Consider the following 57,671-nt stretch of genomic DNA (forward strand, 5'->3'; position numbering starts at 1 on the left):
CGGCCGAGATCCACACGCGCTACCTGCTGCCCGGAAAAGCCACCTGCATCGACTGCCATAAGGGCATCGCTCACGAACTGCCCAACATGCAGGGCGTTGAGCCCGGCTGGAAGCTGCCGCCTGAACTCAATGGAGAGACGCTGCCTTCTGCTTCGGTAATCAACGACCTGCAAAGAGTAATTATTGATGCACACAGAATAGCGTTTGAAAATTGATGACCAGCTCGCAAGTTTCATGACGAATTTCCCGACCGCGGATGGTCGACTGGCACCTTACTCGTGGGTGGAGATTTATACGGCTAGTCGCCCGTGCTTCGATGCTCTGCGCCCCTTCGTTCCTGCAGTGGAAAATGAAATGCACTCACAGGCCGTCGTCGGAGAGACGGCGTGGGCGCTCGTCGGAAGGCATCTCGCACAAAAGGTCGGCGTCGGCGGGCTGCACATCGTCTGTCATGGGCGTTCCTTTGAAATCGGATTGGTGTCAGCAACCGACCCTTACCGGAGAACAGAATGACGATGGCCACGCGGCTCACTTCCTATCGCGCTGTTGAGGGCACGAGCTACACCACACATTCATAGCGACGCGTGCCTAAAGTGCTTCAACGCTCCCGCAACTATCGGTTTAACTTGGATGCCGCTCCCGATTGTGTTGCTGGGAATTGTCGGCCGCTCTTGATTTCAATCAACGACGACAATAGTGGGGCGAGCCTAAGGTAACTGCAATGCGCGAGATTGAGGAACTCTTTCCGAAGACTATTCCGGGCAGTCACACTGGGGCCAGACGCTGCCTGCTGGTCGTTTCGGCGAGAACATATGGAGACCACGGATGCGAGCACTGCTGGTCATTTCGGTTGCCCTACTGCCATTCGGGGCAGAGCATTCCAACGCCACTGCAGCAGATGAAGCTACTCAGGCTTCAACCGAATACGTTCCAACTCTCCGCGAGATCATGACAAGAATCGAGCTTGATCGCTCCAAACTGTGGTATTCCGTGAAGCTGAGGAACTGGATGCTCGCGCGCTACCAACTTGGGCAAGTCAGAGCGGGATTCAGCGATGCCACGCGCTTTCATCTCCTGCCGGCTTCGGAAGTCGCCAGCACTCACAAGGTTGCGGCTTTGGTTGAAAGCTCCATAAAAGCGAAAGACTACAAGTTATTTGAAGAATCTTTTGCCGAGATGACGGCCGAATGTAACAATTGCCACAAGGCAGTGGGAAAGTCTTTCCTGCACGTTGGGGCGCCCAAAGTACCTTCACCGCTGCAGTAACAAGACCACAATCGGGGATCACTAAAGACATAAGTTCTGAAGCACATGGTATTCCACGATCTCGATGCCCCGAGCACCGTACAACTTGATAATGCGCTTGTTCTTGAGCTTTGTAAGAGAACGCGAAACCGTCTCGATCGTGAGCCCCAGGTAGTCGGCAACATCGGCACGGGGCATCGATAGTTCGAACCTATGCGAATGACCCGAACGATCCGACATTTCCAACAGAAATGCCGCGACCCTTTCAAGGGCGCTTTGGCGGCCAATTACCAGTTGATGTTCTTGAGCAGCCATGAAGTTTTCCAATACCACCGGCAAAAGGCCCTGCCATATATGCGGATCTTCTTGGAGGCTGACGCTCTTCACACCAGTAATACCTATCGCTTCCGCGGTTGAGCGGTGTCGGTCCGCGGTTTGCAAGCCGAACCAGTTTCCTCCAAAATGGAATGCAAGAATTTGCCGTCGCCCGTTCGCAAGCACGCGGTACACGCGGACCGCCCCGAATTCTACTCGGTAGGCTTGGCCGGCCCTTTCGCCAGAAGTGTAAATGCTCTGTCCATCGACGAAACCGCTGATTGGTCTCGACTCGACTGTCCCATGCGTGTGCGGTCCAATGGGGACGGCATGCATGCGCGGCCCCGAAGTCGCCAATCTCGATTCGTTCATTGCTCGTCTCCCATGGCCCTGATGCGGCCCTTGTGTTCTGCCACGCTGAAACGGCCGCCCGACACCGACGCTGATGTCCGGCTATGGCAGACAATCTCTGCAAATCCGATTGGGTCCTTCGTCAGGTGAGGCCCTTCAGTGGCCCGAGCGCCTGCTCAATTTCAGCCGCCAGGCTCTCCACCAAGCTCTCGAATTCAGCTCGGAGCTCCTCGCGAACATGGATAGGTAGTTGACTGGCGTGGGCGAGCGCATTTTCAGCGGCTGCGAAGTCCTCGCACATGCCCCTGAAGCTCTCGTCGCGAATCGACAATTCCCTAATCTGCAGTGATCGCGCCGGAAATCGGCGCAAAGCCGCTGCCAAGCCGTGTTCCTTGTCACGCCCCCCGCTCGCGCGTTCATTTCGCTCCTCCCCACCGGGTTCGAAATGAAGTACAACTTTAATTTATTGCCTTATGCTTATATTGCTCTTTGGCCGGGTGCGGACGTAATATACAGGAGTTTACAATGCCGCTGGACACAATCATACATTGCGTCCATTGGGGGCGGACATGGCAATCCTAAGCCAGCAGGGCGTCCGGGGCGAACCGAAAGCTGCTCTACCCACCGACGCTGAAATCCTTGCACAACTCGATCGAATTCGGTTCAGCGCCGAGTTCGAAGCTCCGGAACGGGCGCGCAAATTTCTGGCGTATATCATTGAGGAGACCGTCGCAGGCCGCGCCGACCGTATAAAGGCCTATTCGATCGCAACCGAAGTCTTTGGCCGAGACTCCTCTTTCGATGCACAAATGGATCCGGCCGTACGGATCGAAGCGGGCCGTATTCGACGCGCGCTCGAACGGTACTACCTGGTCGCGGGCCGCAACGACCCGATCGTCATACGAATCCCGAAAGGCGCTTATGTGCCGACCTTCGAAAGGCACGCCAGCGCTGGAACCGAGACCACTCTCCGGCCCTCCGCGGACGCGGAACCAATTTCTTCCGCTGAACGCCCTCGGCGGTCATGGACGTGGGGCGCGATTGCAGCGCTTGCTTTCGCTCTCGGTGGTCTCGCCGCAAACACCCTGCTCCACCCTACAACCTCCGCAGAAAACGCCTCGAACAGCGACCGTGTTCGGCCAAACATCCCGAAGCTGGTTGTCACACCATTCGAGGATCTCTCCGGAACACCGCAGTCAGCCATGATCACACGGGGGCTTGCCGACGAGGTCGTTGGCAGGATCGCCAGGTTCAAGGAGATCATCGTCGTCACCCATGAGAACACAAGGGACTCACCGGAGACAACCGACGATCCCGCCTATGCGCTGGAGGGGCGAGTTAGGATCGATGGTGAAAGGCTTCGGCTTGGGATAAGGCTTGTTCGTCGATCCGATCGATCGGTGGTGTGGGTGAGCAACTACGATGAAAGTTTAGAAACGAATAAGATCATCGATCTTCAGGAGAAAGCCGCCGCCGCGGTGGCAACCGCTGTGGCACAACCCTATGGCGTGGTCTTTCAGGCGAACGCGACGCAGTTCACACACTCGATACCCGACGATTGGGAAGCATATGCCTGCACCTTGGCCTATTACGGCTATCGCGGTGATTTGAACCCGCAAACGCATGGGTCTGTTCAAGAATGCCTCCAGGAGGCGACTCGACAATTCCCAAACTACTCCACAGCTTGGGCGCTCTTGTCGATGACCTATATCGACGAGCTTCGATTCCGCTATCGCCTGGACTCATCGTCATCGGTATCGTTGGAGCGGGCGATCGAGGCGGCGGCTCGGGCCGTTGAACTGGATCCGCAGGACGTGCGGGCTCTGCAGGCCCAAATGCTCACTCTGTTCTTCCGTGGCGAAGTCGATGCGGCCCTGGCTGTCGGCGCGCGTGCGTTTGCCATCAATCCGAACGACACTGAACTCGCCGGCGAATATGGTTTTCGCCTCGCGCTTTCCGGTCAATGGCGCCCCGGCTGCGAGCTAGTGTCCGAGACTGTGGCGCGGAACCCCGGTCCGGTAGGATATTTCGAGGCAGCTTTGGCGGTCTGTTCCTATATCAACGGCGATTATGCAGCCGCTGAACGCTGGGCACACCTGGCCGACCTTCGCGCCAATCCGATCTATCGCGTCATATTGCTTGCCATTCTAGGAAAGCTCGGGAAGTCGGACAAAGCACGTGAGGAGCGCAAGTGGCTGGAAGCGAACGTACCTGGCTTCCTCAATAATATCCGAAAGGAGGTCGCCTTACGGATTCGCCGCTCAGAAGACCAAGAACGCTTCATCGAGGGTTTGCGTGAGGCGGGTGTTTCAATACCGGAAATGTAAGCCAACAATCGTTGCCGAGTACAATCCAATTCGAGCGAACAATTCTCATGTTGCACGCGATGATCGTGAAGACGCAGCCATCGCCCTTTCCGCCGCGGTATCCGGACGCATCCAGATCATCAGCAAATCGTGGAACACACTGAGGATTATCGGTCCCAGAAACAGGCCGATCACGCCATAGGAAAGCGTACCCCCGAGCACCCCTAGCATTATGACAAGCGGCGGGGTTGAAAGCCCGCGAGCCACGAGGATCGGCTTCATGACATTGTCAATGATGAAGAGGGGCATGAGCAAAAGTGTGAGCAAGAGGGCCGGTCCGAAGTCCATTTGCACCCAGGCCCAGATCATCACTGGCAGTAAAACCGGCGCAGGCCCGATCTGCACGATGCAGAGGATGAGGACCATGAAGGCGATCGCACCGGGTGCGGGAACCTTGAACATATGTAGCACCAAAGCGCAGAGAAACGCCTGCAGCAGCGCGACGCCGATGACGCCGCGGGCTACGTTACGGATCGTTGCCACCGCCAGCCGGACGAAACCGATGCCTCTGTCCCCACCCACTCTGTCGGCGAGACCTTCCGCGGTCTTCGCGAGACGTTCCCCAGACCTGAAGAGAAATCCGGCAACAAGGACGGAAACCACGAAACCGAGCAAGTCGACGCCTATACTTGCGAGCTTGCTCAAAACCTTGGTTCCCGCCTGTAGCAGCGACGGCTCGAATTGCCTCAGAGCGGCCTCAAGGTTGTTCGATGCCATGCTCCAGCCAGCATGAATTCGTTCGCCGACCAGTGGCCATTTGCGGATACTTTCCGGCGGTATTGGTACCAGCAGCGAACCATCGTCCAGCCTTGCAAGCAACGCCTGGACCCCTTCTGCAAAGCTGACGGTTATGGCCGCAAGCGGGCCGGCGATGATGACCAGACAGACTAGCGTAATCAGGGTCGCTGCCAAGCGAGGCCGCTGTCCTAGCATGACTGAAAGAGCGAAGTAGGCCGGATAAAGAGCGACCGCCAGGATAGCCGCCCAGATAAGGATGATCGCAAACGGGGCAATCAGAGTCAGTGACCAATAGGCGAATAGTCCGACGATGCCGATCCGCGCGATCTCCGTGATCTTCGCCTCGATCGATGGTCGACCGACCGAGTCGTCCCGGACCGGACTCGTTCGGGATGGATCCTTATCCATTCTCGCGCCCTCGTTCGAAGAGCAGAAAAGAGCGATCCGGCGAGCGGCCGAAACGCCTGCGAGCGTCCGCTGTTCGCGCCTCGTTCCGCCCTCGCCCGATCGATTCGATCGATGCTACGCCCCCTGCGGCCGAGTTGCAGTAACATACCGTAGCATACGTCATGCCAATGTTTTCCAACTGGATGCCACTGTTTAGAACTAGATGGAGACGATATGAACTATGGTGGGGTGGTAACAGGCCGAGCGTCACACTAGACGACTTTGACTGCGATCAATGCCAGCCGCACATTTTCGCGTATCATTATGCTTGTATAATCAAGACGATGGATTTCGCCTCTGCCTGCTTTGGCTTTGAGCGTTCGCCGCAGCAATTGAGTTCTTGCCGGCTCGGAAGAAGGGGAGCGCAGAGATGGAAGATTCCTTGCACCCGGCTGCAACCAGTCATTTGCCACCATTCATCACCGCGCCGGGGGAGACGGACGTCCTTTTCAATGTAATGATCGTGTTCGTGCTGCTCATGGTCTTTCTAGTCGGCATTCTGTATTTACGGCTGCACGCACTTCCCGAGCACATGGCGCACGGCGCAAGTAAGACGCAGTTGCAGATCATCGGCGCGTTGGGGCTGATTGCACTCTTCACTCACAATCACCTATTTTGGATCGCCGCGCTGTTGCTCGCCATGATCGAGTTTCCGGACTTTGCCTCCCCTGTCCGGTCGATCGCCCGCTCCCTCGCCAAAATAGCACGCCGCGAAGGCCGCGAAGATAGAGACGCGCGCGAGCCGCGAGAAAGAGCGGCGGCGCCTCAGCCGAAAACTCCCCCTTCGGAGTCGCCGACGATGAGCGAGCCACAATGGATGCCGCTCGAAATCGCGCCGGCGATCCACGACGACAAGATCGAGCGGAGGGGGTGAGCCATGCTGGAGTTCCTGATTTGCTCGCTGCTCACCATCTTCCCTGACTATCTTTTCCGCCGCTATGTGCAGGGCAAGCGCATCGGCCACGAAATCAATCTTTATTCTATGTGGTTTGAGCTTCGTTACGGCATCACCGCCTGCGTTATCCTCACCGTATCGCTGATAACAATGATCTTCTACTTTCATCCGTCGACCAGCAACGTTACCGCTATCTTCCGCACAATCACCATCCTGCCGGAGTCGAACGGCCGAGTGGCAGAGGTCTATGTCGCCACCAACGAGAAGGTGGCGGCCGGCGCTCCGCTCTTCCGTCTCGACAACAGTGAGCAGCAGGCGGCTCTCGAAACTGCACGGCGGCGCGTCACGGAAATTGAAGCCGAAACGACCGTGGCGAGAAGTGAGCTCGCCTCCGCCGACGGCTTGATCGCTCAGGCGGAGGGGGCCTACCTCCAGGCGCTGAACGAGCTCGAGACGCAGGTCGAATTGAACGAGCGCAACCCCAACATTGTGGCGAGACGCGAAATAGAGCGGTTGCAGGTCGCCGCCGACGGCCGCAAGGGCGCGCTTGCTGCGGCTGTTTCAAGCAAGCAGACGCTCGAGACGAAGATCGCCTCCCTCCTGCCGGCCCAAAAGGCGAGCGCCGAAGCGGCGCTTGCCCAGGCTCAGGTGGAACTGGACAAAACGACCGTACGCGCCGGCGTGGCCGGCACCGTTCAGCAATTTTCCCTTCGTTCAGGCGACATCGTCAATCCAATGATTCGCTCGGCTGGCATCCTCGTGCCTGACGGACGGCGTATCGGCCTAATCGCCGGTTTCGGCCAGATAGAGGCCCAGGTGATGAAGGCCGGAATGATCGCCGAGGCGACCTGCATCGGCAAACCATTCACTATCATCCCTATGGTGGTCACCGAAGTCCAGGAAGTTATTGCTGCCGGCCAATTCCGCCCGACGGATCAGCTCGTCGACGCGCAGCAGTTGGCCCGCCCTGGTACCCTGACGACCTACCTCGAGCCGCTCTATGAAGGCCAGCTTTCCGGCATCCCACCCGGCAGTAGCTGCATTGCCAATGCCTACACGAGCAATCACGAAGAGCTGCATACTCCAGGGATCAGCACGACCCGCTGGCTGTACCTGCACGTCATCGACGCAGTTGGGCTCGTACACGCGGCTATCCTTCGGCTGCAGGCCCTGCTCTTGCCCGTCCAGACGCTGGTCTTGACGGGACATTGATGCGGAGGCCGGCCGAATGCGTCTGTCCCTCCCCCGCCCCGCCTTCATTGCACAGCTCGATAACTATCAGGAGGGCTGGCTGCGCAGTGACATCTCTGCCGGGCTTGCCATTGCCGCCGTCGGTCTGCCAAGCGCCATCGCTTATCCGGCAATAGCTGGTCTTCCTCCCGAGAGCGGCTTCTATGCCAGTATCACTCCGCTGATAGCCTACGCGCTTTTCGGCCCCTCACGGCAACTCATCGTCGGACCGGATGTGGCGACGATGACCATGCTCGCCGCGGTCCTTACCGCAGTGTTTCCCACGCCGGGCTGCCAGCTTCGGCTCGGGTGCCCGCGCCATGCTCGAACGCGCCGGCGTCATCGACAAGATCGGCCGAGCGATGATTTTCGAGGGAATGGAGGACGCGCTCCTCGCCTTTGAAATAGGAAACCTTGGTAGCAACCAAGAGTAACGGAGGGAAGGATGGGCAAACACAAGGACAACAAAAAGAGGAACAACTACTGGAACCCGGAGAATAACGAGTCGAGCGAGACGCAAGAGGCCGAGAGGCGGTTGAATAGTGACTACGCCAAGGAGCTCGCGCGATTGCAGGAGGAGATCGCCCATCTTCAAGCCTGGGTGAAAAGGACCGGTGCCCGCATCGTCATCGTGTTCGAGGGGCGCGACGCCGCCGGCAAAGGCGGCGTGATCAAACGGATCACCGAGCGCGTCAGCCCGCGCGTCTTCCGCGTCGTCGCTTTGCCGGCGCCAACCGACAGGGAGAAGACGCAGATCTATATGCAGCGCTATATTCAGCAGCTTCCGGCGGCCGGCGAAGTCGTGATCTTCGATCGCTCCTGGTACAACAGACCCGGTGTCGAGCGCGTTATGGGCTTCTGCAGCGAGGAGAAGGCCAAGCGGTTCCTTGAATTAGCACCTCGGTTCGAGGCGGCGATGATCGAGAGCGGCATCGTCCTGCTCAAATACTTTCTGGATGTCAGCGAAGAGGAGCAGGAGCGTCGCTTCCGCCAGCGTATCAATGATCCGCTGCGCCAGTGGAAGCTCAGCCCAATGGACGTTGAATCCTATCGCCGCTGGTGGGATTTTACCCGTGCCTATGACGAGATGATCCGCATGACCGACACCGATTATGCCCCTTGGTGGATCGTTCCTTCCAACGACAAGAAGCGGGCGCGTATCAACTGCATCGCGCACATTCTTTCATCGATCCCCTATGAACGTGTGAAGTTCGAGGAACCCGATCTCGGGAAGCGCAAGAAACGGCCCGACAGCTTCGTCCAAGATACCAGAATCCGCCGGACAGTGCCGAACCTTTTCTGAATGCCGGGGGTCACTTCTGAAGGATGACTGCAGCGGTCCAGTCAAGCGTCGGCTTGGCGCGAGGCGGCTTCGGTCCTGTGAAGTGCCGGACCCGCACGCTTGACGGGCGTGGAGCGTAGGGCTGCGACTCAGACCTTGTCTGGAGCCCAGTTCAAAAAGAAGCCTACGTCACCGGGGATGCCGTCGGGGAAGCTAATGATCATCGCCTTCAACTTGTAACCCTGCGGCTTGCCGTAGGTCTGATACCGCTCGAAGAACTCTTTAGCTTTGCCTTGGAGCGTCTGTGGCCAATCTCGATCGCCACTATTAATCGCACGACCGCTGTCGGTGCAAAGTGCGGAGGGAAAACTATAGACCATCGCTTCGAATTTACCGTCCTTGACCGCGTTCGCAACCAACCGGCGCACCATTGCGATCTCCGCGTCGGTGACATGCTTCTTGAGGAATTCCTCAGCGAATTCGGCGTGTTTATGCTCCTCCAGCGCCTTTAGCTTTCGCTCCTTGTCCATTTCCTCCATTTCGCGCTTGAGGACCTGCAGGCGAAGCTCCTCTGCGCTTGGGGGTCTCGTATCCGCATTCAAGTCTTTCTGTTCCGGCATCGCGTTTCTCCATTTTAAGTCCAGAGGACGGAAGAGTTTGTAATCATGGGAAACATGGCTGCATGTTTTGCATCAACCCGCGCTGTTTTCACGTTGCCTAGGCTGTGCTCGAACCTCCCGATTATGCAGGCGCGGGGCTTGTCTGCCTGGCCTCTGGCACCTTCGCCCTCACTATACGCCAGCCAAGAAACCCAAACGCGACGGCGAGTAATGGGCTCAAAATATTGAAGAAGCAAAAGCCAGCGTAAGCGGCAGTTGGGATACCAAGAGTCGCGGCCATGTACGCGCCGCAACTGTTCCACGGCACAAGTGGCGACGTGACGGTCGCCGAGTCTCCCACCACTCGCGAAAGCATGACGGGCGCCAAACCGCGTGAGGCGAATGTTGGACCAAACACTTTTCCTGGGATGGCGACCGAAATATACTGATCGGATGTTATCAGATTCGAAAGGATTGACGTGCCCACGACGGTCGAGATGAGTCCGGCAGCCGACTTGGTTCGCGCGACCAAAGGCTCGACCAATCGCTTCAGCAAGCCCGCGTACTCCACCACTGCGCCAAAGGCTAAGGCCGTAATGATGAGCCAGACCGTGTTCATCATGCTGGACATGCCCCCTCGGGTCAGAATGAGGTCGATGGACTTCTCACCGGTTGAGGAGATGTAGCCATTGGCGAGTGCCGACCAGGCGCCCTTCAACAGAGCAAGTCCCACAGGCAGGTCGGGCGCGGCGGCAAAGGCCGCGACGCTCTGCGGGTTATGCAGAACAGCGACGATGGCACCCGCGAGCGCGCCTGCGAAGATCGCGACGAAAGGTGGCAATCGGAATAAGGAGAACAGAAAGACCAGCAAGAGAGGGAGAAAGGACCACAGCGACACACTGACTGTGCCTTCGATCTTGGCGAGCGCTCCTGTGGCGTCGAAATCGGTTGGCTGTCCGAGGAGCGCGAAGAGAAGCAATGAGATTAGAAGGGCAGGTATCGAAATCCAGAGTGACTCGCGGATGTGGCCGTAGATGTCGGAACCAGCCGTTGCAGTCGCAAGGTTCACCGTGTCCGAAAGCGGTGAGGCCTTGTCGCCGAAATACGCTCCCGAAATCACGGCTCCTGCGGTGATCGCGGGCGACAGTCCCATATTGGCCGCCACGCCCATCAGTCCAATGCCGATCGTCCCGGCGACTGTCCAGGAACTGCCGATGCTAAACGCAACCACAGCGCAGACAAGCGCGGCCGTCGCGTAGAAATAGGTCGGATTGAGCAGCTTGAGCCCAAAATAGACCATCGAGACGATGGTACCGCTCATCGCCCAGGTGCCGATGAGCGCCCCAACGGCGAGAAGGATGAGGATCGCCGGCAGTCCGGCTGCGATGCCTTCGATCACCGCCTGACGAATGCCGGCCCATGGCAACCCGTTCTTGTAGGCAACCGACGCGGCAACAATGCCGCAGAACAGCAAGGCCACCTGATTGGGACCGGATGATGCATCGTTGCCGAACAGTACGAAGGAAAACGACAGAAGGATTACGAGCGTGATACAGGGAATGAGTGCGTCGACCAATGACGGCGCAGTTGGGCCGCCTTGCGGGGCCGCGGAGTCGTCGTGGACGATGTCGTTCATGTTAGCTCCCAATGGACGCCATGTTCCGTTCATGCCACGTGATGTCGGGGAAACTCGGGCTGATGATGGTGCCCCGCTCGCCTTTGAGAATTGCGCCAATGTCCTGCAGTGCGCCAATCGCGGCGGTCTGCCCGGTTTGCCTGGCGAAATGGCAGGCGGCTTCCACCTTCGGACCCATAGAACCCGCTGGAAAAGAATAGGCTCCAAGCTTCTCCGGGTTCGTCTTGAATATCGCCTTCTGCTCGGCTGCTCCCCAGTCGGTGAACACGGCTTCCGCGTCGGTCGCCATTATGAGCAGATCCGCCGTGAGCTCGCGTGCAAGCAGCGCTGAGCAAAGGTCCTTGTCGATGACCGCCTCGACGCCCCCGAGCACCCGCTCATTGTCTCGATCGTACATGGTTGGGATACCACCGCCCCCGGCGCAGATCACGATAGTTCCCTGATCGAGCAACCAACGTATCGGGCGAATCTCGAAAATCCGCCTGGGAATAGGAGATGGAACCACCCGGCGCCATTTGTTGCCGTCCTGCTTGAAGACCCAACCTTTTTCTTGATGGATTTTTGCTGCCTCCTCCGCCTCATATACAGGGCCGACGAACTTCGTTGGATTCTGAAACGCCGGGTCGCTGCCCTCGACCTCGACCATCGTCAGCAATGTGGCAAGCGGCTGTTCGAACGGGAGACGATTGCCAAGCTCCTGCTCGAGCATGTAGCCGATCATGCCCTCGGTTTCTGCACCGAGCACATCGAGCGGATATGCCTCGTCCGGTTTGTAGGCTGCACCCTGGAGGGCAAGGAGTTCCCACTTGGGGTCCGTTGCCATGCGTGATCACGATCTGGTGCTCGGCAGCAATTGGAGCGATTGCGTCGGCTGCGATCCTGATGTTACGGCGCTGCACATCCGCGGTCATCGGCTCGCCGCGTTTGAGGAGGGCATTGCCGCCTAATGCGATGACGACACGCATGCTCAATCTCCCAGCGTTGCGACAAGCAGGGCCTTGATCGTGTGCAACCGGTTCTCCGCCTGCTCGAAGGCGATGTTCGCTTCGGACTCGAAGACATCGTCGGTCACCTCGAGACCGTTGTCCATTCCGTAGTCGCTGGCGATCTGCTTTCCGAGCGTTGTCTCGGTATCGTGAAAGGCCGGCAGGCAATGCATGAACTTGATCTGCGCGTTTCCGCTCGCCCTCATCAAATCCGCATTGACCTGGTACGGCGTCAGCAACTGGATTCTCTCTTTCCAGACTTCTTTCGGTTCGCCCATCGATACCCATACGTCGGTGTGAATGAAATCGGCGCCCTGCACAGCCGCCTCGGGTTCGTCGGTGACTGTCAGCCGCGCTCCCGATTTTTCTTTAAGTTTCTCGGCGATGCTTCGATATTCTTCTGAGGGCCAAAGTGACCGAGGGCCACATATCCGCACGTCCATTCCAAGCAGACAGCCCACAATCAGCAAGGAATGCCCCATGTTCGACCTTGTATCTCCCACATACGCATACTTGATGTCGGCGATGGGCTTGTCCGCATGTTCACGCATGGTCATCACATCGGCGATCATCTGCGTCGGATGATATTCGTCGGTTAGGCCGTTATAGACCGGCACCCCCGCGTATCGGGCGAGCGTCTCCACACCGTTCTGGGAAGCACCGCGGTATTCTATGGCGTCATACATGCGCCCGAGGACGCGCGCCGTATCCTTGAACGATTCCTTGTGACCGATCTGCGAACCAGCAGGATCCAGGTACGTAACGTTGGCACCTTGATCGGAGCAGGCAACTTCAAAGGCGCATCTGGTACGGGTCGACGTCTTTTCGAAGATGAGACAGATTTCCTTCCCCTCCAGGTGCTTTTGCTCCGTTCGCGCATATTTCGCACGCTTCAGATCGCGCGCGAGATCAAGGAGGTAACGAAACTCGCGCGGCGTGTAGTCCTGCACCGTCAGAAGCGAGCGATTGCGAAGATTGAAACTCATGATGCTGCTCCATCGCCAAGTCAGGATGAGGAATTCTTCAATAGGCCGGCTCTCGCCAGATGGGACATGTCATGCAATGGCCGCCACCTCGCCCTCGCCCCAGCTCGGCACCGCGGATGGTAACGACCTCGATGCCGGCCTTTCTCAGAAGCGTGTTCGTATGTGTGTTGCGGTCATAGGCGACGACGACGCCGGGTTCGAGGGCGACGACGTTGTTGCCGTCGTCCCATTGCTCGCGCTCAGCCTCATAGGCATTGCCGCCGGTGGCGACGGTTCTGAGCTTTCGAATGCCCAGCGCCTCGCTGACGACTTCGAGCATCGGACGGTCTTCGGCGCGCACCTCGAAATTGCCATCGTCATCGACGGGGTACAGGCTATAGCAGCGGATCTGGTCCACCACGTCGGCGAAAAGCGTCACGACGTCACGGTCGCAGAAACTGAATACCGTATCGAGATGCATCGCGGCCCGACTCTTCGGCATCAGGCAGCCGATGACCTGGGTCGCTGCCCTGTTGCTGAACAGGGCCTTGGCCAATTGCCCGACCGCCTGGTAGGTCGTCCGCTCCCCCATTCCGACGAGCACGGTGCCATTGCCGATTGGCATAACGTCCCCGCCCTCCATCGTCGCATTGGCGAACTGCTCGTCCGAGTCGCCCCACCAGATGTGGAAGTCGCCTCCCTTGAACGTCGGATGAAACTTATAGATCGCCCGCTGCACCAGCGTTTCGGCACGGCGCGCGGGCCAGAACATGGGATTGCACGTCACGCCGTTATAGATCCAGCAGGATGGATCGCGCTGGAAAAGCGTGTTTGGAATGGGCGGGATTACAAATTCCAGTCCCCCGAAGGCGCCAACCATCAGCTTCTTGCCCCTGCCCTCGGGAAGGTCCGCAATGGCAATTCCGCCGATGAGGTAAGCGGCGAGCTGTTTCGTATCCATCTCATCGAGCCACGGGCGCATCGCCTCGGCGATCTGGGAGCCCATAACATTGGGCGTTATCCGACGATCGAGGACGAACTTGCGCGCATCCGCATGCGCGAGGGTCTCGGCCAGGAGATCATGGAGTTCGAAGACCTCGACGCCTCTTTCCTGCATCTTCAGAACGAAATCGAAATGATCCTTCTGAGCTTCGTGAACCCAGATGACATCATCGAACAGCAGGTCGTGGCAATTGGCCGGGGTTAGTCGTTGATGCGCCAAGGATGGTCTGCACACCATCACGGTTCTGAGCTTACCGACTTCCGAATGAACCCCAAAGTTGCGCATACGCGTCTCCCCCTTGAACCGGAGCCTTTAGCAACTTGACCCACCCACGCTCAGAGCGGGCCTATCTTTCCAATCGACCGCAAATAGGCGGAGTCGCGAGCAGTACGACCACTCCGGCGAGCCAGATTTCGACCCCAATGACAAGCAAGGACACAAGGACGTAAAATCCAAACGCTCCGAGAATCTGTCATCGTCCGCGGCTGACGGAATGCAGCATGATTGAAGACGCCTCTTGCGCTATCGTCGTGTTTTCCTCCAAGTCGCCTTAAGTCATCGCATTCATGGGACCCAGGTCGCCAGGCAAGGCGGCGTGCGTCGGTAAGACGCGCCCGTTCCACTTCTCGAATTTTAGGAATGGACCGTCGGCATGTCATTGATTTGAGACAAATGGCGGCCGACCACGCCGGTTTTTCGGCAACCTCGGTTGGTGCTCCAGTAGGCGTGGACGTAATTTTGTCCCGTGTTGATTGCGATCAACGACCTGCCCTTCGGTTACATAATAAAAAGGAGGAATTGCCTGCAGGCAGGAGGGATTTGACAATGTGCAAGACTCCGAAAAAACGAGCGGTGATGATTGTCCTTTCGCTGGTGTTAGGTGCCGCGGCGCCCGCTGGCGCAGACGAGTACTACGAGGGCATCGACATAAACCAGCGCACGGTAGACGGTCAGCGAGAACCTATTAACAAGTACCTCCTCAAGCGCAGAGGCGCGACACAAACGCCGGATACGGGCGCCACGGGTACAATTAATAAACAGGTGAAGCCACCTACCAGGCCTTCTGCAACCAACGCTCAACCATGAACCAAGTCCGGCGTGACGATATTGGTCGCGCATCGCCAACCCGTTCGTGAAGCTCGGGCCCGGGGAGGAAAATGGACAAACAGCGGCTTCTCTTTCTTTGCCGCGCCACGGCAATTGCTCTGGCGCTCCTGACGCCTGGCAGTCTCGCGCTGGCCCAGCAAAGCCCTCCACCGCCTACGCCCGCCGAGGCGGCGCCCGAACCGCTCAGCGACGATGAACTCGAGGTTCTGGTCGCCCGAATCGCGCTTTATCCGGACCAGCTGGTGGCACTGGTCTCGGCCGCTTCGCTCTTCCCTCTGCAAATTATCGAGGCGGAGCGCTTCCTTCAGGCCCAGAAGAAAAACCCCGACCTGAAGCCGAAGGAAAGCTGGGACGGCAGCGTGATCTCGCTTTTGAACTATCCAGAGATCGTCAAGATGATGAGCGAGGACCTCGAATGGACCCAGAGCTTCGGTGCGGCGATTGCCAACCAGCAGAAGGACGTGCTGATCGCCATCCAACAACTGCGCGACGAGGCGGTCGCCAAGGACATCATCAAGACCGACGACAAGATGACGGTGGTCGAAGAGGGTGACAACATCATTATCCAATCAGCGAACCCTCAAACGATTTATGTGCCGCAGTACCCGCCGGAGATGCTCTACGAGCCGGGCTACGCGCCGGTGCCGATTGATTATTACGACGAGCCCCACCCGGCCTATTGGTATCCCGGCGCGGCCTTCTTCGCAGGCGCCGTGACCGGCGCGATCTTCGGCGCCATCGTCGACTGGGACGACTGGGGTGTCTGGGGCGGCGACTGGGACGGCGACATCGACGTCGACTGCAACAAGTGCTTCAACAACATCGATTTTGACGGCAAACTCAACTTTAACGATATCGACTGGAAGAATGTCGACCGCAGCAAGCTCAGCTTCGACCGCGACCAGCTAAATAAGTTCGACCGGACGAACCTCAAGAACAACATCAAGGCCAAGGGCGACAACAACCTACGTAACCGCGCCGCCGAGATCAACCGGCAGCGGCCACAGGCGCGCCCGGGCGGCGGAGGCGGTCAGCTCAAGGACGTGCGCAAGAGCACGCTCGAAGGACTGAAGGCGCAGCCGAGGCGGGAAGCCGCCGCCCGGCCGGGCGGCGGCAAGGCAACGGCCAAGGCAAAAGCCGGCGGCAACAAGCCGAGCGTCAATCGGCCGAAGGGCAAGAAGCCCTCGGCTAACCGGCCGGCGGGGAAGAAGAAGATGGCCTCGAAGGCGCAGAACCGGCCAAAGAAGCCGTCGGGCCTCGGCAACGTCAATCACGGCCGGCGCGAGGTCGCTTCATCGCGGCGCGGCGGCCATAGCATGGGTGGCGGTCATCGCAGCGGCGGAAGGCCGCAGATGAGCCGCGGTGGCGGGCGGCCTCCGGTGGCCCGTGGCGGCGGTGGCCGCGGTGGCGGACGCGGCGGCGGCAGACGTTGACCGGGCACGGGAGAATGATCATGAGCAAGCTCTTTCATCCGCTTCTTTTTGGACCGACGATCGCCCTCACGCTCGCGGTCGCATCCATCGATTTGAGCTTCGCGCAGGTTGAGCCGCCGGAAAACATTGAAGACTACGCCGCGGCCGAGGATCCGCCGGTATTCGATGATCCGGTCAAGGCGGTGGAGGCGTTGAGATCGACACTTGCCGCCAATGATTTCGACGGCGTCGCCAAGCTGCTCGGTCTCGACGCGGCAAAACTCAGGACCGGCGAAGGGGCAATGGACACCTTCACGCAGATTCGCGAGGGTGCAGCCCGCAATATCCGTGTTCGCGATCTGGAGGGCCGCAAGGTCATCGAGATCGGCGATCGGCTCTGGCCACTGCCGTTTCCGATCAGCAAGGGCGAGGATGGTAAATGGGCCTTCGACACCTATGTTGGGCTTGAGGAGATCGTCAACCGCCGCGTCGGCGAGAACGAGCTGGAGGCGATTGAGACGGCGCGCGCCTATGTCGAGGCCCAAAAGGATTACGCCAATCAGGATCGCGACGCCGATGGGGTGCTCGAGTATGCCCAGAAGCTGATCAGCAATCCTGGCCAGACCGACGGCCTCTACTGGCCGGCCGATCAAGGCGATGGCGAGAGCCCGGTCGGCGACGCTATCAGCGAGGCGGCTCTGGAGAGGGCCAAGGCCGGTGAAGGCTATTTCGGCTACCGCTACCGCATCCTAACGTCACAAGGTGACAACATCGCCGGCGGCCGGTACGACTATATTATCAACGACAACATGATCGCCGGCTTCGCGCTGATCGCCTGGCCGGTCCGCTATGCCGAGACGGGCGTCAAAACCTTCCTCGTCAACCAGCAGGGCATCGTCTATGAACGTGACCTTGGCCTTAGTACCGATACAATCGTGCCCTTCATCGACCGCTTCGATCCGGATGAGAAATGGACCGTGGTGAACGATTAAGCCGGCCGCAGGTGCCTCTATGCTCCTCACGTGATGGGTAATCCCGAGCAACGTGGCACCGTGTACCGCTTTTGCGCTCCGGAGGAGTTGTCATTACGAGATTCGACAAGCGCCCCTCCTTGCCCTCATCGTCTTCGTTCCCATCGCCATCCTTATGGAACGGCTTTCGCCAGAGGCGCATAACCCCGCTGTTTCTTCTGTCGGTCGTGGCCATCGGTACTCGCCGCTGTATCGTACATCCGTGTCTCGCCTTTTCCATGAGAAGAAGACGTCATCGGTCTCGGCGTTTGCACCCGAAACGGTGGCGCCCCCGATGGCACCTTCGACGACCGTTGCCAATGCGGACCCTGGCTCGCAACGATGTGCATCATGGCTGCGTTCATCACCGTTCCGATCGCATCGCCGCAGCAAAGTTACTCGCCCGTCTATCTCCTGCCGAAAACAGAACCGGGAGCCTATCGAATCGCTGCCGGTGATTGCAGGTGGAAACCGGACCCCCTCATTCAGGCAGAGCCGCTTGCCGGAAAAACGTGACAACCGACTCGTCCGGTGGACCAAACCACTCCGTGAACAACGCGCGAAAGTCCTCCGAGCGGTAGGCACCGCTTAGTGCTCTGTCTACTACGAGCCGAAAATCCTCGTCATAGCGCGCCAATACCAGTCCCAGTGGCTCGTAAGTGAAATGACGTTTAAGCACGATCAGGTTGCTCGAATTCTCGCTGCGCGCGGCGGCATCAAGAAGCAGAGGCAGGTCGCCGAAAACCACGTTGGAGCTGCCATTCAGAACACTTTCAATCCCCTGATCATACGTCGAGACTGGCGTCACGGTGGCAGAGAGCTGGAAAGTTTTGATGCGCTCCGAGAGCCAGCCTTCGCTGGTGGTGCCAGCAATCGGTGAAAAAGTCTTGTGCTCTAGTAGAGTTCTCGCTGGCGAGCCCCGCCAGATAGGCCGATCGGAGGGTTGACCATAGGTCAGGACCTCACGCAGGGCCAAGGGAGCGCTCACGCTGAGCAAAGCACCCGTTCCGCTCGGGAATATCGGGATGGAGAAGGAAACTTCCTTACGGCGTGTTAACGTGATCGGTTCTGCACCGCAGAAAAGGTCTATGGATTGGTCCTGCACAGCACGGTAAGCGGCATCCTCGCTGAGCGGGATCCATTCGATCACCAGGTCGGTACGTCCAAGTTCGCCCTTAAGCTCGTTAGCCACCTGTGTGCATAGCGTTATGGAGTAGCCTGCCGCATTGTCGCCCTCGTCTTTGAAGGAAAAAGGTCTCGCGTTCGGATCGTAACCGAGCTTGACGGCCGCCGCGCTACGGACGCGGTCAAGGGTCTGCGCCCGCCCAGCACTCGGCAAGCCGACAGCAACAGTCGCTGCCAAAAGCCCACCGATCCAGAACCCTCTGCTCGGGTAGTTCGTGGTTCGCGCAAACAGCATAATGTCAATCCTCCCCATCGTTCTGCTGACAGTCACACCGTCCGCAATTGCCCCGTGCTAGTCGTAAATCTCGGTGCGATGAGGCCATAGATGATGAAACCAATGCCCGTGACGAGCATGCCGCCAAGAACGGCATCCTTACCCGATGCATAGATGGCGAAGACGCTGTAGAGCATGCCAATCATGGCGATTGCGGCGTTCAGGCGGAACTTGCGTTCCGGCACTCCTGCAGCCCTCATCATGACGAAGAGTGCGGAAAGGGAGATTATGTATGGAAGCACGTTCGTAACCACTGCGAGATTGACAAGCGCCGCGAACTGTTCGCTCAGTGTCGGCGAGATCGTCATCAACGCGAGCAGAGATTGAACGACACCCATCACGATCATCCCTGTTACCGGTGCACCCATCTCATTCACTCTCGAGAAGAGAGCCGGGAACATGCGCTCGTCGGCAGCGGTTCGTGCAGTCTGCGCGATGGTGAACTGCCAGCCGAGCAGCGAGCCGAGGCAGGCGAGGACCGCGAGCGCCATGATGGCCGAGCCGATGGCCGGGCTGAACATGGTGGCGTAGGCGAGCGCGAAGGGTGCAGTCGATGCGGCAAGGTCTGCATTCGGCACGATGCCCTGTATCACCGTCGTGGAGAGAATGTAGATTACGGCAGCGCCAAGCGTACCGAACATGCAGGCGAGAGGCACATCGCGCTTCGGATTCTCCACCGCGTCGGAGTTCTGCGCAGCCGATTCCATGCCGAGAAAGGCCCATAGAGTTAACGAAATGCTCGATCCCATGCCCTGAGCGAGGCTCATATCCTTGGGATTCCAAGCAGCGGCGAAAGTCTCTGAAGAGAACCAGGCCCAGCCGATGATCGATATCAGTCCAACTGGAATTATCACACCCCAGACCGTGACCGAACCGATTTGGCCGGTCACACGCGGGCCTCCGAAGTTGGCAACGGTGGTCAGCCACAACAAGGCAATCAGGCTTATGCAGGTCATAATCGGAGTAGTCGTTAGCCAGGGAAGAAACCCGCGAGATAGCCGACGGCAGAAATACCGATCGCCACATTGCCGACCGCAAGCGATAGAAAATAGAGGAAGAATACCAGGAAGTAGCCCGGCTTGCCGTAAGCGTCCTCGGCATAAGCCGACATCCCGCCGGGCCGTTGATTAAACAGGCCCGCCTGAGCGAATCCGTAAGCTATCGCCATTGATCCTACCGCAGTGACCAACCAGGAAAGGAGGGAAATGGCTCCGACCTGCGCCATGTTAGCCGGCAGCATTATGATCCCTGAGCCCATCATGTTCACCGCAACGATGAACGTTAGTTGCATCAGGTTCATCTTCTTCTTGGTTGCGGCGGCTGCTGCAACATTAATCGAGTGTTCAGACATGGCCCCAGTCCTCCCCTGCGAGGCGGTCACTCGCGCACGACGTACGTATGGAACTTGATGCGTTCGTCGACTCGTTCTTGAAACACGCCTTGGACCTCATAATTGAAACCCGGAAAGTGGTTGAACGATTCCTCGAAAGCCAGGAAGTAATCGCGCATCGGCTTTGCTTTCTCGTCCCAACGCTCTCCGGGAACAATGACGCCAATGCCCGGAGGATAGATGAGGGCCAGCGTCGCGGAGATCCTGCCAATCGCTCCATCCAGCGCCACATAGTCGACATCGTTGGCCACCAATGCTTGGTAAGCCTCCTTCGGGGAAATTGCCTGCTCTGGGAAGCTCTCGGCCCGGAAGCACAATCGCTGCAGTTCCTTGATGCCGGCCTCCCGATAGAAGTTGTGCATCTCGGTACAGACCTGACGAAGCGTGTAGCCCGCATAGCGATCTCGATTTGCCGCGCATATCGTCGGCAAAACTTCGGCGAGGGGCGCATCGCGATCCCAGAGGTTCTTGAACTTGACCAGCTTGGCGATGAGCGTGTTGAGCTTGCTCTCGTCCTCTGCCGGAGTCAGCAGGAAGAGTATACTGTTAAGGTCGCACTTCTCCGGAACCACGCGCTGTTCACGGAGGTAGTTCGCGACGACCGTCGCCGGAACGCCGAAGTCGAGATACTCGCCAGTTTTCCGGTCGATGCCGGGCGTCAATAGAGCAAGCTTGTTCGGATCCACCATTGCGTATCCGTCCGCGTACCCTGTATAGCCGTGCCACGACGCCTCAGGGCCAAACCGCCAGCACTGCTGCTCACGCTTCAAGACCTCAGTTGGAAGATCCTCCCATCGAGTTTCGGCGACGTCTTCCGTGTGCTTTGAGTCTGAGATCGTCACGGAATCGGGCACGAATGGATCAAAGAACCATTGTTCCTGAGGCCCAGGACCAGTCGCCTCGTAATGGCGAACGAACTCGCGCAACTTCTTGCGCGTTTCAATGCCGAGCTCAATGCAGCGGTCCCAGAGCATCTCGCCCGCCTTCCCCTCGTGGACTTTCGCGTTAACGTCGAGCGAGGCGAACAGTGGATAGAACGGCGAAGTCGAGACATTCATGAGGAAGGATTCATTGAAGCGCTTGTGCTCGATGAAGCGGCGCTGATTGCGGATGTGTTCGTCACGCTTGTGGATCTGCGAGGCTTGCGAAAATCCCGCGCCCTGCTTGTGAACCGATTGCGTCGAAAACAGTCCCGGCATCTCGGGTCCGAGCGGCTCAATCCGCATCGGACTGTGATTCTCGAACAGAGGATGGAAGGCGTTGTACCCGATCCAAGCTTCGTCCCAGAGGACGTAGTCGCAAAGGTGCCCTATCTTTTCCATGACTTTGCGAACGTTGTAGATGGTGCCGTCGTAAGTCGCGAGCTGAATGCAAGCGAGGCGGAAAGGCCGCTCGGCATTCGCTCGCGCCTTGTCCGCCACCAGGGGATGGTCTGCTATTCGCTTGCGCAGATGTGCCTCCTCCCACGCCTCCCAGTCGACCGCACCGATCATTCCGAAGGCGTTTCGAGCCGTCGGGAGATAGATCGGGATCGCTCCTGCCTGGACGAGCGCGCCCTGGTGAAGCGACTTATGATTGTTGCGGTCGAAGAGTACGAGATCGCCAGCGCGGAGCACCGCATTCGTGACCACTTTATTAGATGTACTCGTGCCGTTCAGGATGAAGTAGGTTCGGTCCGCACCAAAAATCCGCGCGGCATTCTTTTGCGCTTCGACTGCGGGCCCCTCGTGGATCAGCAGATCACCCAGATCGACATCGGCATTGCAGAGGTCGTTACGAAAGATGCTCTCTCCGAAATACTTGAAAAAGAGTTGTCCGGCCGGCGACTTGCGATAGAACTGGCCGCCTTGGTGGCCGGGGCAATCGAAAGCGATATTCGCCTCCCCGTCATAAGCCATCAAACCACCGAAGAAAGGCGGCAAGAGCGTTTTGCCATAGTTCACCAGGCTCGAGATGATCTGCTTGGCATAAAAGACGGGGGTCTGCTGCCCCAGATAGACGAAACCGTCGACCTCGCCCGCCAGTTCAACCGCAGCGATATCCGCGATGCCGCGAGCGTCTGCCAATGCCCATAAGGGCGTGCGGAAACCGATCTGTCTGACCGATCGAACAAATTTGCGAGCGTCATCGATCCTATTGCCTTCCACCGAGCCGATATAGGCGCCGACCGATGCGTCTTCCGACACATCCAGCGTGAAATTATCTCGTATCTCGACCTCGAAATTCGCCGCTGCAATTTGCTCGAGAAACTCCCTTGTCTGGGCGTTGGTCACGTCCACGATGGCGACAACCTTGAGCAATTTGTGAAATGGAATCGCCACCGTCGGTGCCTTGACATCACGCGGGATCATGGCGCCTCTCCTCGACGATGCAATCCACGAGGTAGCGCCGCCCACCATCGTTGTGCGTGAAGCGGAGCCCGTGGATGTCTGTTTCAAAGCCGGGGAACTTGCGGTCGAAGGCGCGGGCATAGACCAGATAGTCCTGGATTGATTTGGTGGCAGCGGTGATACGTTCTCCCGGCATGATGAGCGGAATCCCCGGCGGATAGGGGACAATCATCACCGCGAGCGTCCGCCCCATCAGCGCGTCGATATCGACGCTTTCTACGCGTCCCTTGACCAAATGGTCATAGGCATCCGCAGGCCGGAGCGCCATATCGGGCAGTAGCGTGTACATCTCCCGCTGGGCTTTCGGCATGTCGTCCTTAAGGTAGACTTGATGGATCTGCTCACACAGATCCCGCAGCCCCATTGCCGCATAGGCCTCCGGATACGCAGCCGCAAGCGCCGGTAGAGCGCGCGTGAGGGGCGCATTGGCGTCGAAGAGATCTTTGAAATTCATGAGTTCGGTGATGAGCGTGCTCCACTTGCCCCGCGTGACCCCCATGGAGAAGAGCACCAAGAATGAATAGAGCCCGGTCTTCTCGATTTCGATGCGGCGAGAGGAGAGGAATTTGGTGACGACGGCGGCCGGTATACCGTGCTCCTGCATTGTTCCGTCGGCCAACAGCCCTGGCGAAAGAATGGTGACCTTGATGGGATCGACCATTACGTGGTTCTCGATCAGCTCCCCAAAACCATGCCAGACATCACCGGACTTCAGGACCCAATCAGTCTTGGAATCGCTTGGCGTCTCATCGGCAATGGAAGGCTCCCATACGTCGAACCACCAGGAATCTGGCATCTGTTTCCTGGCGTTGTTCATGGCCCTGCGGAAGCTGATCGCCTCGTCCAGGGTTTCCTGAACCAGCGCCCGGCCGGCGGGCTGCTCCATCATCGCCGCCGCCACGTCGCACGAGGCGATGATGCCATATTGAGGGGAGGTCGACGTGTGCATCATGAAAGCTTCATTAAAGCGTGTGATATCGAGCCGTTTCGTTTCGGCGTTTTGCACATGGATCATTGAGGCCTGAGAGAAGGCCGCGAGCAGCTTGTGCGTCGACTGGGTGGCGAAGGTTATCGCATTCTGAGAGCGCGCCGGCTGCGCCGAGGAGATCGCATGATAGCCATCATAGAACTCGTGGAAATTCGCGTAGGCATACCAAGCTTCGTCAAAGTGGAGGATTTCCACGGCATCGCCCAGTGATGTCTTGATCCCGTCGACGTTGTAGCAAAGCCCGTCGTAGGTGGAGTTGGTGACTACCATCAAACGAACCTTGCCGCTCGTTTCGCCGGCAAACGGGCTCGCAGCGATCTTTTTTGCAATGGCTTCGGGTGTGAACTGATCCTTGGAGATCGGGCCGATGATGCCGAGCCCGTTTCGTGACGGCGTCAAATAGATCGGGGTTGCGCCGGTCATGATCAGCGAGTGCAGGATCGATTTGTGGCAGTTGCGATCGCACAGGACCAGATCGCCCCGGCTTACCGTGCCATGCCAGATGATCTTGTTGGCGGTCGACGTACCGCCTACCACGAAGAGCGTCTCATCCGCGCCGAATATGCGAGACGCATTTCGCTCCCCCTCGGCGATCGGCCCGACATGATCGAGAAGCGAGCCGACGCTGCCGACCGAAACGGAAATATCCGATCTCAGCGTGTTTTCTCCAAAGAAGGCATAGAAGAGCTGCCCGACTGGGCTTTTGCGAAAGGCTACGCCTCCACCATGGCCCGGCGTGTGCCAGGAATAGGCGCCATGAAGCGTATAATCCATGAGCGCCTTGAACATCGGCGGAGGAAGGCGATCAAGGTAGTTGTGCGCCGCACGCACGATGGTCCGGGCCATGAACTGGGGAGAATCTTCGAAAAGGCGCATGAAGGCATTGGCGTGGCGCAACACGTTCGCCGGCACCATCTCTGCGGTTGTGTCGTCGCCAAAAAGAAAAATTGGCAGGTGGGTGTTCTTTGAACGCTTGGCGGACAGTACCTCCGCCAGAACCTCCCACCGGGTCGCGTTGTCCTCGGCCCCGTCGACCGAAACTAGCCAGCAGGATTCGGTATTAAAGATATGCACAAGCCGGCGCGCATCCTCATATGTGAGGCCTGCCACAACGCGAAAGCCTTCCTTTTCGATCGCTTGTGCCAGATTTCGCATGCCGCGGCCGGTCGCGTTCTTGCCTTCAAAGTCTTCATCAATGACTGCTATCGGGAATGCCTTGTAGAACTCCATGGTCCCCACGCTCCCCTGCGACTAGGCGTACGCCCGATTCAACATAGACGCGCGGCGCTGATCCGTCGTTGATTCCAATCAAAATCAATTTGCCGCAGGTGCGGCGTGCTTCGACTTGGGCCTTTCACGATAGAGGGGTTCGGAAGCAATTCGCGGGCAGGCAACGCCCCGCGGGCATATTCACTCGGCCCATTCGAGATCCGCAGTGAAGGCGATCGTCAGCCAGCGGTCGTGGCCCTCGCCCCCAATCGCCGCACCGACCTCGTCGCGGACGCGATCCCATGCCTCGATACTTCTCGGCGGCAGATTTTGAGGCACTATAAAGTAGAGCTCGATCTGCGTGGCCCGCCCGACCTTGGCGACGTAGGCGCGATAAGTGAGGAACCCCTGACGCCGTACCACTTCGCCGGCAACGCGGTCGATATGCGCCTTGAGGTCTCCTGGCGTAATGAGCAGGATGTCGGACAAGGCCTGCCGCACAATGCCGATCGGCAATGGGATAATCACGATACATACCAAGGCCAAAACGGCCGGATCCACATAGGCGGAGATCCAGCCAAGGGGAGTTCCGCGAACTCCATAGCCAAGGAGGAAAGCCAGCAGGAGGGCGAAAGCGATGCCGCCCGACATTATCCAGGCCTTCACATCGAGTGCAATGAAATCCGACTGCAGCTTTCGGTTTACCCGAGCGCCGGTCACCGCCATGATCGTACAGGCGACGACGGTGAAGGCAGCATAGACGATCGCAAAGCCGAACTGCAATTCGTGGCCTCCCCGCAAGACACTGATGACGGCGTTGATCAGCGCATAGATCGCAACCACGATCAGCAGCGTGCCGTTCAAGAGGAGAACGATTGGCTCTAGATGCCAGAAACCCATGGTGAAGCGATCACGCATTCTGCCGGGAAGCGTGTCGCCTGTCGCCGACCTGGCGATGAGACTGGAAACCCAGAGGGCCATTACCGTCATACCGGCATCGGCAAGCGAATAGACTCCGTCAAAGGCAATGGAGAAGGAACCAGACAGCAGGCCGAAGACAATGCCAAACGCCGCGACAACAGCGGTAGCGGCTATAGACATACGCAGGAAGCTTGCCTCGTCGAACATTCGCGTCCCCCAAATGCATCGTCGCCGGATAGGAATTCCGCGACAACTCTTTTTTACCCGAACGTTGAAGCACATGCACACTCATGGATTCTCGCGCATTCGCCCTTTGCGAGGCAAGGCGACCCGCGCATAGCGTCTCGCTTCCCTTCGCGGACCGTTGGAAGGCTAGTCTCGCGTGCTTATCGCTTTCATAGGCGAGGTCTTCCAGCGCGAACGGTGGCCAGAACGGTTCGCAGGTACGGTGGGTTGATTTCCGCTTGTGGCGCATCCCTGCCATGGCGGAGGTCGGCCTTTGCGCCACAATATCAGACGCTGTCGGCTGCAGTAGTCCGGTCGAGTTCAACATAATGATCAAGATGCCGAAGCCACTTGCGCTCGATGGCGGATGCGATGTCGATATCATTTTCGCGCAGATACAGGACCACTTGGCCGGACAAATCTGCGGCTTCATTCTCCAGTGCCTCACGCGTGCCCCTGACCCATCCGCGTCTGGTTTAGCTCTGCCGCCAATCAGCAGATGTTCGGCTGTCAATTCGCCAAGTTCCTCCGTCAGCTACAGCAGATACCAGTCCGCGCCACGCAGGATATTGTGCACTCGTGCGTAAAGCTCTCCGACTTGACCTATCCGGTCGCAGCTCTTTGAATGTGGCGCTCATTCGATCCCCGGCAGCAATAAAAGACTAATCGAGAAATACCAAGGGTTTGCGACACGGCCGTTGCGATGGCCCGCAAATGGCGCATCTTACCCATTCAGCCTCCGACGTCGAAACTCCGCTCACCACCCGGTCCAGTCATTCCCGCACGCTTCGCGGACGACCGCTGTACGCCCCAATATCGGTCGTTGAGGAACAGCCCCTGTTATTCGAAGCGGACTCGATAGCGGCCGCGCAACGAATGCATCCCGAGAGCGACGTGCCGTTGCGTCACGTTCGGATCACACCATCCTCTAACGCCAGCAGGTCACTCGTGCGGAAGGGGTCCCCGGAAATGCCGTGCTTTGCTCCCCTTCGAACGATAAAGAGAAGGGGCGAATGAACCGCCCCGGTCTCATCGTAGCAACAGTGCCTGAGCGCTAGTTTTTCAGGCGCGCTTGAGTACGGGCTCCAGGCCAACGGCGGCGGCTAACCCGCCGATATCCTCGATCTCGGTATATTCGTAATAGGGATTGGCTGGCTCATGGCCGCGGTTGACCCAGACCTTGCTCTTGATGCCCAGGTCATAGGCGGTCATCAGGTCGTAGCGGAAGGATGAGGACACATGAGTAATGTCTTCGGGCCCGCAGCCGAGCTTGTCGAGCATGTATTCGAAGCCCTTCATCAGAGGTTTGTAGGCCCCAACTTCTTCTGCCGTGATGACCATATGGATGGGCGCGCCCAGCTTTTCCACGTTCGACATGATCAGGCTGTTCATGGAGTTCGACAGGATGACCAGCGGAATTTCCTCGGCCACCCTGGACAGGCCAGCCGGGACGTCCGGGTGCGGACCCCAAGTTGGCACTTCGTCATAGATGCGTTGCGCGTCTTCGGGTTTGAACGGGATACCGATGCGTTTGCAACTACGTTCGATGGAATTGTGCACCACTTCGAGGAAAGGTTTCCATGGCCCTAGCACCTCGTCAAGGCGATAGCCTCGAAAAGCCTCGACAAAGCCGGCCATCGTTTCTGGGGAGAGGCGCTCGGCGTAAACGCGTCGCGCAGCGCCGGCCATATCGAAATTGGTGAGTGTGCCGTAGCAGTCGAAGGTGACGTACTTCGGTCGAAATCGAGTCATGGCGTGTATTCCTTCCAATTTTCACGGCAGAGTGTGCCTATACAAGGTAATGGTGCTCGGCATGCCGCCTGTCTAAAGAGGTCGCGGCGCCGATAGACCGCAATGCTGCAGCGTATCTGATCAGTTTCATTGCCTTTGCCTTTTTTTGGTCTCGGGCCAATTCCGCCCAGCGGAGCACTCCAACTGGGTTGCTGCACTCCGGCCAGAGGGAGCACACTGGCATAACTTTGTGGCGATGGCAAATGATTGTCCAACAATTTCCAAACAGCCAATCGTCCTGACGCTTGCCAACAGCTTGAGTGCGTCGTAGTTCAAACAATACAAATTGCGCGGTAATGCTCTGACGACCCCTGCATTTTGCGCGGTCGTGTGCCTACTCACCAGAAAATCTCGCGCAGTCGTCAATCTTCTTTCGGCAGAAAAGACTGATCTCAACGGCAGAAATCTCTATCCAAAAATAAAATTGTTGTACAAAAAATGGAAAGTGAGATACTAAGGCCTCGAGCTGCCCATTCCCGAGGCAGGATCTGAATGAGTTAAAGATGGGTCACAAGCATCAGTGTGGGCCAGCCCGCGTCCCTGAGCTTTCCGAGGTGTGCCACCCCGTGGGCGCTGCGGAAGCCGAAGAAATCGCCGCACGGCTGTATCGCGCGCGAGGCTCGGCCACGCGCTTTGAAACCGAGAAAGACGACACCTTCCTCCTCAACTGCGCGGCCCGGGGGAAGTTTGTGCTGAAGATCGCTCATCCTTCCGAGCGGATGGAGGAGCTCGATTTCCAGGTCGCCCTGATGCGTCATCTCGAGCAGCGGGCGCCAGATCTACCCGTCCCCCGTGCACTTCGCGACGCCGACGGTGTGGATTTGCCCATCGTCACCACCAGGGCCGGCGAGCGGCGGGTGGTGCGGCTCATCACCTTCCTCCAAGGTACTCCGCTCGACCGGACATCTGCCACAGCCCCGCAGCGCGAACGGATCGGCGAAATCCTGGCAAAGCTGCGTCATTCCATGGCCGATTTCTCGCATCCCGCAGACGGCCGGGCGCTGGCATGGGACGTCACCCATCTGCTCGATCTCGCCGATCTGTTGAGTTTCATCCCCGGGGGCGGCAAGCGGGCCTGGACCGTCCGCGCGCTCGAGCGGTTTGCCGAAGTCAAGCCGAGCCTCGACCTGTGCCGGCGGCAGGTGCTCCACAACGACTTCAATACGTCGAACCTAGTCGTCAATCACGCCAGCCCGCAGTTCCTGACCGGCGTCATCGACTTCGGCGATGCGGTCCGTACCGCTGTCGCCGTTGATGTCTCCACGGCGTTGATGAATCAAATGCCAAAAACGTTCGACCATGGGAACCGGCGTGACCTGTTCGACGAACCGCGCGACGTTCTGCGCGGCTATCTCCGCCACGCCGAACTGACGGACGAGGAACTTCGGCTCATCCCCTTCCTGTCGATGGGCCGTCTTGCGGTCCGTGCGCTGCTGACGTGCTGGCGTGCCGAAATCTTCCCGGAGAATAGCCGCTATATCCTGCGCCATACCGAAGCCGGCTGGGCCCACCTCGAGTGGTTCCACTCGATTTCGACCGCACAGATTTCCGATCTTCTGACACGATAGGAACCGTGATGTCCCAGCAATCGACTACCCTGCCCAAGGGCTTCCGTGGCGACATGCCAAATGGCTTCAACCCCCAGGACACGTCTCATCTCACAAGCGAAGATTTGGCGCATATCGCCAGGCGGCAAAGGCTGCTCGGGCCCGCTTATCGACTCTTCTACAAGTCGCCGGTCGAGATCTCCCGTGCCAAGGGCGTCTTCCTCTATGACAGGCACGGCGACGAATATCTCGACGCCTATAACAACGTGGTATCGCTGGGTCACTCTCATCCACGCGTCATCGAGGCGATCCAGAAGCAGCTCGAGGTACTCTGTACCCACACGCGTTACATGCAGGAGCCCCTGCTGGACTATGCCGAAGCCTTGATCAATACGTTCGGTGGCGAACTCGGCCGAACCGGATGCGCGATGTTCACATGCACCGGCTCGGAAGCTAACGATCTCGCCTTGCGTATCGCGCGTTATCACACACGTAAGACCGGCGTCATCGTCACGGCCGACGCCTATCACGGCAACAGCGGCGCGATAGCGGCAATCTCGCCGTCGCTCGGCAAGAAGTCGGCTCTGGATCCCTATGTCCGCACGGTCGCCGCGCCCGATTCCTACCGCCTACCCGTCGAGGAAATCGGCCGGCGGATGGCGGAGGACGTCGCACGGCAGATCGCCGACATGGAGCGGCATGGCGGCGGCCTGGCGGCCTTCATCGCCGACTCCGTCTTCTCCTCCGATGGTCTCTATGTCGATCCGACGGACGTATTGGCGCCGGTGGCGGAAGTGGTGCGTAAGGCAGGCGGCCTGTTCATCGCCGACGAGGTGCAGTCCGGATTCGGGCGGACCGGCACCCATTTTCGGGGTCACTCCCGTCACAAGGTCGATCCGGACATCGTAACAATGGGCAAGCCCATGGGCAACGGCTATCCCGTTGCCGGCGTGGTCCTGCGGCCCGAACTCGTCGCCGAATTCGGATCCAGCATGCGCTACTTCAACACGTTTGGCGGCAACTCCGTCGCTATTGCCGCGGCAAGAGCCGTGCTCGACACGATCGTCGAAGAGGGCCTGTTGGACAACGCCGCCAAGGTCGGTGGCGAAATCCTCGACGGCCTGCGGGACCTGCAGAAGAAATATGAATTCGTCGGCGATGTTCGCGGGGCCGGCCTCTATTTCGCCGTCGAACTCGTCAGGGATAAAGACCGGAAAACGCCGGACATGGACCGTGCGCTTGCTGCCGTCAATGCATTGCGCGACCGGCGCATCCTCATTTCCGCGACGGGAGCGGACGCGCATATCCTCAAGATCAGGCCCCCGCTCATCTTCACATCGGCCAATGCGGCGCGTCTCCTCGAGGGTGTCGACGAGGCGCTTCGGTCCGTGCAGATCTAGGACCCGGGCGGCACAATATCATCTCCCTTGCCCTATGCCGCCGCATGTGGCGTAGGTATGAAAACAAAATCAACGAGCAAAGCCACAGCCATGCCGACGCTGCACGCCACGAATCAAGCCGAAGATCTTGAGATGAAAGTCGAGCCCATGCCGGCTAGCGCGGTGGAAACCCTGACACACGCCTTGCGACGGCGCATCTTGTCGGGAGATTTCCATCCGGGCGAGTTCCTTCGCGATGTGAAGATGTGCGAGGAGCATTCGACCTCGCGGCACACATTCCGTACAGCAGCCCAGGTGCTCGTCACGCAGGGCCTGCTGCGTCAGATACCGAACAGAGGCTTTGTGGTGCCTGAATTCGGGCCCGACGATATCGTCGATATCACACGCGTGCGCGGCGCCATCGAAGGCGAGGCCATTCGTCTGATCGTGCTGACCGGCGTCATCCCATCTCAGGCGCTGGAGGCGGTCGAGGTTATGCACAGGTCGACTCTATCCACCGACAGATCCCTGTTGGTTGGCGCGGACCGTGACTTCCACCGCGCGATTATCGCCGCTAGCGGCAGCGCTCGGCTGAAGCGAACCTATTCAGACCTCGAGGGCGAGATCGAGCTTCTCCTCGCACAGCGGCAGGATTTCTACGCCACTGCCGAAGAAATGGCGGAAGAACACGAGCGGCTCATCAACAGCTTGAAAAGCCGACACTATGATACGGCGCGGGAGGCGTTCCAGGAGCACTGGGAAGATCTCCAGATCAAATTGCTTGATCAACGCTGACCAGCGCTCCGCGCCCATAACCGGCGAGGCGACGCTGTGGATGCCGGCGCCGCCGGTTCGACGCGGAGCAAGCACCACCTCGGGTGCTTCCTCTCCGGCTGGGACAAGATGCTGGTCGATGCCATGACGGTGCGGATGACGCTCAAGCCGCAGAGCCTCAGCCGCGTACCGGCCGGATTCCTCGGCCCATCAGCACAAACTCGGGACGAAAGGTCAGGTTGGCTCTTTCGATTTCGCGTGGAGGGTGATGCAACCTCGAAGCGCCCAGGCGGAGCCGCCATTTGCCAGTCCGCAAAGGATAAAACACCATGACCCGCTTCTCAGCGCCTACCGCCAAGGCTAATGATGGCGCCATGTATATTCGCCCCGCCTCATCCGCAGACGCTCCCGCCGTCTGGTCAATTATTGAACCCATAATCCGAGCGGGAGAAACCTATGCGCTTGATCCCAACCTGAGCCGGGCAGAGGCTCTCGCGTACTGGATGGGAGCAGACAAGGAAGTCTTCGTTGCCGAGCAAGCGGGCGCCATTCTCGGCACCTATTACATGCGTTCCAATCAGGCGGGCGGTGGTCAGCATGTTTGCAACTGTGGATACGTCACAGCACCTAATGCGACCGGTAAAGGCGTTGCACGTAGTTTGTGCGAACACCCAATGGCAACCGCCCGCGCCCACGGGTATCGGGCGATGCAGTTCAACTTCGTCGTGAGCACAAACCTGCGGGCCATTTCGCTATGGCAGAAAATGGGTTTTGAAGTCGTGGGCACATTGCCCGGCGCGTTCAGGCACCCGACACATGGCTACGTTGACGCCTTCGTTATGTATCAAGCGCTATAAAGGCAGTTGGCGTTCGCGATGTAGAGTGAGATGCTGTCCTGCCCGTGCGGTCGCGGTGACAGTTGCGTCCTTGGCCGTTTCAGCACCCGCCCGCCGCTGGCCGCGATAGGACGGTGAGTGGATGAGGCAGATCGCACCGTCGAGTCTGACATGCGAGTCCACGCAGTTTTTAACCAAGATCAACCGAGTGCCTGACTGACCAGCGCGTAGTTGCGGTGATACGTGGGTCTGCTTTGCCCGCACGCGGTGAGCCATCGTGCAAAAATCCTTGGCGCGCGCTGCGCTGCGTGTGATTTTCGCAATTGGGTGAACCGCTGGGAGATCGCCTCCAGGTTCGGCAGCCAGAGCACCCGTGACGAATTACGGTCGAAGCTCCGATGTTCACGCTGCGGAAACAAGAGCAACAATGGTTGGCGGCTCGGCAGGATCGACCGCGATTCGGAGTGGGTGGATGTGCAATCGATACCGCATCGAAGTCGCATTTGATGAGTTGTGGCATGCGGCGCGCCGGCATAACGACATGACCAACCGGGCTAGCCCGACAACGGAAATATTCCCCGACAAGCAGGGCGTGTGATCCGCAACAACGCCGATGGCGAGCGCGAGCTGGTCAATCTGACCTGGGGCATGCCGTTGCCGCCGACGGTCACAAATGGCAGGCCCGATTACGGCGTCACCAACATTCGCGACCTCGACTCTTCCCATTGGCCCCGCGGGTCGGCGAGCACGAACTGTTCGCCTTCTCACCTGCGAGGCCAACTCAGTCGTCAAGCCGATCCATACGAAAGCAATGTCCATCATCCTGACCGAGCCGGAGGAAATCGAGCTGTGGCCGACGGCCGATTGGAAGGACGCCAAGGCGCTGCAGCGGCCGTTCCCTGCAGAGGCGATGACGTTGCTGCCGGTTGAGCAAACAGAAGCTGGTCAGCAAGCGACGCTCTTCTAAGTGTTCTCAACGCTGGCGGCTGAGTCCCTGGTAGTATCCACCTTCACCGCCCTTCACGACCCGTTGAACCGGTTTCACCGTGCTTGGGAAGCCATATGTGGCGGAATTCGTCCTGATGCCGCCGGTCGCGCCATCGTCGGTATTCTTGGCGGGCGAAGCGGCTCGGCTCTTCGCATTGATATCAACGCCTTCGTAGTAGTCGAAGGCGGCGAGCGCGGGTCCGAAGCTCGTAAGCGTCCCAAACGAGACGATGGCGGCTGCGATATAGTGCTTGGTAGTCATTGAATTCTCCTTGTGCGTGTTCGCCATCGCGCCCTTGCTCGGGAGGTGTTAGGGCGCGATGGCGACGAAGTCCGAACAGATGCGAGGGAACCGCGAGGCGTCGGACAGGAGAGACCCTAGAGGTAAGTTGTCGCGTGGTTATGCGAGTGAATGTGCTGTTCGTGGCAAAGTGTATCAACGACGTTGGGTGGTCTTGGATGCTCGTGCCGCCGCAAATTCCCCGATTTAGTCATGTTGCCGGGCAACATGGGGCGTACAACAGAATGCCATCGTCCAGGCCGAGGTTTCGCAGTTGACACTGTTTGATACACTTTTTTGAATGCGGAGCCTGGGCGCTGGCGATATGTGTTTGTAAAGACAACTCCGCCCCGGACGAGAGCGATATGCAACCGACGCCTCACATCGCCGTTGTGGATGATCATCGCGATATTCGCGACCTGGTCGGGAAATATCTCACACAACAGGGCTACCGTGTTTCCGTCGCGGAAAGCGGCGAAGCGCTTCGACGCCTCTTGGAGAAGGGCGCCCCCGATCTCGTCGTGCTGGACATCATGATGCCTGGCGAGGACGGCCTGACCGTCTGCCGTCAGTTGCGCACGACGACGGAGCTGCCGGTCATCTTTCTGACGGCGATGGCAGACGGGACGGACCGGATCGTCGGCCTGGAACTCGGCGCCGACGATTACATCACCAAGCCGTTCAACCCGCGCGAACTCCTGGCAAGGATCCGGGCGGTGCTGCGGCGCGTCAACAGCCTCCCGCCCCAGCGCGGAAGGATCAAGGCCAAATCGATACGCTTCGACGTCTGGGAACTCGACACTGGCCGCCGGGAGCTCCTCGGGCGCGATGGCGTGAGCGTGGCGTTGAGCACGGCGGAGTTCCGGCTGCTCAATGCCTTCCTGGAGCACCCCGGTCTGGTGTTGAGCCGTGACCAGCTACTTGACCTGACGGCTGGACGTGCGGCCGAGAGCTTTGATCGCAGCATCGACAACCAGGTCAGTCGGTTGCGCAAGAAGATCGAGAGCGACCCGAAAAATCCATCTTTGATCAAGACGCACTGGGGTGGAGGATACAGCTTCGTGGCGGAGGTAGAAACCTACTGATGCGGTGGTGGAGGAAGAGCCTCGCGGCTCAGTTCATCTGTTTTCTGTTGATGGCGCTTGTGTTGTCGCAAGTGATCGGGTTTCTGATCTCCTGGGACGAACGCGACAAGGCTTTGCGTGCGGCATCGAAGGGTGAATTCTTGAGCCGTACGGCGTCGCTTGCAACTCTGCTCGAGTCCATTCCTCCAGGTTTCCATACCGATGTCCTGCGGGCAAGCGGAACAACGTATACACGCTTTTGGATGTCGGGACACGATCCCGTCGATACGCTCGCCTGGCGAAAACAGGCAGTCGCGCAACTGGAGGAACCGCTACCCAACCTGCTCCCAGCCTATCGCCCGCCTGAGCTAACCTCGGCTGCGCCAGCCAAGACGCCGTCAGCCAAGGGCCTCCAGCTTTTCGAGAGGGCGATTGCCTCTGAGGGCTGGACGCGACTTTCGACTGACGTATGGAGCCTGCCCCGGTTTGCCAAGTTTCTTCCGCTGGGCGATTCCCACGGCATGGGACTTGCGGTCCAACTCAGCGATGGGCGCTGGCTGAACTCCGTCTATCGCAAGACGATGCCGAATCCTTTCTGGAACACGCAGTCCCTCGTCTCGCTCGCCGTCACCGCGACAACGCTTGCGTTGATCGGTGTCTTCGTAGCTAACCGCATGGCAAGACCCATGCGCCGGCTGGCAGGCGCCGCGGAGGCTCTCGGCAGAGGCCAATCCGTCGAGCCACTGCCGGAAACGGGTCCCGATGATATCCGCAGGACGACGGAGGCCTTCAACCGGATGCAGGCGCGACTTACGCGCTTCGTCGAGGATAGGACGCGCATGCTCGCTGCGATCAGTCACGATATTCGCACGCCGCTTACTTCGCTGCGTCTGCGGGCCGAGTTCGTGACAGATAGCGACGCTCAGCAGAAAATGATGGCGACGATCGGCGAGATCCAGACGATGACCGAGGCAGCGCTTGCCTTTGCACGCGAGGAGGCCGTGACGGAGCCAACCCGTACCGTCAATTTGACGGCTTTGATCGAAAGCCTCTGTGACGACCTTGCTGACCTCGGGCAGAATGTAACATTTCTCGATAGCCCCAAGATCACCTATCGCTGCCGTCCGGACGGCCTCAGGCGCGCCGTCCGCAACCTGATCGAAAACGCCGTGCGCTACGGCAACGAGGCTCGCGTCCAGCTCAATGAGACGCCCTCCTCCGTTCGAATCGCAATTGAGGACAAGGGGCCCGGGATTCCCGAAGCAGATTTCGAGCGTGTTTTTGAGCCATTCTTCCGACTGGAGTCCTCGCGAAATCGCGAAACAGGCGGGGTTGGCCTAGGCCTGTCGATCGCCCGGGCAACCGTTCGCCACCACGGCGGCGACATCACCCTGTCGCGACTGAAGAATGGCCTGAGCGCGACGATAACGCTTCCCAAGTCGGATCGAGGCGCTTGAAGCGCTGCTACCTTGGCTGTGGATAAGGCGTTCCGGCCGCCCTTGCGCGGATAGCGGCAACCCTACCGTCCAGATCGGCGACGAGCGCATACCGCATCCCGGCGGTGCAATGGCGATGTGTGCGGCCGCGCCCTTCCCTGATTGGCGGCTTTTCAGCTTGTGTGCCGCAATGACGGTTGCACGCCGTAGGCCTGAGCCGGCGCCAGCTTCAGGCACGGCGCTTGTTTTTCGGCGCTTGCTGTCTGAGCCGCGCAAGTCTCTTCGGTAAGGTCAGCCGCCGGAACAATCATAGCGGCGCAAAGGATCGAAGCTGCACTCAGCAGTAAACCCGCTAATACATTCGCCGCTGGCCGCGCACCAGCTTCACGGCGATCACGAAGATACCCAGGCTCACTCTCGACGAGTTTACGTTTCATGCTTCAGAACTTTCTTGAGGGATGATTTGATGGTCGAAGCTTAGCCGCAACTTGTCGCAATATTTTCCCAGATTCTATGGTAATTGTATCAGCATGTGTCGGCCAGCTTAGTGTAAGGTGCCGGAAATATATTCAGTCCGAGTAGCGGCCGAATATGCGTCAAAAATAAAGCTCCCCAGAGCCGAAATTCAGCTTGACACTTTCACCAGGGAAAACTCGCGCGGGCGGAGCAAAGCCGCAGCGCCAAACCAACCGTCGTGGCGTGGGAACTCGATCGCCCTGCGCCTGTGGCATCCGGCCAGCCTGTCTCGCGCTCGGCCTCATCCAGCATGTTTTGAGATAATTCGTTACAACTCGGCAGTTCCACCGGCAAATCTCTGCGACAAACGCCAACTATCCTTCGGTTGTCGAAGCGATCTGCACGGGAGGTGTTCGTGCCCTGCCTCGCAGCCGCCAACTCCGAGGATTGTTCATGAAAAACAAGCATCTGATCTCCGCTCCCATTCTCGGTGCCCTGCTCTGGCCTGGCGCGAGCCCGGCACAGGAACCGGCGGCTACCGCAGGCGAGAGACTTTTCCGCACCCGCTGCGCCTCCTGCCACAGCCTGAATCCGGGCGAAAACCGTGTCGGTCCGCATCTATCCGGGCTCGTTGGCCGCTCAGCCGGCAGTGTGGAAGGCGCTCGCTACTCGAAGGCACTCAGCACATCGGGATTCGTCTGGGACGAAGAGCGTCTGCAAGACTACTTAAACAATCCACGCCAGGCTGTGCCGGGCACCACGATGAGCGTCAGCATTCGCGACGCGGCGCAGCGATCGGCGATCATCTCCTATCTGCGGAGTAATCCTGGCGAGACGACCCAGTGAGGCAAGCATGCGACTGGTGAACGTTCAAGCAATCGCTGGCGGTTCGCCGCCGCTAACCCGGCAAGGAAAGGTATCATGGCTCAATTGACCATCAACGGCGAGACGCGGAATATTGAGGTAGATCCCGAGACCCCCCTTCTTTGGGTACTACGCGAACAGGTAGGTCTGACCGGCACCAAATTCGGCTGCGGGATAGCGCAATGCGGCGCCTGCACAGTCCATATAGACGGTGTTGCGACGCGCTCCTGCGCGTTGCCGGTCAGTGCAGTAGAATCAGGTCAAAAGATCGTCACGATCGAAGGCCTGTCCGAGGACGGCTCCCATCCGGTCCAGCAGGCATGGCTGGCGCTCGACGTTCCACAATGTGGATACTGTCAAGCTGGCATGATCATGGCGGCCGCCGCCCTCATCAGCAGCACGCCAAGTCCGAGCGACGACGATATTAGCGCCGAGATTACCAACATTTGTCGCTGCGGGACCTATAACCGCGTCCGCGCCGCCATCAAACTCGCCGCTGAAACCGCCAGCGCATCCCAGAAAAGATGAGGACCTGACCATGACAGTCGCAACCTTGTCGCGCCGCAAATTCCTCATTGGCACCGCCGCCACGGCCGGCGGCCTCTCGCTCGGCTTCCATGTGCCCTTTGCGGCGCAGGCTGAGGGCGCTCCGCCGTCCTTCCTGAGATCAACGCTTGGGTGCTCATCCGCCCGGATGACACCGTGGTGATCCGCATCGCTCGTTCGGAAATGGGCCAGGGAACATTGACAGGTCTCGCACAACTTGTGGCCGAAGAGCTCGAGTGCGATTGGTCGAAAGTGACCACCGAATATCCCACTCCCGGGGACAGCCTAAGGCGAAACCGCGTTTGGGGCAGCTTCTCGACCGGCGGCAGCCGCGGTATTCGTGAGTCACACCAATATGTGCGCGAGGGCGGAGCGGCCGCACGGCAAATGCTCATCTCAGCTGCCGCGAGCCTTTGGGAGGTGTCCGCTGACGAGTGCTCGGCCGCGAACAGTGTCATCACCCACGCTTCTTCGGGTCGCACCGTCACATACGGCACGGTCACCTCGCTAGCCGCACAGATGCCGCTGCCGACGAACATCGCTCTAAAAGCACCGCGGGAGTGGAAGATCGCCGGAAAGCCGCTACCGAGGCTCGACACGCGCGACAAGCTCATAGGCAAACAGATTTATGGCGTCGATCTGACGTTACCGGGCATGTTGAACGCCTCGATCAAGGCCTGCCCGGTCTTTGGAGGCAAAGTTGCAAGCTTCGACGCGACGGTCGTATCTGGAATGCCCGGCGTACGAAAGGTCGTCCAGGTCGATGACACGGCCGTTGCCGTCGTTGCCGACACGTGGTGGCAGGCGCATTCCGCCCTTAATGCGCTGCCGATCGTTTGGGATGAAGGCCCGAACACGAACGTCACCAGCGAAACGATTGCCGCGATGCTGAGAGAAGGACTGGATGCGGAGGACGTCGTCGCTGGCACGGCGATCGGCGATGCGCGCGCCGTGCTTGACGGCGACGCCAAAGTGGTGACGGCGACCTACTCCTTTCCGTACCAAGCCCATGCCACCATGGAGCCGATGAACGCTACGGCGCGATATACGACGGACAAATGCGAAGTCTGGGTGCCAACACAAAACGGAGAGATGAGCCTTGCCGCCGCGGCCGAAGCATCCGGCCTGCAGATCGAGCAATGCGAGGTCTACAAGCTCCACCTCGGTGGCGGCTTCGGCAGGCGCGGCAACTATCAGGAATACGTCCGTCAGGCCGTAAAGCTCGCCAAGGAACTCCCGGGCACACCGGTGAAGCTGATCTGGTCGCGCGAAGAGGACATGCTTCACGGTGCCTACCACCCGGTAACGCAATGTCGTTTCAGAGCTGCGCTCGACGCCAGTGGTAACGTGGCTGCTCTTCATATGCGGATCAGCGGCCAGTCAATTCTGTGGCCACTTCGCGCCGAAGTGCGCGAAACCGGTCGCGATCCGGCCGTCTTCCAAGGTCTGAACGATGGCGGGACGGAGGGCGCCTTTGGCTACACCATTCCCAATCTCCTGATTGATTACGCCATGCGCAATCCGCCAGTTCCTCCCGGTTTCTGGCGTGGGGTCAACCTCAATCAGAACGCGCTTTACGTGGAGTGCTTCATCGATGAACTGGCGCATGAGGCCGGCATCGATCCACTCGAATTCCGCCGCAAGCTGCTCGTCGACCATCCCAAGCACCTTGCCGTTCTCGAGGCAGTCGCCGAACGGGTCGGCTGGGAAAAGCCGGCAGGAAACGGGATCCATCGCGGTCTTGCCCAGATCATGGGATTCGGCAGCTACGTCGCAGCCGCGGCGGAAGTCTCGGTCACAGACGGTCAGCTTAAGATCCACCGCATCGTCGCGGCGACGGACCCGGGCCACATTGTAAATCCCGCCCAAGCCGAGCGGCAGGTGGAGGGCTCGTTCGTCTATGGTCTTTCCGCCTGTCTCTATGGAGAGTGCACGATCAATGGCGGTCGCGTCGAACAGGAGAATTTCGATACCTACGAGGTCATGCGTATGGACCAGATGCCGCCCGTCGAAACCATTCTCATGCCATCGGGGAATTTCTGGGGCGGCGTCGGCGAGCCGACGATCGCGGTAGCGGGACCAGCGGTTCTTAATGCGGTCTTTGCGGCCACTGGCAAGCGCATCCGACAATTGCCGTTGAAGAACAACAGCCTCGGCGCTTGATGGGTGGTGGTGGCGAAGGCATCGCGCGCTGCCGAGGCGCCTTTCAACGACGCTTTATGAGACCGCCCGTTCAGGGCGCCCGGATGATCTGTCCTCTCGGCGCAAGCTTCAGGGACGAGAAACGAGGCTCCCGACGCGACCGCGGGTGATGGTGCCGCAGCCATGGCGAGTCAACCCCGAAAGCTGGCTTAGGCAGCGGCGCTATGGGCGCACCAGTGATCTGCCGCTCGAGATAGAGGATTGTCAGCTCGGCCAAGTGGCCGAGCGTTACCTGGAGGTTCGAGAGCGGTTGAATACCCCGACCGTGACGATGCGAAAGAATTGGATGCCAGCTCAATACCTACCCGCCGGGCCCCCTCCTGAGTTCTTGTTAGCTCTGACGCCGACGCCGAAGGTAAGAACACCAACTCCCCGTTTTTTTACCCCAAGCCCTTCCACCTCATCCAACGTCAACCCAATGAGATTGCGCACTGGCGACGATTTCGGCCACTTGCATCTTCCTACAATTTCGCTGCCCGAGCGCTGCCATTAAGATCCGGTTCTCCGATCTGAACAGTCAGCGTCGAAACACAGAGCGATGGCAGCAAACTGAAATTTCCACCGATGGTCGACAACCGCAGACTCTCACTGTCCCTGAGGACGCTCCACGCAGCGAAGCATCGCGAGGACCTTCACCCCGCATTGCGCAAACTTTGCGTGCGACACGGCCTGTCGCACATGACATTGCTTGTGGTTTGCACCGGAGGCAGGTCGGGTTTGTACCCCGACTACTGCACGACATATCCAGATACGTGGACTGAGACATACATCGACAAGGGCTATTTCGACATAGACCCGGTGATTGACGTCGTCCGTTGGGGGTTCCTCCCGGTGGACTGGTCCTCTCTCGATCGGCGGTCAGCACAGGTCTACCAATTGTTTAAGGAAGCGCGTTCGTACGATATTGGCCCCTATGGCTTGACGATCCCCATCCGAGGCTCGAAAGGCGAACGGTCTCTCTTTTCCGTGACCTCGAACCTGCCCAAGCGCGACTGGTCGCGGCTACGCGCTTCGAGCATTCACGAGCTGCAGATCCTTTCCCACTATCTTCATGAGACGATGCTGTCTGCAAGCGGTCTTCGAGAGATTGGCCGCTACCGGAACCTCTCCAGGCGCGAAAGCCAGTGCCTTCAGCTTCTTGCAACAGGTCGGATTTCCAAACAAATAGCAGCGGATCTAGGCATCTCAGAAAACGCGGTGAAGTTGTACCTGCGATCGGCAAGACAAAAACTCGGTGCTTTTACAAGTTATCACGCCGTTGCCAAGGCAAGCTTCCTCGAGCTGATCAAAATCTGACCGCGCCCGATCGCATTCGCGGCCCGTCCCTCTCTTTCGACATTCCCGGAACGGTCAACCTCCCGAATTAGGTAGATTGGCTACCCGCTCCGCTCGGTCCACAGATGAGATCGGAAGCTCACGCATGGCAGATGCGGGCGGCAAATAAAACATCTCGACGATGGCTGAGATGAAGCACGCCACCCGACGGCTATATCGGGAGGTAGCGATGGTGGATCGAATAACTATTGAACACTGGCGGAATGCTCCCAGACTTACCGCGTTCGCAGAGTTCTTCGAAAGAACCGCCAGCGGAAAGGGTGGAGCACCGGACCTTGCCGAACCGAAGATCGACATGAGCCTGCTCGACTTTGATCTCGAGAGCGCAATTTTCGCTGATACGCATCGGCGTCTTTGGGGTCATTTTGACAGCCATTACTTTGCCAGTATTCCCTATAGGCTTGAAGAGGAGTGCCGTCTGGGTGCTGCACTACTTTCCTTCACCTTAAGGACCTGGGCGCGCAACGCCTCCCCAACGACAATATACACGTTGGGCACGGGCACCGGTTGCCTCGCGCGCACGCTCGCCACGCTTGGCGATGGTCGCATCGAGGCGCTCTGCTGCAGTCCAACCGCAGCCAATCGAGCGTCGTTCTTCGCGAACCGGGGAAGCGAGCACGCGCACTTCTTCCACGGCCCATTCTTTGAGTTGGACGACGATCGATACGCGACCGACAAGGATCTTCTCCCATTTCGGGGCGGCTTTGACGTGCTGTTGGAAGACGCGACGTTTCAGATGTACGACCGTGATCGGCTAAAGCAGCTGGAGTTCGTTGTTCCCCGCATCCGGTCTGGCGGTCTCCTCGTGCAGGTGCAGAAGCTCGCGCATGAAGACCGCGACATCTATGAGGAACGCGAGCGGCAGAAGGACGAGCTTTTCAAGTCCCGATTCTTCTCCACAAGTCACATCTCCAAGAAACAGGATGAAGTCCTCAACACGATGACGGATCTTCAAGTCGATCTGGCGACCACGGTAGCCGCTCTGCGGGCGTTTTTCCGATACTCAGTGCTGACCTGGAACAGCGGGAATTTCTACACCATCGTGTCATCCAACTCCCGCGCTTCCATGTTGGAACTGGTTTCGCTGATGGTGAAGCCGGCAATTCCACCGAACTATTGCTACGAACGTTTGCCAGCGGCGATCGTCGACACCGAGGCAGAGGCCTTGGCTCCTGATCTGAGGTGGCGTAGCGCGAATACCATGGTGCTGCTCGCCCCGAAGTTCGGCGTCATGAAATGACGATAATCGGAAAGGCCGGCGAGCATTGCAGCGCAGCCGACGTGCGCCGCACGTTGTCTGCCTTGATGCCGCACCTTACCTCCTATTGGGAATGTCCCCTTCGACACTACGCGTCGGTTGCCCACGACGTGGAGAAATTCCATTCCGAGTGTTGCGCGCGTCGCCATGCAATGGAGCTGCTATGCCGTTGCGTCGAGCGGGCAGCTCTCAGATCCGGTTACGACCCTGAGGAAGCTCGAAGCGCCAGCCTTCAGTTGATGGGGGCACCGGTACTGCAGACCGGTCCGCATTGCCTGCTGCTGATCGAGCCGGATGCGTTCTACACGCATCTGTTCAGCCTGCTAGGCCTGCAGGCCCATGGCCGCGAATGGTACATCACCTATCATGCCTCGACGGTCAGTTTCTCGGAAAAGGCAAAGAAGGGTCCGGGCTGGCTCTGGCTTCAAGACGAGCCCCTCAACGTCTTCGGCTTACCCCGGAGCCGAATGGATTCATTCAGCATCTGCGGGTTGAATGGTCCCTATCGCTTCGCGCTCTCGAATGCCAAAGGCGATCCGGCACCAAATGCCACTGCCGCCGGTCTCCTCGGCGAACTGCCGCCGGAGGAATTTGCTTCTGCGACCGACGCAATCAGGGCGGCCAATCAAACCCTCTGGCGCGGCAAGCTCCCCTCCCCATCAAGCTGCTTCAGCTCGATGATTTCGACATCGCAGACCTGGTCGCCGACCATCTCGAAGACGCTGGTTCCTGGATGTCGGCTGGTTTCATCGGAGACGGAAAGCTCGCCGAGAGCATCCTGGATTCCATGGATCGCCTGAACATTGGACCGTGGCAGGGTTGGGTCCGCAGGACGACCGATCTCTTCTGGCGCATGGAAAAAGGGAGGATTGTTCCACTCCGCCTCCAGGACAACGCCCTCAGGGCCAAGTGTCCGTCGGACTTCGAAGTGAAGTTCCGGCCGGACAGCATCGCTGCGGCGCTTCGGCAACGAGCGATCGTGCCGAGCCTGTACACCGTGTTCCTGGTGACTTCAATTTTGCCCGGCGTGAGAGCGCTTGGGGGATGTCGCCAGACGATCTACTACCCGCTTATGCGCTATCTCACCGCCATCGGGCTTGAGCGATCGGGTGATTTCGATTTCCTGACCGAAATGCGTGAGGACGACCAACCTGGGCTTTGGGGCCATCGTGTCTTGAAGCCTCTCAACGGCAATCCCTTCCAGGAGATCAAGCTTTTCACAGGAGCCGAGACGCCTCTTGAAACATACGCGGCGATGCCTTTGGTGCAATCGAGCGGTGACCTCGCAAGTTTCATCAGCGATCCGATTTGGGCGGACCTTTCAGGGCACATCGCCAGTGGAGCTATCACCTTGGGGTCCGAGGAGTGGCAGTGGTCGGGCTCGTGATCGAGGATGCTGAGCGGCTTCGATGCTGGGATTTCGTCCGACCTGACCTGGAACTTTTGTTGGAGGTCGATGTGTCGATTGAAGAAGAGGCGGTAATCAGACGCCTGTCAGTCCGGGACGTAGACGTGTTTCGCCGCATACGCCTGGAGGCGCTTTCACATGAACCGCTTTCGTTTGCGAGTGTATATGGCGATTGGGTCCATCTCTCCGACCGCGAATGGCGCCGACATCTCGACCAGCCAGTTTTCGCCGCATTCTTGAATGGTGAGCCCGTCGGCATGATGGGGCTAAGATTTGAGCGTGCAAGGAAAATGGCGCATCGTGCAAGGCTTGTCAGCGTGTATGTGCGGAAAGGCGAACGAGGGACCGGGGTTGCGGCAACCCTTTTGCATGAGGTTACGGAGCATGCACGAGACCGGGGAGCACTGCAGCTGGAGCTTGCCGTAAATGCCGAGAATTCGGCAGCGATACGCTTCTATCAGCATCACGGATTCCTCAGAGGTTGGCCGCATTCCGAACGGCTTACTGGGTCACGATGCGGAGAATGACGAGTTAATCATGGTCCTGCGCTTGAAGAGATAACCATTTCCGTTCGTTTCACTTCACTCGCCTCATTAGGCCCAATTGACGGACATTTGTTTTAGTATGAGTTCAGCTGAGCTTTGCGTCTAACATGGCTCACCTGTTCGTATGGGTCTCACGGAAGAGTCGCGGCGTCACCCCGAAGCGTCTTTGGAAGACCTGCGTGAAGCGTGCGGTCGGCGCAAGCCCCACCCGCCTTGCGATTTCCTTCAACGGAAGTTCTTGGGAGAGCAAGATACGCGCCGCGTCCAGCCGCACGGTCTCGATATACTGTGCCGGCGTCTCGCCGATCGCGGCGACAAACCGTCTGTAAAACGTCCGCTCCGAGAGGCCAACCCTGGCTGCAAGGCTCGGCACATCCAGCGCGGTATCGAGATTGGCTTGTGCCCACACCAGGAGATCTGCGAGAGGAGCGTCGGCTTTCGCCTGGGCAAGCAGCAGCGGGCTGAACTGAGACTGATAGCCGGGACGGCGTGTGTAGAGGACTAGGCGCTTGGCGACTCGACCGGCAAGCGCGCTGCCGAGGTCCTCGCTGACCATGGCGAGGGCCATGTCAATACGGGTGGTCACTCCCGCCGATGTCCAGACGTTGCCGTCGACGACATAGAGTGCATCGGCGTCGACCGTAAGGGAGGGGTAGAGTCGCGCGAGCGCTTCGCAGGCGCTCCAGTGTGTGGCAACACGCTTACCGTCCACCAGTCCCGCCGCTGCGAGCACAAAGGAGCCGGCGCAAACCGACCCGAGTCGTCTGACGGACGAGGCGCTCCGCGACAACCACCGCCCTAATTCCGGCGTCCGGGTTGCTGCCGTGACCGCGCCGGCCTCGGCCCCGGCCACCAGGATTGTGTCAACCTCTCGTGGCACCTTCGCCAGTGCTTTGGTTTCGACGACGACCCCGCTGCTACTCGGCACCGCACCGCCGGTCGGCGAGGCCAAATGCACGGCATAGCGTCCAGGCTCTCCATCCTCTGCGAGTGCGTGGTTGGCGGATGCGAAAACGGAAGCCGGGCCGGTCGCATCCAGCAATTCGAAGTCTTGATAGACGACAATGACGATATGATAAGGCACTGGCAGGATTTACCATCCTTTTGTCATTTCTGCCAACCCTGTCCGCCTGCTAGTGTTCATACTGGTGGTCGGCCAAGGACCGCGTCACCGCAGGGAGGAGTAATCATGACTGAAGCATCGGAACCATCAAAGTCAGCGCCCGGAGCCCCCACGTCGGGCTGGCAGTCGATACAATGGTGGCCCACGGCTATCGGCCTGGCATTCGCGGCTTTCGTTTCGGTCGATCTGCTCAATGGTTCGGAGCACGGCACGGACTTGGCTGCGATCGTCGTCGCCTCGGGCCTCGTGTACCTGGCAGCGGCTGCCTTGGAGATTCCGTGGGGTTCCTGGCCGGTATTCCTGCTATCGGTTGTAGTGATCACCGTCGCAAGGTTCGACCTTATACCGTTCGATGCGACATGGGCGATGCTTATCCTCGCCGCCCTCTTTGCGGTCTATGGCGTGATTCGGGCTCTGAGACGTCCTAACCGCGAACTGCCGCTGCAAGCCATCGCAATGAGCGCCTTCGGCGGTTTAGCCACCGTGGCCCTCTTCATCAGCCCCTTTGTGGGAGCGCTGCTGGTAGCGGCGGGACTGGTCGCGCATGCCGGCTGGGACGTCTATCACCACGTCAAAAACAAAGTCGTCGTACGGTCGATGGCCGAGTTCTGCTTCGTGCTGGACACTGCTCTCGCGATCGTCATAGTCTTAGCAACACTGAGAGGCTGAGACGGGCACCCTGCCGTAGTTACGGCGTTGAGGTTGATCTCGATGCGCTCGCGCTGCGACGCCCTTCGACAAACCTGCGCAGTGTCCGCTGTGACACAACCTTGTCATGGCCTTGACGCTGCTATGTCTGCTTCTAGAACGGGAACGGACGGCGGAATGACCGTGGTAAGGGCGCGTTCCCGCCAGAAATCAACCTTAATCCAAATGTACCGAATGCTAACCTTGATCAAGGTGAGCTTTGGCTGAGCACCCTCCAGGTAGAGTGTCTTCACACCGGATTGAAGGCAGTGATAAAAAAAAACTATGGGCATCAAGAACTATCTAATCGAAGGCGGCTCGGGTACCGGAAAGACGTCTGTCGCTACCGAACTGGAGCGGCGGGGCTACCATGTCGTCCATGGTGACCGCGTTTTGGCCTATGTCGGCGACCCCGAGACAGGCCAGGCGCTCGCAGGACCACCCGAAGGCGCAGACCGCATCGCTTGGGGATACGCGCACTGGATCTGGTCTGTCGAGAAGGTCCGAGCTATTGCTGCCGACACCACCCATCCCGCCACGTTCTTTTGTGGCGGCTCGCGTAATTTCCACAAATTCCTGGACCTGTTCGATAAGGTTTTCGTGCTCGACATCGACGTTGAGACGTTGAACCGACGACTGGATGGGCGGCCCAATGAGCCGGGTTTCGAGCCGGCGGAGCGGGCCCTGGTACTCCGCTATCATCGTACCCGGGAGTATCTTCCTGCCGGCATTAATGTCGACACGGCGTATAGCGTCCCAAGTGTCGTCGACGACATCCTCGCTAAACTCACCTGAAGCCCGGCAGGTTTGTGCTAGGGAGGGAAGCAACTGATTGTTGCGAGAAAGACGTCAGCTGCCGTACGGCCCGCTGGCCGTCGGTTTCATAGCCGACGGCAGTTCTAAGAATGACAACCGGGCGTCCTGACGGCCATCTTGAGGGCGCGTTGCCGCTCAATCGCAATCTTTGGAATTGAGAAAGTTCCCTTGGCACGAGGAGCCCCACTGCCGCGGGGCCGCACGCGCGCAAATCTCAGTGTGCTCAGCTAGTTCCAGTGCATCCTCAATGTCCACGCCGAGGTATCTGACCGCATTTTCGATCTTGGTGTGCCCCAACAGGATTTGAATGGCGGGAAGATTGCCAGTCGCCTTGTCGACCATTGCGGCTTTGGTGCGCCGAAGCGAGTGCGTGCCGTAGTCTTCGCGTCGCAGACCAATTGCGGTCACCCATTCATCGACCAACCGGGCATACTGGCGAGTGCTCAGATGATCGACATGGTCGACCCTGCTTGGAAGGCGAAGTCGTCGACCGCTCCACCACGGCGCTGAAGCCATGTAAGTAAACTTGCCCTTACCTCTGCCGTGATTTCGAACTGAACCGGACGCCGGTCTTTTGCTGAATGACCATAGCCCGGTTTCGGATTTCCGTTCCTCTGACAAGACTTCCGATTTTATTTTCACGAGATCGCAGCCGCGAAGCTTGCTGTCGATTGCGAGATCAAACAACGCACGATCTCTCATGGGTCCTTCCATATCAAGGAAGAATCGCGTCGCCCAAATCTGACGCTGCTTCAGCGGTTTCTTGACCCCGACTTTCGGCCGGCGTTTCAAGCGGATGTCTCAGGGCGTTAGGATCATATTGTGCAATACCCATTTTCGTTCTCCTTCCAACATTGTCCGTCAGAAGAACGCATGAGAGCAGCGAGGGGGCCGAGAGCGGCCGGTCGTCTTAGATGAACGGAACTTGATGGCGTACGTCCGTTTCAGCCGTCCAGGAACGCTAAAAGCGCCGCATTCACCGTGCTGCTCTCTTCCCGTTGAACCCAATGCGTCGCCTTCTCGAAAGTCTGCAGGCGGCCATCGTCGCAAAGGGCGAGACTCCGCTTAGCCAGACCAAATTCCAGAGCCTGGTCCTGCATCCCCCACATTACAAGAGTGGGTCTCGTGATCCGCTCCTTCAGGCTCGGGCGAAAGCGCAAGGCGCGATACCAGTTGAGCATGTTGGTCAGCGCCCCCGGCCGCTCCCAAGCCTGCCGATATTCCGCGATCTCATCTTCTGCAAAGGCGCCTTCCCGGCCGGATCCCCTGAGTGCTCGTGCGAGCAAGGCCGAGCGGCGCCCACCCAAAACGACTTCGGGCAGCAAGGGGATTTGGAAGAAAACCGCGTAACTGCTCCGCAGAAACTGCGTCGGAGATCGCAGGGCATGGGCAAATAGCACATCGGGATGGGGCGCATTCAGGATGACGAGCTTGTCCAAGCGATGAGGCAACTTGGCCCCGGCTGTCCAAGCGACGATACCGCCCCAGTCATGGCCGACGAGGTGAAACCTTCCGATGCCCAGCGCGTCGGCTAGGGCGACGACATCGCCGAGGAGCTTGGGGAGCGTGTACTCGCGGATGCCCTTGGGCTTGTCGCTGGTGTTGTAGCCCCTCTGGTCGGGAACGATGACCCGATATCCGGCGGAAGCGAGCGCATCGATCTGCCGTCTCCAGCCGATCCAGAAGTCGGGGAAGCCGTGCAGGAGTATGACCGGCTTACCCCCGGCAGGCCCGGCCTGAACGACATGTAGCCGAATGCTTCCGGCCTTGATGAACTGATGTTCAGGCGCGAGTGAGATCATGGCTGGTAACGCGGTTGTCGTTAAAGTGATCCAGCGCAATGAGGTTTTAGATCAAGCTGCGTCGCATCCTCCCACTGGAGGGGTGGGAGCCGAAGGTTCAGATTGCCGAAAGCCGCCGTTCCGCGGAGGCCCATCCCTCCCGGCAGTGCGCCGCGCACGAAATCTATCGAGAGCGCCTGCACGTCGATGGCAGGGCGCCTGCAACCGGCGGGTCATCTGACGTCCTAGCCATCCCACAGCCGGTTCGCTGGACATTCACAAATTCGCGACACAAACAATGACACCAATTGACGGTCGCTCAGTTTAATGTCACATGACGTGCCATCAATTTATGGAGCACCTGTCCTTGTCGACCACGCGAGCCTACAACAGCCCACTGCGCGAGGAGAGAGCGCGCGAGACACATGACGCGATTTTGGCAGCGCTTCTCTCGCTGATGCAGTCTTCGGCCCTGCCTGACGATATCAGCATGGAGGCAATCGCCGCAGAGGCGGGCGTCCAGCGCCGGACCATCTTCCGGCACTTCGCAAGCAAGGACGATCTGCTCTTTGAGTTTTGGCCGTGGTTCAACGCGAGGATTGGGGTCTCTATTAAACCTGAGACGCTAAGAGACATTGTCAGCGGTCCGCCGCGGGCCTTTCCGCTGTTTGATGAGCATGAGGCAGCGATGCGCGCCGCCCTCCATTCCCGCACCGGTCGGCGAATGCGTCTGGGGACCGTTTCAGCCAGGCGCAAGTATTTCTCGGGAGCGCTGGCCCCGGTGCTCTCCGCCCTTCCGCCTGAACGGGCCCGAAAGGTCGAGGCCCTCGCGCACCTGCTTTACTCCGCCTCCGCGTGGGAGGTGCTGAAGGATTATGGCGGCCTCGACGGCACCCAGGCCGGCGAGACCGCTTCCTGGGCGCTCGAACTGATCCTGTCCGCGGTTGGCTCGGGCGAATCTCCTGCGGACGCAACCATCGCAGCCAAAGGAGACACGCGATGAATATTGAAGTGACTACCGCCAACAATGCCGACTACCTCTGGGTGGCGGCCGACCGCATCCGCTTCCTGGGTGGCGTTCCGGGCTCGGACCTGGAACTGCTCGATATCGAGGTTCCGCCCGGCTCGGGCACGCCGCCGCATATCCACGAATCCCCTGAACTTTTCTACATCCTCGAAGGCGAGATGACGGTCCGCCAGTTCGACGCGGGCCTGCCGCAGGTCATTAAGGCCGGCCCAGGTACGTCGGTGCGGGTGCCCTCGCGGGTGCCGCACAACTATAGCAATGAGAGCGACAAACCGATTCGCATGTTAGTGATGCTGGCTCCTTCGATGATTGCCTTCTTTCGCGACATCGGCTCGGTGGAGCCCCCCAGGGCGCCCCCGACTTCGCCCGCATCGGCGCAGCAATGGATCGCCATGGTATCGAGGCGTTGTCGATGGCGGCGTAAAGGGCGATGATGGCGCTCGGGGCTGTCAACCGGCCGTCCCGAGCCGACAACTAGCCACATCGCCGGTGCCTCATCCGACCGTAGAACTCACGGCTGGTAAAAAGGTGTAGGCGGTGAGCCGGCAATGACAAGGCGCCCAGATGGGGATTTGGCATGCCGAGCGCGACGGAGGCTTCCACGCGGGGGTCACAGAGCCCGCGACCAATCTGATAGCGGCATCGACGCGCACATACAGTGCATCGTTCAGATGCGCTGTCGAGACGGAGAACCTGCTCCAACGACGGACAGCCTTGTTCAATTCATGAGCTCAAAGCGGACTCGACGGCGCAAACAACCGCTGTTGCAAAGAGCCTCATCCAACATGAAATCGACGGCAGCTTTCGCGAACGGAACGGTTCATGTGAATGACTTACATGGGCGCGAAGCGGAAATCGTTTCCGCTTCCTGCTGCTGGCGGCTTCTCGGGCACATCACCGCCTGCGGCCGATCGGAGCGGGCCTCTATCGACGCCAGTTCTATCCGCCCGGCAACATCAACGCTACTGCAGCCCATGGGACTGGAGCTTTGACAAAATACATGCGGTATTCACCGAAAAACTACAGCGCCAACTCGCGGCGCAATGCTTCGAGACGCTCCATGGCAACCACGCCGTCTGCGATCGTCGGGGCCGAAGTTTTATGTCCCGCTAACGCCGGGATAACGTCGGCGAGCAGCGAATGGTAACCCTTTGGGTCCTCGTTGGCGGCCGCAGTGAAGTTGGGTTTCCAGACTAATGTGTCGACAGTATCGTCAAGCGTGGCAGCGGGATCGTCGACCTTAAAGGGCGGGTTGCGGTTCCAGCGCACCTCGATGACGTTGTCGACCTCTATGCGCTGGTGATCGCCCATAATTTCGATGCGTTCGACGGGCGCGCCGCGCGATTGCGCGGTGCCCATGGCGATCGTGCCGATGGCGCCGCATTCGAAATCGAAGTTCACATGGAAGAGCACCTTGCCCCTGCCCTTCTCGACCTTGCGCGCCGTCAGCTTGGTGACCGGCGAGACGAGGAAGGAGACGAGGTCCATGTAATGCACACAGTGATGCAGGAAGAAGCCGGTATAGTCGACATTGCCTGCGAAATAGCCGGGCGCGGTCATGTAGTAGCCGGTAAGGCCGTAGATTTCCCCGAAATGACCAGAGCGCAGGATATTGGCCGCGATCTTGTTGCCGGCTGAATAACGCTTCATGAAGCCGAGAAGCAGCGGCTTGCCCGACTTTTCCGAGGCCGCGAGCAGTTCGCGTGCCCCGGCGGCGCTACCGGACGGCGGCTTTTCCATGAAGACGGGAAGGCCCCGCTCCAGCGCCATCTTGCCGAACAGGAGATGCTGGTCCGGCCCGACCGCCATGCCGACGGCGTCGATGTCGGAGCGGCGTATGAGCTCCTCCGCATCACTCGTCAGGTTTGAGACGCCGAACTGCCGCCCGGCGGAGGTCAGACGATTGCCGTCGATATCGCAGAGCGCGCCGATCTGCACATCATGGCGAACGAGCTGCGGAAGCAGCATCTGAGTGGCGTGGACGCCGCAGCCAATCCAACCGATCTTGAGTGTCATCGACGAAATTCCGTAAGCAGGATGTGCGACTTGATGAATGCGGCACTTGCGGCGAGACGCTCGCTCTCGTCCTCGTGCGGAGCACGCCACTGCGCAAAGGGCACGCCGAAGCGGTCGTCGTTGCGACGGAAGGGTTCGAGCGAGATCGGGCCGCCATAACCGATATCATGGAGGGCGCGGAATACCTCGACCCAATCCGTCGCCCCGGTACCGGGAAAGCCGCGGTGGTTCTCGTTGGCCTGAAAATGCACAACGCGCTTTCCGCCGAGTCGGATCGCCTCGGCAATGGAGGCTTCCTCCATGTGCATGTGGAACGTGTCGAGCATGAGCTGGATGGCTGGATGATCGACAGCGTCGAGCAGTTCAATCGCCTGCTGCGTGGTGCAGAGCACGTCGCTTTCGAACCGGTTGAGCGGCTCGACCGCCAGGACGACGTTCAGTCTGGCAGCATGATCGCCCGCTTCCTTCAGGCCCGCGACGCAGCGAGCCTTGCGGGAAAAGCGCTCCTCCTCGCTCACCGGCTGCGGCGGCCGACCGGCAAAGACGAGCGGGTTGCCCGTGAGCGGGCCGCCGACGATCGTGGCGCCGAGAGCCGCGGCGCAATCGGCCGCATATTTGAGGTAGTCGACGCCGGCGCGATGCGCGCCCGGATCATCCGACGAAAGATTGCGCTGCAGGTTGACGCGGGCGGCGAGAACGACCTGGAGCTCGGCAGCCTCGAGCGCATGGCGCGCCTCCTTCAGGTCGAGCTCGCCCGGTTCAGGCACAAGAAGCTCGACGAAATCGTAGCCGAGCCTTTTCATCTCGGAAAACAGCGGGAAATGCCCCGACGTAAACGGCCGCGCATATTGCATGGAGATCAACCCGACGGGGTTCATTGTCTGTCCTCTTTCACTCGGTTCAGCCCTTCACCGCGCCTTGGGTCAGCCCGCCGATCAGGCGGCGCTGCACGAGAAGGAAAAGGATCGTGGCCGGCATCGCGCCGACGACGGCGCCCGCCGCAAGCAGGCCCCATTCGATCTGGTATTCTCCGATCAGCGTCTGGATCGCCACCGTGACCGGACGGACGTTCCTGCCGCCGAGCGTCAACGCGTAGAGATATTCATTCCAGGCCGTGATGAAGATGTAGATGCCGGTGGAGATGATGCCTGGTATCGTGAGTGGCAGCACGACCCGGAGCAATGCCGTCAGCCGCGAGCAGCCGTCGATCATCGCCGCCTCGTCAAGGCTTTTCGGGATCGCGCCGATATAGCTCGTTAGCATCCAGACCGCGAAGGGAATGGCGACCGTTGCATTGGCGAGGATCAGGCCGAAATGGGTGTCGAGAATGCCAGCCTTCCGCATCAGCACGAAGAGCGGCAGGATCAGGAGCACGATCGGGAACATGTTGATGAGCAGGAACTGCAACATCAGAAGCTTGCGGCCCGCAAAGCGGAAGCGCGAGAAGGCGTAGGCCGCCGTCACCGCGACGGCAAGGCCGAGCACCACTGTGCCGCAGGCTATGATCAGGCTGTCGAGCATGTTGTCGAGGAAGGAGGTCTGCTGGAGCAGGCGCACATAGTTGTCGAGGCTCCAGCCGGCGGGCGAGACGGAAACGCCGGTGGCGTTCAGCGCCTCCGTCGGCGTCAGCGAAGTCAACACCATCCAGACGAAGGGCCCCATGGCGAAGAGCACGATCAAGAGTACCGGCAGGTCGGTGGTGAGGATACGGCGGAACGTGCAGGGTCTGTTCATCGCTCAACCTCCCGCATGGTACGGGCAAGATAGACGGCGACGATCGCTCCGAGCAGGATCGTGAAAGTCACGGCGATCGTCGTGCCGTAGCCGAAATCGAGGTTCTGGCGGGCGCGGACGAAGGCGTAGAGCGGCAGGGTATGGGTTGCATAGCCCGGGCCGCCGCCGGTCATGACGAAGATGACGTCCATAGAATTGGCGACCCAAATGACGCGAAGCAGTCCCGCCGTCGCCAGCACCGGGGCGATACCAGGCAGCGTGATATGCACGAACTGGCGCCATGGAGAGGCGCCGTCGATGGACGCGGCCTCATAGTGGCTCCGTGGAATTCCCTGGAGGCCGGCAAGGATCATGACGGCGAAGAACGGAAAGCCCTGCCAGGTGAGCGTCGCTATGATCGCATAAAGCGCTAGATTCGGATCGGCAAGCCACGGCACGGCGGACTGCACGACGGAGAGATAGATGAGGATATCGTTTAAGACGCCCGTATTGGGATCGTAGATCCAGCGCCACATCAACGCGATCACCACGCTCGGCAGGGCCCACGGAATGATGATGAGGGCGCGCGCAAGTCCCCGCCAGGGGAATTCCCGGTTGAGCAGCAGCGCAGTCAACAGGCCGAGCCCCATCTGAAGCGGCACTGTCAGGCCGATCCAGATGGCGGTATTGCCGAGCGCAGTCCAGAAGACGGGATCGGCGAAGAGCTTCACATAATTCCCGAACCCGACGAAACGGCTGGCGTTCGGCTTCCACAGGACAAGATCGTAGAGACTGGTGAAGACCGCCTGGGCCATGGGAAAGAAGACGATGAACAGCGTGACGACCACGGCCGGCGCCAGCAGCATGTATGGCATCAGCCGCACGCTCCAGGGCGTCGGAATGGCAGGCGTCGTCGGAGATGGAGCGGTTGTCGCGGTCATGCGGTCGTTCCCGGCAGTTGGCATTCGGAAGCCATCCGCCCTGAGGTTCGGGCGGGCGGATGGCAAGGGTGGAGCGTGCGCAGACTGCTCGCTCCGGGGGCTACTGCTGCGCGAATAGCGCCTCGAGCTGCTGCATCATCTGCTCGGAGGTGATCTGGCCGGTCAGCGCTTGCTGCATCGCCGTCTGCCAGGCCGTATTGACGAACTCCGACGTAGCCGTGTTCTGCGGCAGCACATGGGCGAACGGCAGTGACTGAACTGTCGCGTCCACGAAACGACGCTCATGCAGCGTCCAATTTTCTGCGCCGCTCTTCGTCACCGTCATTTGGCCGGTCGCCTTGTTGAAGGCCACGTTGTTGTCACCCTCGGCCAGGAAGGATATCCACTTCCACGCCGCATCCTTCACCTCCGACGAAGTGAAGATAGCCAAGGACTCATCGCCGTAGGACGTCCAGTGCCCACCGCCGCATTCCGGCACCGGCACGGCGGAAACCTTGTCGCCAAGCGCCTTGACCATGTCGTTGGAAGAGCCGATGTGATGGATCGTCATCGCCGTCGTGCCATTCTTGAAGGCACCGGTGATTTCCTGGAAGCCATCGTTCGGTGCCGATGGCGGAATGACCTTGTCCTTCTGGAAGAGATCGATCAGCCACTGGTTGGCGGCAATCGCCTCCGGCGTCGTTAGACCACCGGACTCGAGCTTGGCGCCCTGCGAGAGCACGAAGGCGCCCCACTGATCCCATCCACCCTTTCCGCCGCGCAGGCCGAAGCCGTAGGTCTCAGGCGCCTTGGTGAGCTTTATTGCCGCGTCGCGGAACTCCTCGCAGGTCGCAGGCGGCTTTAGGCCCGCCTGTTCGAAGAGGTCGGCGCGATAATAGAGATAAAGCACGACGTACTGGATCGGTAGATAATACTGCTGGCCGTCCGGACCCTTGTTGAGTTCCAGCAGGTTGTCGAGCAGGTCCGCCTTGCCGGGCCAGGCATCGATGCGCTCGCCGATCGGCTCCAGCGCTCCCATTTCGATGAGACGCGGCTGCGCAAACAGCTTCACCATGGCAGCATCCGGGGCATTGCCCCCGACAAGCGCGGTGTAGAGATTATCGTAATAGCTGTTCCAAGGAACGTTTTCCGCCTCGATCTCGATGCCCGGATTGGCGGCCTCGAACTTGGCGACCAGATCATCCATCGGATTTTCAGGATTGTCGAAGTGATACCAGAAGCGGACAGTTTCCGCCGATGCAGTGCCTGCAAGAAGCGACGTCGCGAGCGCAGCGCCGATTGCCAGTTTCTTCCAGTTTTTCATTGTCTCCTCCTCTGAAAACCCACGTCAGTTGCCGGCAGCCATTCGTTTTGCCGCCACCCCCGCGGCCACCAGCGCCTCCCGCGCGGCAGCCAGATCGAGGGTATTCTGCAGAAAGCCGTGCGTAACACCCGGCACGACCGTCAGAGTATCGCTGCGCCCGAGGCTCTTGAGGCGGGCGTGCAGCAGGATGCTGTCGGAAAGCAGCGGATCGACACCTGCGGCCATCAGGTGAAGTGGCGGCAGGGCCTTCAGTGTTTCGTCCGAAGCGACGAGCGGACACGCCAAAGGGTCGGCTGACCTATCTCGGTGGCCGACATACCAGTGCCAATAGCGTTGCATCTTTGCGGTCGTCAGACCCGGTCCGTTCTCGAAATCGCAGTAGGATTGCGTATGAAAATTGCCAGCATAGGTTCCATAGAAAAGCAGTGCGCCGGCCGCAGCGGTCTTCGCTGTGGCTTGCTCGTGAAGCATGGCGGCCAGTGCCAGGTTGGCACCCGCCGAGTCGCCCGCAAGGATGAGAGGGCCGTCACCGACGCCGAAGGCGCCGGTGACGGCAAAGGCGGAGCGGAACGCTGCGACAACGTCCATCAGGCCCGCGGGATAAGGATATTCGGGCGACAGTCGATAGTCCGGGAGCAGCACTGGCAGGCTGCACTCCAGCGCAAGTACGCGCGCACAGCGCTCATGGGTCTCGGGGCTGCAAAACGCGAAACCGCCGCCATGCACGAAGAAGACCGCGCCCGGCCGATGATCTGGCGGCACGAGAATCTTCAGCCGCACGCGCGCAGAACCAAGGATTTCAGCCGCGTCGACCCAGGCTTCGCCCACAGTAGCCATCTGGGGGAGATCGAGGTTCCAGCGGCGATTGCTCTGTGCAGTCAGCGCCCTCCCCTGCGCAGGAGGCAGCGTCGTCGGATCCGGTTGCGGGCCCGTTTCTCGCGCGACGCGGTCAAGGAGCGCCGCCATTTCGGGAGAAAGCCGGGACATGTAGAGAGCCGCATTCATTGGCTCGCATCCGGGAAAACGTCGGGACCAAGGTCCACGATGGTCGCGATGTGGTGCCGAAGTGCTTCACTCGCCTTTTCCACGCCCCCACTCTCCACCGCTTCAATGATCGGGCCGTGACGCTGCGCTGTTGCGACAAGATCGCGGGGACTGGTGCTGCGCGAAATCTTGAAGCGGTGATTGTGCACCAGGCAGCGGTGCAAGATCGGGTCCAGCGCCGGGAGTTGAGCATCCTGAAAGATGCGACGATGGAAATCGCGGTCGAGAGAGGCGAGCTCAAGCTCGTCGCCAACGGTCGCCGCCTGCAGCATCTCAGCGAACAAAGCCTTTAGATCGGCAACAAGCGTACGGCTCGGCATCTGCAGCGTACGCAGAATGCCGC

47 protein-coding genes and 7 pseudogenes (2 of these 54 cut by a window edge) are annotated in these 57,671 nt (G+C 59.4%); 29 read left to right on the forward strand and 25 right to left on the reverse strand.

Annotation, left to right across the window (positions count from 1 at the left end):
* From N0Q91_RS22940 to N0Q91_RS22950, 3 genes are all read left to right on the forward strand, one after another.
* Positions 1–215 carry the 3' end of a cytochrome c3 family protein gene (locus N0Q91_RS22940; RefSeq protein WP_275598346.1) on the forward strand. The gene continues 487 nt to the left of window position 1, outside the view, so the window shows 215 of its 702 coding nt (coding positions 488–702); the start codon falls outside the window, past its left edge; its stop codon occupies positions 213–215.
* Complete coding sequence (locus N0Q91_RS22945) at positions 205–513, forward strand: hypothetical protein (protein ID WP_275598347.1); 309 nt, start codon at positions 205–207, stop codon at positions 511–513. Before N0Q91_RS22940 ends, N0Q91_RS22945 begins: the two co-directional genes overlap by 11 nt.
* A gap of 312 nt (positions 514–825) precedes the next feature.
* On the forward strand, positions 826–1,266 hold the full coding sequence (locus N0Q91_RS22950) for a hypothetical protein (RefSeq protein WP_275598348.1): 441 nt from the start codon (positions 826–828) through the stop codon (positions 1,264–1,266).
* A 21-nt stretch (positions 1,267–1,287) separates the two neighbouring features.
* Here N0Q91_RS22950 and N0Q91_RS22955 read toward each other — a convergent pair whose 3' ends face one another.
* Both N0Q91_RS22955 and N0Q91_RS22960 read right to left on the reverse strand, forming a co-directional pair.
* Positions 1,288–1,932, reverse strand: coding sequence for a helix-turn-helix domain-containing protein (locus N0Q91_RS22955; RefSeq protein ID WP_275598349.1), 645 nt, complete (start codon positions 1,930–1,932; stop codon positions 1,288–1,290).
* Between the two features lie 121 nt (positions 1,933–2,053).
* Positions 2,054–2,293: a hypothetical protein gene (locus N0Q91_RS22960; RefSeq protein ID WP_275598350.1), complete on the reverse strand. Its 240-nt coding sequence runs from the start codon at positions 2,291–2,293 to the stop codon at positions 2,054–2,056.
* Positions 2,294–2,480: 187 nt separating this feature from the next.
* Between N0Q91_RS22960 and N0Q91_RS22965 the strand changes: the two genes are divergently transcribed.
* Positions 2,481–4,238 carry a hypothetical protein gene (locus N0Q91_RS22965; protein ID WP_275598351.1) on the forward strand — a complete coding sequence of 586 codons (1,758 nt, stop codon included), beginning with the start codon at positions 2,481–2,483 and terminating at the stop codon, positions 4,236–4,238.
* Positions 4,239–4,283: 45 nt separating this feature from the next.
* Here N0Q91_RS22965 and N0Q91_RS22970 read toward each other — a convergent pair whose 3' ends face one another.
* A complete protein-coding gene (locus tag N0Q91_RS22970) occupies positions 4,284–5,423 on the reverse strand; it encodes an AI-2E family transporter (RefSeq protein WP_275598352.1) in 1,140 nt (379 codons plus the stop codon).
* A 409-nt stretch (positions 5,424–5,832) separates the two neighbouring features.
* Between N0Q91_RS22970 and N0Q91_RS22975 the strand changes: the two genes are divergently transcribed.
* The 4 genes and pseudogenes from N0Q91_RS22975 (at position 5,833) to ppk2 (ending at position 8,890) form a co-directional block, all read left to right on the forward strand.
* On the forward strand, positions 5,833–6,336 hold the full coding sequence (locus N0Q91_RS22975) for a hypothetical protein (RefSeq protein WP_275598353.1): 504 nt from the start codon (positions 5,833–5,835) through the stop codon (positions 6,334–6,336).
* Between the two features lie 3 nt (positions 6,337–6,339).
* Entirely contained in the window at positions 6,340–7,569 is a 1,230-nt protein-coding gene (locus tag N0Q91_RS22980) for an HlyD family secretion protein (RefSeq protein WP_275598354.1), read from the forward strand.
* Between the two features lie 16 nt (positions 7,570–7,585).
* Positions 7,586–7,864 (forward strand): annotated as a pseudogene (locus N0Q91_RS22985) (SulP family inorganic anion transporter); the annotation flags it as partial.
* A 168-nt stretch (positions 7,865–8,032) separates the two neighbouring features.
* Positions 8,033–8,890 (forward strand): polyphosphate kinase 2, encoded by an 858-nt coding sequence (ppk2, locus tag N0Q91_RS22990; RefSeq protein ID WP_275598355.1) that lies wholly within the window; start codon positions 8,033–8,035, stop codon positions 8,888–8,890.
* A gap of 128 nt (positions 8,891–9,018) precedes the next feature.
* Here the strand turns inward: ppk2 and N0Q91_RS22995 are convergent, their stop codons facing one another.
* The 5 genes and pseudogenes from N0Q91_RS22995 to arcA all read right to left on the reverse strand — a co-directional run bounded on the left by N0Q91_RS22995 (position 9,019) and on the right by arcA (position 14,343).
* A complete protein-coding gene (locus N0Q91_RS22995; RefSeq protein ID WP_275598356.1) occupies positions 9,019–9,489 on the reverse strand; it encodes a histidine kinase in 471 nt (156 codons plus the stop codon).
* Positions 9,490–9,610: 121 nt separating this feature from the next.
* Positions 9,611–11,104 carry a Na+/H+ antiporter NhaC family protein gene (locus tag N0Q91_RS23000; protein WP_275598357.1) on the reverse strand — a complete coding sequence of 498 codons (1,494 nt, stop codon included), beginning with the start codon at positions 11,102–11,104 and terminating at the stop codon, positions 9,611–9,613.
* Position 11,105: 1 nt separating this feature from the next.
* A pseudogene (gene arcC / locus N0Q91_RS23005) lies at positions 11,106–12,069 on the reverse strand (carbamate kinase).
* Positions 12,070–12,071: 2 nt separating this feature from the next.
* Positions 12,072–13,076: an ornithine carbamoyltransferase gene (locus N0Q91_RS23010; RefSeq protein ID WP_275598358.1), complete on the reverse strand. Its 1,005-nt coding sequence runs from the start codon at positions 13,074–13,076 to the stop codon at positions 12,072–12,074.
* A gap of 37 nt (positions 13,077–13,113) precedes the next feature.
* Positions 13,114–14,343, reverse strand: a complete 1,230-nt coding sequence (gene arcA, locus N0Q91_RS23015; protein WP_275598359.1) for an arginine deiminase — start codon at positions 14,341–14,343, stop codon at positions 13,114–13,116.
* A gap of 354 nt (positions 14,344–14,697) precedes the next feature.
* Between arcA and N0Q91_RS23020 the strand changes: the two genes are divergently transcribed.
* From N0Q91_RS23020 to N0Q91_RS23030, 3 genes are all read left to right on the forward strand, one after another.
* Positions 14,698–15,144 carry a hypothetical protein gene (locus tag N0Q91_RS23020; RefSeq protein ID WP_275598360.1) on the forward strand — a complete coding sequence of 149 codons (447 nt, stop codon included), beginning with the start codon at positions 14,698–14,700 and terminating at the stop codon, positions 15,142–15,144.
* 71 nt (positions 15,145–15,215) lie between these two features.
* Positions 15,216–16,598 (forward strand): DUF3300 domain-containing protein, encoded by a 1,383-nt coding sequence (locus N0Q91_RS23025; protein ID WP_275598361.1) that lies wholly within the window; start codon positions 15,216–15,218, stop codon positions 16,596–16,598.
* A gap of 20 nt (positions 16,599–16,618) precedes the next feature.
* Positions 16,619–17,569: a DUF2950 domain-containing protein gene (locus tag N0Q91_RS23030; protein WP_275598362.1), complete on the forward strand. Its 951-nt coding sequence runs from the start codon at positions 16,619–16,621 to the stop codon at positions 17,567–17,569.
* A gap of 499 nt (positions 17,570–18,068) precedes the next feature.
* On the opposite strand, the gene N0Q91_RS23035 is transcribed toward N0Q91_RS23030, so the two are convergent.
* The 6 genes and pseudogenes from N0Q91_RS23035 to N0Q91_RS23060 form a co-directional block, all read right to left on the reverse strand.
* A complete protein-coding gene (locus N0Q91_RS23035) occupies positions 18,069–19,007 on the reverse strand; it encodes an amino acid ABC transporter substrate-binding protein (RefSeq protein ID WP_275598363.1) in 939 nt (312 codons plus the stop codon).
* Positions 19,008–19,039: 32 nt separating this feature from the next.
* Positions 19,040–20,397 (reverse strand): annotated as a pseudogene (gene potE, locus N0Q91_RS23040) (putrescine-ornithine antiporter).
* A gap of 26 nt (positions 20,398–20,423) precedes the next feature.
* Positions 20,424–22,787 carry an ornithine decarboxylase gene (gene speC / locus N0Q91_RS23045; protein WP_275598364.1) on the reverse strand — a complete coding sequence of 788 codons (2,364 nt, stop codon included), beginning with the start codon at positions 22,785–22,787 and terminating at the stop codon, positions 20,424–20,426.
* The gene (locus N0Q91_RS23050) at positions 22,774–25,044 is read right to left on the reverse strand and encodes an Orn/Lys/Arg family decarboxylase (RefSeq protein ID WP_275598365.1); all 2,271 of its coding nucleotides are present in this window, start codon (positions 25,042–25,044) and stop codon (positions 22,774–22,776) included. Before N0Q91_RS23050 ends, speC begins: the two co-directional genes overlap by 14 nt.
* A 180-nt stretch (positions 25,045–25,224) precedes the next feature.
* Positions 25,225–26,151: a cation diffusion facilitator family transporter gene (locus N0Q91_RS23055; RefSeq protein ID WP_275598366.1), complete on the reverse strand. Its 927-nt coding sequence runs from the start codon at positions 26,149–26,151 to the stop codon at positions 25,225–25,227.
* 1,080 nt (positions 26,152–27,231) lie between these two features.
* Positions 27,232–27,921, reverse strand: coding sequence for a haloacid dehalogenase type II (locus N0Q91_RS23060; protein ID WP_275598367.1), 690 nt, complete (start codon positions 27,919–27,921; stop codon positions 27,232–27,234).
* Positions 27,922–28,526: 605 nt separating this feature from the next.
* Between N0Q91_RS23060 and N0Q91_RS23065 the strand changes: the two genes are divergently transcribed.
* The 5 genes from N0Q91_RS23065 (at position 28,527) to N0Q91_RS23085 (ending at position 33,463) form a co-directional block, all read left to right on the forward strand.
* Entirely contained in the window at positions 28,527–29,528 is a 1,002-nt protein-coding gene (locus N0Q91_RS23065) for a phosphotransferase (protein ID WP_275598368.1), read from the forward strand.
* 8 nt (positions 29,529–29,536) lie between these two features.
* Positions 29,537–30,907, forward strand: coding sequence for an aspartate aminotransferase family protein (locus N0Q91_RS23070; RefSeq protein WP_275598369.1), 1,371 nt, complete (start codon positions 29,537–29,539; stop codon positions 30,905–30,907).
* Positions 30,908–30,997: 90 nt separating this feature from the next.
* The gene (locus N0Q91_RS23075; protein WP_275598698.1) at positions 30,998–31,681 is read left to right on the forward strand and encodes a GntR family transcriptional regulator; all 684 of its coding nucleotides are present in this window, start codon (positions 30,998–31,000) and stop codon (positions 31,679–31,681) included.
* Between the two features lie 308 nt (positions 31,682–31,989).
* Positions 31,990–32,517 (forward strand): GNAT family N-acetyltransferase, encoded by a 528-nt coding sequence (locus tag N0Q91_RS23080; RefSeq protein WP_275598370.1) that lies wholly within the window; start codon positions 31,990–31,992, stop codon positions 32,515–32,517.
* 790 nt (positions 32,518–33,307) lie between these two features.
* The gene (locus N0Q91_RS23085; RefSeq protein ID WP_275598371.1) at positions 33,308–33,463 is read left to right on the forward strand and encodes a hypothetical protein; all 156 of its coding nucleotides are present in this window, start codon (positions 33,308–33,310) and stop codon (positions 33,461–33,463) included.
* A gap of 6 nt (positions 33,464–33,469) precedes the next feature.
* On the opposite strand, the gene N0Q91_RS23090 is transcribed toward N0Q91_RS23085, so the two are convergent.
* Entirely contained in the window at positions 33,470–33,745 is a 276-nt protein-coding gene (locus N0Q91_RS23090; protein WP_275598372.1) for a hypothetical protein, read from the reverse strand.
* A gap of 383 nt (positions 33,746–34,128) precedes the next feature.
* Here N0Q91_RS23090 and N0Q91_RS23095 point away from each other — a divergent pair, with 383 nt between their 5' ends.
* From N0Q91_RS23095 to N0Q91_RS23135, 9 genes and pseudogenes are all read left to right on the forward strand, one after another.
* Positions 34,129–34,848, forward strand: coding sequence for a response regulator (locus N0Q91_RS23095; protein ID WP_275598373.1), 720 nt, complete (start codon positions 34,129–34,131; stop codon positions 34,846–34,848).
* Positions 34,848–36,284 carry a sensor histidine kinase gene (locus N0Q91_RS23100; protein ID WP_275598374.1) on the forward strand — a complete coding sequence of 479 codons (1,437 nt, stop codon included), beginning with the start codon at positions 34,848–34,850 and terminating at the stop codon, positions 36,282–36,284. Before N0Q91_RS23095 ends, N0Q91_RS23100 begins: the two co-directional genes overlap by 1 nt.
* Before the next feature lie 888 nt (positions 36,285–37,172).
* Positions 37,173–37,565: a c-type cytochrome gene (locus N0Q91_RS23105; protein WP_275598375.1), complete on the forward strand. Its 393-nt coding sequence runs from the start codon at positions 37,173–37,175 to the stop codon at positions 37,563–37,565.
* Between the two features lie 75 nt (positions 37,566–37,640).
* Positions 37,641–38,111: a (2Fe-2S)-binding protein gene (locus N0Q91_RS23110; RefSeq protein WP_275598376.1), complete on the forward strand. Its 471-nt coding sequence runs from the start codon at positions 37,641–37,643 to the stop codon at positions 38,109–38,111.
* 10 nt (positions 38,112–38,121) lie between these two features.
* Positions 38,122–40,292: pseudogene (locus tag N0Q91_RS23115) on the forward strand (xanthine dehydrogenase family protein molybdopterin-binding subunit).
* 603 nt (positions 40,293–40,895) lie between these two features.
* On the forward strand, positions 40,896–41,627 hold the full coding sequence (locus N0Q91_RS23120; RefSeq protein WP_275598377.1) for a helix-turn-helix transcriptional regulator: 732 nt from the start codon (positions 40,896–40,898) through the stop codon (positions 41,625–41,627).
* Positions 41,628–41,835: 208 nt separating this feature from the next.
* A complete protein-coding gene (locus N0Q91_RS23125; protein WP_275598699.1) occupies positions 41,836–42,906 on the forward strand; it encodes a class I SAM-dependent methyltransferase in 1,071 nt (356 codons plus the stop codon).
* A 170-nt stretch (positions 42,907–43,076) separates the two neighbouring features.
* Positions 43,077–44,311 (forward strand): annotated as a pseudogene (locus tag N0Q91_RS23130) (hypothetical protein).
* A 59-nt stretch (positions 44,312–44,370) separates the two neighbouring features.
* Positions 44,371–44,893, forward strand: a pseudogene (locus N0Q91_RS23135) (GNAT family N-acetyltransferase).
* A 96-nt stretch (positions 44,894–44,989) separates the two neighbouring features.
* Here N0Q91_RS23135 and N0Q91_RS23140 read toward each other — a convergent pair.
* Positions 44,990–45,961 (reverse strand): GlxA family transcriptional regulator, encoded by a 972-nt coding sequence (locus N0Q91_RS23140; protein ID WP_275598378.1) that lies wholly within the window; start codon positions 45,959–45,961, stop codon positions 44,990–44,992.
* 105 nt (positions 45,962–46,066) lie between these two features.
* Here N0Q91_RS23140 and N0Q91_RS23145 point away from each other — a divergent pair, with 105 nt between their 5' ends.
* Positions 46,067–46,669: a hypothetical protein gene (locus tag N0Q91_RS23145; protein WP_275598379.1), complete on the forward strand. Its 603-nt coding sequence runs from the start codon at positions 46,067–46,069 to the stop codon at positions 46,667–46,669.
* A 303-nt stretch (positions 46,670–46,972) separates the two neighbouring features.
* The gene (locus N0Q91_RS23150; protein WP_275598380.1) at positions 46,973–47,482 is read left to right on the forward strand and encodes a DEAD/DEAH box helicase family protein; all 510 of its coding nucleotides are present in this window, start codon (positions 46,973–46,975) and stop codon (positions 47,480–47,482) included.
* A gap of 231 nt (positions 47,483–47,713) precedes the next feature.
* On the opposite strand, the pseudogene N0Q91_RS23155 reads toward N0Q91_RS23150, so the two are convergent.
* Both N0Q91_RS23155 and N0Q91_RS23160 read right to left on the reverse strand, forming a co-directional pair.
* A pseudogene (locus N0Q91_RS23155) lies at positions 47,714–48,338 on the reverse strand (tyrosine-type recombinase/integrase); the annotation flags it as partial.
* Positions 48,339–48,447: 109 nt separating this feature from the next.
* Positions 48,448–49,305 (reverse strand): alpha/beta fold hydrolase, encoded by an 858-nt coding sequence (locus tag N0Q91_RS23160; RefSeq protein ID WP_275598700.1) that lies wholly within the window; start codon positions 49,303–49,305, stop codon positions 48,448–48,450.
* A gap of 331 nt (positions 49,306–49,636) precedes the next feature.
* Here N0Q91_RS23160 and N0Q91_RS23165 point away from each other — a divergent pair, with 331 nt between their 5' ends.
* Together N0Q91_RS23165 and N0Q91_RS23170 are read left to right on the forward strand one after the other, a co-directional pair.
* A complete protein-coding gene (locus N0Q91_RS23165) occupies positions 49,637–50,287 on the forward strand; it encodes a TetR/AcrR family transcriptional regulator (RefSeq protein ID WP_275598381.1) in 651 nt (216 codons plus the stop codon).
* Positions 50,284–50,745 (forward strand): cupin domain-containing protein, encoded by a 462-nt coding sequence (locus N0Q91_RS23170; RefSeq protein ID WP_275598382.1) that lies wholly within the window; start codon positions 50,284–50,286, stop codon positions 50,743–50,745. The genes N0Q91_RS23165 and N0Q91_RS23170 overlap by 4 nt, the downstream gene beginning before the upstream one ends.
* A gap of 586 nt (positions 50,746–51,331) precedes the next feature.
* On the opposite strand, the gene N0Q91_RS23175 is transcribed toward N0Q91_RS23170, so the two are convergent.
* The 7 genes from N0Q91_RS23175 to N0Q91_RS23205 all read right to left on the reverse strand — a co-directional run.
* Positions 51,332–52,327: a Gfo/Idh/MocA family protein gene (locus tag N0Q91_RS23175; RefSeq protein WP_275598383.1), complete on the reverse strand. Its 996-nt coding sequence runs from the start codon at positions 52,325–52,327 to the stop codon at positions 51,332–51,334.
* The gene (locus tag N0Q91_RS23180; RefSeq protein ID WP_275598384.1) at positions 52,324–53,205 is read right to left on the reverse strand and encodes a sugar phosphate isomerase/epimerase family protein; all 882 of its coding nucleotides are present in this window, start codon (positions 53,203–53,205) and stop codon (positions 52,324–52,326) included. The genes N0Q91_RS23175 and N0Q91_RS23180 overlap by 4 nt, the downstream gene beginning before the upstream one ends.
* Before the next feature lie 22 nt (positions 53,206–53,227).
* A complete protein-coding gene (locus tag N0Q91_RS23185; protein WP_275598385.1) occupies positions 53,228–54,061 on the reverse strand; it encodes a carbohydrate ABC transporter permease in 834 nt (277 codons plus the stop codon).
* A complete protein-coding gene (locus tag N0Q91_RS23190; RefSeq protein WP_018098108.1) occupies positions 54,058–54,981 on the reverse strand; it encodes a carbohydrate ABC transporter permease in 924 nt (307 codons plus the stop codon). Before N0Q91_RS23190 ends, N0Q91_RS23185 begins: the two co-directional genes overlap by 4 nt.
* 100 nt (positions 54,982–55,081) lie before the next feature.
* Positions 55,082–56,284 (reverse strand): extracellular solute-binding protein, encoded by a 1,203-nt coding sequence (locus N0Q91_RS23195; protein WP_275598386.1) that lies wholly within the window; start codon positions 56,282–56,284, stop codon positions 55,082–55,084.
* A 24-nt stretch (positions 56,285–56,308) separates the two neighbouring features.
* Positions 56,309–57,289, reverse strand: a complete 981-nt coding sequence (locus tag N0Q91_RS23200) for an alpha/beta hydrolase (protein WP_275598387.1) — start codon at positions 57,287–57,289, stop codon at positions 56,309–56,311.
* Positions 57,286–57,671 carry the 3' portion of a GntR family transcriptional regulator gene (locus N0Q91_RS23205; RefSeq protein ID WP_275598701.1) on the reverse strand. It continues 211 nt past the right edge of the window, so the window shows 386 of its 597 coding nt (coding positions 212–597); its start codon lies off the right edge, out of view; its stop codon occupies positions 57,286–57,288. Before N0Q91_RS23205 ends, N0Q91_RS23200 begins: the two co-directional genes overlap by 4 nt.

It is taken from the genome of Sinorhizobium prairiense (assembly GCF_029201645.2).
In the GTDB taxonomy this organism is placed as follows: domain Bacteria; phylum Pseudomonadota; class Alphaproteobacteria; order Rhizobiales; family Rhizobiaceae; genus Sinorhizobium; species Sinorhizobium meliloti_A.

Bases quoted from the DNA above. Each gene is read 5' to 3' on its own strand.
- N0Q91_RS23050 (WP_275598365.1), bottom strand. From the start codon at position 25,044: ATGGAGTTCTACAAGGCATTCCCGATAGCAGTCATTGATGAAGACTTT.
- N0Q91_RS23085 (WP_275598371.1), top strand. From the start codon at position 33,308: ATGTCCATCATCCTGACCGAGCCGGAGGAAATCGAGCTGTGGCCGACG.
- N0Q91_RS23200 (WP_275598387.1), bottom strand. From the start codon at position 57,289: ATGAATGCGGCTCTCTACATGTCCCGGCTTTCTCCCGAAATGGCGGCG.
- N0Q91_RS23185 (WP_275598385.1), bottom strand. From the start codon at position 54,061: ATGAACAGACCCTGCACGTTCCGCCGTATCCTCACCACCGACCTGCCG.
- N0Q91_RS23170 (WP_275598382.1), top strand. From the start codon at position 50,284: ATGAATATTGAAGTGACTACCGCCAACAATGCCGACTACCTCTGGGTG.
- N0Q91_RS22995 (WP_275598356.1), bottom strand. From the start codon at position 9,489: ATGCCGGAACAGAAAGACTTGAATGCGGATACGAGACCCCCAAGCGCA.
- N0Q91_RS23175 (WP_275598383.1), bottom strand. From the start codon at position 52,327: ATGACACTCAAGATCGGTTGGATTGGCTGCGGCGTCCACGCCACTCAG.
- N0Q91_RS23100 (WP_275598374.1), top strand. From the start codon at position 34,848: ATGCGGTGGTGGAGGAAGAGCCTCGCGGCTCAGTTCATCTGTTTTCTG.
- N0Q91_RS22965 (WP_275598351.1), top strand. From the start codon at position 2,481: ATGGCAATCCTAAGCCAGCAGGGCGTCCGGGGCGAACCGAAAGCTGCT.
- N0Q91_RS23030 (WP_275598362.1), top strand. From the start codon at position 16,619: ATGAGCAAGCTCTTTCATCCGCTTCTTTTTGGACCGACGATCGCCCTC.
- N0Q91_RS23090 (WP_275598372.1), bottom strand. From the start codon at position 33,745: ATGACTACCAAGCACTATATCGCAGCCGCCATCGTCTCGTTTGGGACG.
- N0Q91_RS23195 (WP_275598386.1), bottom strand. From the start codon at position 56,284: ATGAAAAACTGGAAGAAACTGGCAATCGGCGCTGCGCTCGCGACGTCG.
- N0Q91_RS23150 (WP_275598380.1), top strand. From the start codon at position 46,973: ATGGGCATCAAGAACTATCTAATCGAAGGCGGCTCGGGTACCGGAAAG.
- N0Q91_RS23035 (WP_275598363.1), bottom strand. From the start codon at position 19,007: ATGCTGTTTGCGCGAACCACGAACTACCCGAGCAGAGGGTTCTGGATC.
- N0Q91_RS23105 (WP_275598375.1), top strand. From the start codon at position 37,173: ATGAAAAACAAGCATCTGATCTCCGCTCCCATTCTCGGTGCCCTGCTC.
- N0Q91_RS22950 (WP_275598348.1), top strand. From the start codon at position 826: ATGCGAGCACTGCTGGTCATTTCGGTTGCCCTACTGCCATTCGGGGCA.
- N0Q91_RS22955 (WP_275598349.1), bottom strand. From the start codon at position 1,932: ATGAACGAATCGAGATTGGCGACTTCGGGGCCGCGCATGCATGCCGTC.
- N0Q91_RS23145 (WP_275598379.1), top strand. From the start codon at position 46,067: ATGACTGAAGCATCGGAACCATCAAAGTCAGCGCCCGGAGCCCCCACG.
- N0Q91_RS23060 (WP_275598367.1), bottom strand. From the start codon at position 27,921: ATGACTCGATTTCGACCGAAGTACGTCACCTTCGACTGCTACGGCACA.
- N0Q91_RS23120 (WP_275598377.1), top strand. From the start codon at position 40,896: ATGGTCGACAACCGCAGACTCTCACTGTCCCTGAGGACGCTCCACGCA.
- N0Q91_RS23025 (WP_275598361.1), top strand. From the start codon at position 15,216: ATGGACAAACAGCGGCTTCTCTTTCTTTGCCGCGCCACGGCAATTGCT.
- N0Q91_RS23075 (WP_275598698.1), top strand. From the start codon at position 30,998: ATGCCGACGCTGCACGCCACGAATCAAGCCGAAGATCTTGAGATGAAA.
- N0Q91_RS23080 (WP_275598370.1), top strand. From the start codon at position 31,990: ATGACCCGCTTCTCAGCGCCTACCGCCAAGGCTAATGATGGCGCCATG.
- speC (WP_275598364.1), bottom strand. From the start codon at position 22,787: ATGATCCCGCGTGATGTCAAGGCACCGACGGTGGCGATTCCATTTCAC.
- N0Q91_RS23020 (WP_275598360.1), top strand. From the start codon at position 14,698: ATGGACCGTCGGCATGTCATTGATTTGAGACAAATGGCGGCCGACCAC.
- N0Q91_RS23010 (WP_275598358.1), bottom strand. From the start codon at position 13,076: ATGAGTTTCAATCTTCGCAATCGCTCGCTTCTGACGGTGCAGGACTAC.
- N0Q91_RS23000 (WP_275598357.1), bottom strand. From the start codon at position 11,104: ATGAACGACATCGTCCACGACGACTCCGCGGCCCCGCAAGGCGGCCCA.
- N0Q91_RS23055 (WP_275598366.1), bottom strand. From the start codon at position 26,151: ATGTTCGACGAGGCAAGCTTCCTGCGTATGTCTATAGCCGCTACCGCT.
- N0Q91_RS23165 (WP_275598381.1), top strand. From the start codon at position 49,637: ATGGAGCACCTGTCCTTGTCGACCACGCGAGCCTACAACAGCCCACTG.
- N0Q91_RS22975 (WP_275598353.1), top strand. From the start codon at position 5,833: ATGGAAGATTCCTTGCACCCGGCTGCAACCAGTCATTTGCCACCATTC.
- N0Q91_RS23180 (WP_275598384.1), bottom strand. From the start codon at position 53,205: ATGAACCCCGTCGGGTTGATCTCCATGCAATATGCGCGGCCGTTTACG.
- N0Q91_RS23095 (WP_275598373.1), top strand. From the start codon at position 34,129: ATGCAACCGACGCCTCACATCGCCGTTGTGGATGATCATCGCGATATT.
- arcA (WP_275598359.1), bottom strand. From the start codon at position 14,343: ATGCGCAACTTTGGGGTTCATTCGGAAGTCGGTAAGCTCAGAACCGTG.
- N0Q91_RS22970 (WP_275598352.1), bottom strand. From the start codon at position 5,423: ATGGATAAGGATCCATCCCGAACGAGTCCGGTCCGGGACGACTCGGTC.
- N0Q91_RS23190 (WP_018098108.1), bottom strand. From the start codon at position 54,981: ATGACCGCGACAACCGCTCCATCTCCGACGACGCCTGCCATTCCGACG.
- N0Q91_RS23070 (WP_275598369.1), top strand. From the start codon at position 29,537: ATGTCCCAGCAATCGACTACCCTGCCCAAGGGCTTCCGTGGCGACATG.
- N0Q91_RS23125 (WP_275598699.1), top strand. From the start codon at position 41,836: ATGGTGGATCGAATAACTATTGAACACTGGCGGAATGCTCCCAGACTT.
- N0Q91_RS22980 (WP_275598354.1), top strand. From the start codon at position 6,340: ATGCTGGAGTTCCTGATTTGCTCGCTGCTCACCATCTTCCCTGACTAT.
- ppk2 (WP_275598355.1), top strand. From the start codon at position 8,033: ATGGGCAAACACAAGGACAACAAAAAGAGGAACAACTACTGGAACCCG.
- N0Q91_RS23160 (WP_275598700.1), bottom strand. From the start codon at position 49,305: ATGATCTCACTCGCGCCTGAACATCAGTTCATCAAGGCCGGAAGCATT.
- N0Q91_RS23110 (WP_275598376.1), top strand. From the start codon at position 37,641: ATGGCTCAATTGACCATCAACGGCGAGACGCGGAATATTGAGGTAGAT.